The 57,671-nt window shown below is 38.3% G+C and carries 53 protein-coding genes, 2 tRNA genes and 1 other RNA gene (1 of these 56 running past the window's edge); 26 read left to right on the top strand and 30 right to left on the bottom strand.

Features of this window, described 5'->3' with window-relative positions:
• Window positions 1-652 carry the 5' portion of a CsgG/HfaB family protein gene (locus J655_RS20165; protein WP_016802974.1) on the bottom strand. 20 nt of this gene lie to the left of the window's left edge, so the window shows 652 of its 672 coding nt (coding positions 1-652); the start codon lies at window positions 650-652; its stop codon lies beyond the left edge, outside the window.
• A gap of 299 nt (window positions 653-951) precedes the next feature.
• On the opposite strand from J655_RS20165, the gene J655_RS20160 reads away from it, so the two are divergent.
• Window positions 952-1,422, top strand: coding sequence for a hypothetical protein (locus J655_RS20160; RefSeq protein WP_000735016.1), 471 nt, complete (start codon window positions 952-954; stop codon window positions 1,420-1,422).
• A gap of 131 nt (window positions 1,423-1,553) precedes the next feature.
• Here the strand turns inward: J655_RS20160 and J655_RS20155 are convergent, their stop codons facing one another.
• Complete coding sequence (locus tag J655_RS20155; protein WP_032052897.1) at window positions 1,554-2,105, bottom strand: TetR/AcrR family transcriptional regulator; 552 nt, start codon at window positions 2,103-2,105, stop codon at window positions 1,554-1,556.
• Window positions 2,106-2,848: 743 nt separating this feature from the next.
• Between J655_RS20155 and J655_RS20150 the strand changes: the two genes are divergently transcribed.
• From J655_RS20150 to J655_RS20140, 3 genes are all read left to right on the top strand, one after another.
• Window positions 2,849-3,298 (top strand): hypothetical protein, encoded by a 450-nt coding sequence (locus J655_RS20150; RefSeq protein WP_228131185.1) that lies wholly within the window; start codon window positions 2,849-2,851, stop codon window positions 3,296-3,298.
• 185 nt (window positions 3,299-3,483) lie between these two features.
• The gene (locus J655_RS20145; RefSeq protein ID WP_032005940.1) at window positions 3,484-4,572 is read left to right on the top strand and encodes a YjgN family protein; all 1,089 of its coding nucleotides are present in this window, start codon (window positions 3,484-3,486) and stop codon (window positions 4,570-4,572) included.
• Window positions 4,573-4,592: 20 nt separating this feature from the next.
• The gene (locus tag J655_RS20140) at window positions 4,593-5,693 is read left to right on the top strand and encodes a M48 family metallopeptidase (protein ID WP_032052895.1); all 1,101 of its coding nucleotides are present in this window, start codon (window positions 4,593-4,595) and stop codon (window positions 5,691-5,693) included.
• A gap of 11 nt (window positions 5,694-5,704) precedes the next feature.
• On the opposite strand, the gene J655_RS20135 is transcribed toward J655_RS20140, so the two are convergent.
• From J655_RS20135 to J655_RS20125, 3 genes are all read right to left on the bottom strand, one after another.
• Window positions 5,705-6,022, bottom strand: coding sequence for a hypothetical protein (locus J655_RS20135; RefSeq protein ID WP_014206119.1), 318 nt, complete (start codon window positions 6,020-6,022; stop codon window positions 5,705-5,707).
• A gap of 367 nt (window positions 6,023-6,389) precedes the next feature.
• Window positions 6,390-6,479, bottom strand: a tRNA-Ser gene (locus tag J655_RS20130).
• A gap of 85 nt (window positions 6,480-6,564) precedes the next feature.
• Entirely contained in the window at window positions 6,565-8,595 is a 2,031-nt protein-coding gene (locus J655_RS20125) for an NADPH-dependent 2,4-dienoyl-CoA reductase (RefSeq protein WP_032005936.1), read from the bottom strand.
• Window positions 8,596-8,892: 297 nt separating this feature from the next.
• Here J655_RS20125 and argG point away from each other — a divergent pair, with 297 nt between their 5' ends.
• Window positions 8,893-10,251 carry an argininosuccinate synthase gene (argG, locus tag J655_RS20120; RefSeq protein ID WP_014206117.1) on the top strand — a complete coding sequence of 453 codons (1,359 nt, stop codon included), beginning with the start codon at window positions 8,893-8,895 and terminating at the stop codon, window positions 10,249-10,251.
• A 62-nt stretch (window positions 10,252-10,313) separates the two neighbouring features.
• Here argG and J655_RS20115 read toward each other — a convergent pair whose 3' ends face one another.
• A complete protein-coding gene (locus J655_RS20115) occupies window positions 10,314-11,576 on the bottom strand; it encodes a GGDEF domain-containing protein (RefSeq protein WP_032005934.1) in 1,263 nt (420 codons plus the stop codon).
• Between the two features lie 149 nt (window positions 11,577-11,725).
• Here J655_RS20115 and pyrC point away from each other — a divergent pair, with 149 nt between their 5' ends.
• From pyrC to J655_RS20095, 4 genes are all read left to right on the top strand, one after another.
• Window positions 11,726-12,760, top strand: coding sequence for a dihydroorotase (gene pyrC, locus J655_RS20110; RefSeq protein WP_005070491.1), 1,035 nt, complete (start codon window positions 11,726-11,728; stop codon window positions 12,758-12,760).
• Window positions 12,745-13,407: a ribonuclease T gene (gene rnt / locus J655_RS20105; protein ID WP_002117536.1), complete on the top strand. Its 663-nt coding sequence runs from the start codon at window positions 12,745-12,747 to the stop codon at window positions 13,405-13,407. Before pyrC ends, rnt begins: the two co-directional genes overlap by 16 nt.
• Before the next feature lie 18 nt (window positions 13,408-13,425).
• Window positions 13,426-13,501: transfer RNA gene (locus J655_RS20100), tRNA-Glu, on the top strand.
• 174 nt (window positions 13,502-13,675) lie between these two features.
• Window positions 13,676-15,790 carry a TonB-dependent siderophore receptor gene (locus J655_RS20095; protein WP_032005930.1) on the top strand — a complete coding sequence of 705 codons (2,115 nt, stop codon included), beginning with the start codon at window positions 13,676-13,678 and terminating at the stop codon, window positions 15,788-15,790.
• Between the two features lie 41 nt (window positions 15,791-15,831).
• Here J655_RS20095 and J655_RS20090 read toward each other — a convergent pair whose 3' ends face one another.
• The 6 genes from J655_RS20090 to J655_RS20065 form a co-directional block, all read right to left on the bottom strand.
• On the bottom strand, window positions 15,832-17,076 hold the full coding sequence (locus J655_RS20090; RefSeq protein ID WP_032005928.1) for an NADH:flavin oxidoreductase/NADH oxidase family protein: 1,245 nt from the start codon (window positions 17,074-17,076) through the stop codon (window positions 15,832-15,834).
• Between the two features lie 189 nt (window positions 17,077-17,265).
• Window positions 17,266-18,861: an ABC transporter ATP-binding protein gene (locus tag J655_RS20085; RefSeq protein WP_086222672.1), complete on the bottom strand. Its 1,596-nt coding sequence runs from the start codon at window positions 18,859-18,861 to the stop codon at window positions 17,266-17,268.
• Window positions 18,836-19,846, bottom strand: a complete 1,011-nt coding sequence (locus J655_RS20080; protein WP_032005924.1) for an ABC transporter permease — start codon at window positions 19,844-19,846, stop codon at window positions 18,836-18,838. The genes J655_RS20085 and J655_RS20080 overlap by 26 nt, the downstream gene beginning before the upstream one ends.
• A complete protein-coding gene (locus J655_RS20075) occupies window positions 19,846-20,898 on the bottom strand; it encodes a microcin C ABC transporter permease YejB (protein WP_032005922.1) in 1,053 nt (350 codons plus the stop codon). The genes J655_RS20080 and J655_RS20075 overlap by 1 nt, the downstream gene beginning before the upstream one ends.
• Before the next feature lie 31 nt (window positions 20,899-20,929).
• The gene (locus J655_RS20070) at window positions 20,930-22,765 is read right to left on the bottom strand and encodes an extracellular solute-binding protein (RefSeq protein ID WP_032052892.1); all 1,836 of its coding nucleotides are present in this window, start codon (window positions 22,763-22,765) and stop codon (window positions 20,930-20,932) included.
• Window positions 22,766-22,780: 15 nt separating this feature from the next.
• The gene (locus tag J655_RS20065; RefSeq protein ID WP_032005919.1) at window positions 22,781-25,996 is read right to left on the bottom strand and encodes a lytic transglycosylase; all 3,216 of its coding nucleotides are present in this window, start codon (window positions 25,994-25,996) and stop codon (window positions 22,781-22,783) included.
• A 233-nt stretch (window positions 25,997-26,229) separates the two neighbouring features.
• Here J655_RS20065 and dnaQ point away from each other — a divergent pair, with 233 nt between their 5' ends.
• The 3 genes from dnaQ to nudC all read left to right on the top strand — a co-directional run bounded on the left by dnaQ (window position 26,230) and on the right by nudC (window position 30,126).
• A complete protein-coding gene (gene dnaQ / locus J655_RS20060; RefSeq protein ID WP_032005917.1) occupies window positions 26,230-27,609 on the top strand; it encodes a DNA polymerase III subunit epsilon in 1,380 nt (459 codons plus the stop codon).
• Between the two features lie 130 nt (window positions 27,610-27,739).
• Window positions 27,740-29,383 carry a hypothetical protein gene (locus J655_RS20055; RefSeq protein WP_032005915.1) on the top strand — a complete coding sequence of 548 codons (1,644 nt, stop codon included), beginning with the start codon at window positions 27,740-27,742 and terminating at the stop codon, window positions 29,381-29,383.
• A complete protein-coding gene (gene nudC / locus J655_RS20050; protein ID WP_005070517.1) occupies window positions 29,383-30,126 on the top strand; it encodes an NAD(+) diphosphatase in 744 nt (247 codons plus the stop codon). The genes J655_RS20055 and nudC overlap by 1 nt, the downstream gene beginning before the upstream one ends.
• A gap of 28 nt (window positions 30,127-30,154) precedes the next feature.
• Here nudC and J655_RS20045 read toward each other — a convergent pair whose 3' ends face one another.
• The 3 genes from J655_RS20045 to J655_RS20035 form a co-directional block, all read right to left on the bottom strand.
• The gene (locus J655_RS20045; RefSeq protein WP_002117650.1) at window positions 30,155-31,018 is read right to left on the bottom strand and encodes an alpha/beta hydrolase; all 864 of its coding nucleotides are present in this window, start codon (window positions 31,016-31,018) and stop codon (window positions 30,155-30,157) included.
• A 3-nt stretch (window positions 31,019-31,021) separates the two neighbouring features.
• A complete protein-coding gene (locus tag J655_RS20040; protein ID WP_002117601.1) occupies window positions 31,022-31,729 on the bottom strand; it encodes a BON domain-containing protein in 708 nt (235 codons plus the stop codon).
• A gap of 79 nt (window positions 31,730-31,808) precedes the next feature.
• Window positions 31,809-32,210, bottom strand: coding sequence for a YraN family protein (locus J655_RS20035; protein WP_032041991.1), 402 nt, complete (start codon window positions 32,208-32,210; stop codon window positions 31,809-31,811).
• A 208-nt stretch (window positions 32,211-32,418) separates the two neighbouring features.
• Here J655_RS20035 and rsmI point away from each other — a divergent pair, with 208 nt between their 5' ends.
• Window positions 32,419-33,255: a 16S rRNA (cytidine(1402)-2'-O)-methyltransferase gene (gene rsmI, locus J655_RS20030; protein ID WP_005075551.1), complete on the top strand. Its 837-nt coding sequence runs from the start codon at window positions 32,419-32,421 to the stop codon at window positions 33,253-33,255.
• A 99-nt stretch (window positions 33,256-33,354) separates the two neighbouring features.
• Window positions 33,355-33,741, top strand: a complete 387-nt coding sequence (locus J655_RS20025) for a hypothetical protein (RefSeq protein ID WP_032005908.1) — start codon at window positions 33,355-33,357, stop codon at window positions 33,739-33,741.
• A gap of 2 nt (window positions 33,742-33,743) precedes the next feature.
• On the opposite strand, the gene J655_RS20020 is transcribed toward J655_RS20025, so the two are convergent.
• Window positions 33,744-34,634 carry a LysR family transcriptional regulator ArgP gene (locus J655_RS20020; protein WP_032052889.1) on the bottom strand — a complete coding sequence of 297 codons (891 nt, stop codon included), beginning with the start codon at window positions 34,632-34,634 and terminating at the stop codon, window positions 33,744-33,746.
• 105 nt (window positions 34,635-34,739) lie between these two features.
• On the opposite strand from J655_RS20020, the gene J655_RS20015 reads away from it, so the two are divergent.
• Window positions 34,740-35,342 carry a LysE/ArgO family amino acid transporter gene (locus J655_RS20015; protein ID WP_002117603.1) on the top strand — a complete coding sequence of 201 codons (603 nt, stop codon included), beginning with the start codon at window positions 34,740-34,742 and terminating at the stop codon, window positions 35,340-35,342.
• A gap of 55 nt (window positions 35,343-35,397) precedes the next feature.
• Here J655_RS20015 and J655_RS20010 read toward each other — a convergent pair whose 3' ends face one another.
• A complete protein-coding gene (locus J655_RS20010) occupies window positions 35,398-36,039 on the bottom strand; it encodes a cation transporter (protein ID WP_005802881.1) in 642 nt (213 codons plus the stop codon).
• 65 nt (window positions 36,040-36,104) lie between these two features.
• On the opposite strand from J655_RS20010, the gene J655_RS20005 reads away from it, so the two are divergent.
• A complete protein-coding gene (locus J655_RS20005; RefSeq protein ID WP_002117526.1) occupies window positions 36,105-36,506 on the top strand; it encodes a MerR family transcriptional regulator in 402 nt (133 codons plus the stop codon).
• Window positions 36,507-36,544: 38 nt separating this feature from the next.
• Here the strand turns inward: J655_RS20005 and J655_RS20000 are convergent, their stop codons facing one another.
• The 5 genes from J655_RS20000 to J655_RS19980 form a co-directional block, all read right to left on the bottom strand.
• Window positions 36,545-36,796 carry a hypothetical protein gene (locus tag J655_RS20000; protein WP_002117665.1) on the bottom strand — a complete coding sequence of 84 codons (252 nt, stop codon included), beginning with the start codon at window positions 36,794-36,796 and terminating at the stop codon, window positions 36,545-36,547.
• Between the two features lie 207 nt (window positions 36,797-37,003).
• Window positions 37,004-38,236, bottom strand: coding sequence for an FAD-dependent monooxygenase (locus tag J655_RS19995; protein ID WP_032005903.1), 1,233 nt, complete (start codon window positions 38,234-38,236; stop codon window positions 37,004-37,006).
• Entirely contained in the window at window positions 38,233-39,441 is a 1,209-nt protein-coding gene (gene ubiH / locus J655_RS19990; protein ID WP_032052887.1) for a 2-octaprenyl-6-methoxyphenyl hydroxylase, read from the bottom strand. Before ubiH ends, J655_RS19995 begins: the two co-directional genes overlap by 4 nt.
• 31 nt (window positions 39,442-39,472) lie before the next feature.
• Window positions 39,473-40,795 carry a Xaa-Pro aminopeptidase gene (pepP, locus tag J655_RS19985; RefSeq protein ID WP_032052885.1) on the bottom strand — a complete coding sequence of 441 codons (1,323 nt, stop codon included), beginning with the start codon at window positions 40,793-40,795 and terminating at the stop codon, window positions 39,473-39,475.
• A gap of 67 nt (window positions 40,796-40,862) precedes the next feature.
• Window positions 40,863-41,492: a UPF0149 family protein gene (locus J655_RS19980; RefSeq protein ID WP_005802891.1), complete on the bottom strand. Its 630-nt coding sequence runs from the start codon at window positions 41,490-41,492 to the stop codon at window positions 40,863-40,865.
• A gap of 64 nt (window positions 41,493-41,556) precedes the next feature.
• Here J655_RS19980 and J655_RS19975 point away from each other — a divergent pair, with 64 nt between their 5' ends.
• The 10 genes from J655_RS19975 (at window position 41,557) to J655_RS19935 (ending at window position 50,047) form a co-directional block, all read left to right on the top strand.
• Entirely contained in the window at window positions 41,557-42,117 is a 561-nt protein-coding gene (locus tag J655_RS19975) for a hypothetical protein (RefSeq protein WP_002117619.1), read from the top strand.
• Complete coding sequence (locus tag J655_RS19970) at window positions 42,114-42,398, top strand: cell division protein ZapA (protein ID WP_005070547.1); 285 nt, start codon at window positions 42,114-42,116, stop codon at window positions 42,396-42,398. Before J655_RS19975 ends, J655_RS19970 begins: the two co-directional genes overlap by 4 nt.
• 192 nt (window positions 42,399-42,590) lie before the next feature.
• Window positions 42,591-42,775: non-coding RNA, 6S RNA (ssrS, locus tag J655_RS24230), on the top strand.
• 149 nt (window positions 42,776-42,924) lie between these two features.
• A complete protein-coding gene (locus J655_RS19965) occupies window positions 42,925-44,277 on the top strand; it encodes a tyrosine-type recombinase/integrase (RefSeq protein WP_032052883.1) in 1,353 nt (450 codons plus the stop codon).
• Window positions 44,278-44,549: 272 nt separating this feature from the next.
• Window positions 44,550-45,326: a hypothetical protein gene (locus J655_RS19960; protein ID WP_032052881.1), complete on the top strand. Its 777-nt coding sequence runs from the start codon at window positions 44,550-44,552 to the stop codon at window positions 45,324-45,326.
• A 6-nt stretch (window positions 45,327-45,332) separates the two neighbouring features.
• On the top strand, window positions 45,333-45,971 hold the full coding sequence (locus J655_RS19955) for an SOS response-associated peptidase (protein ID WP_032052879.1): 639 nt from the start codon (window positions 45,333-45,335) through the stop codon (window positions 45,969-45,971).
• A gap of 846 nt (window positions 45,972-46,817) precedes the next feature.
• Entirely contained in the window at window positions 46,818-47,318 is a 501-nt protein-coding gene (locus tag J655_RS19950) for a LexA family protein (protein ID WP_032052877.1), read from the top strand.
• Window positions 47,315-48,613, top strand: a complete 1,299-nt coding sequence (locus J655_RS19945; protein WP_032052875.1) for a Y-family DNA polymerase — start codon at window positions 47,315-47,317, stop codon at window positions 48,611-48,613. Before J655_RS19950 ends, J655_RS19945 begins: the two co-directional genes overlap by 4 nt.
• A gap of 37 nt (window positions 48,614-48,650) precedes the next feature.
• Window positions 48,651-49,289 carry a hypothetical protein gene (locus J655_RS19940; protein WP_032052873.1) on the top strand — a complete coding sequence of 213 codons (639 nt, stop codon included), beginning with the start codon at window positions 48,651-48,653 and terminating at the stop codon, window positions 49,287-49,289.
• Between the two features lie 17 nt (window positions 49,290-49,306).
• Window positions 49,307-50,047, top strand: a complete 741-nt coding sequence (locus tag J655_RS19935; protein WP_032052871.1) for a DUF4145 domain-containing protein — start codon at window positions 49,307-49,309, stop codon at window positions 50,045-50,047.
• 177 nt (window positions 50,048-50,224) lie between these two features.
• On the opposite strand, the gene J655_RS19930 is transcribed toward J655_RS19935, so the two are convergent.
• The 8 genes from J655_RS19930 to J655_RS25335 form a co-directional block, all read right to left on the bottom strand.
• A complete protein-coding gene (locus tag J655_RS19930) occupies window positions 50,225-50,767 on the bottom strand; it encodes a glycoside hydrolase family 108 protein (protein WP_032052869.1) in 543 nt (180 codons plus the stop codon).
• A gap of 73 nt (window positions 50,768-50,840) precedes the next feature.
• Entirely contained in the window at window positions 50,841-51,614 is a 774-nt protein-coding gene (locus tag J655_RS19925) for a DUF4882 family protein (protein ID WP_032052867.1), read from the bottom strand.
• Window positions 51,615-51,732: 118 nt separating this feature from the next.
• A complete protein-coding gene (locus J655_RS19920; protein ID WP_000433925.1) occupies window positions 51,733-52,122 on the bottom strand; it encodes a hypothetical protein in 390 nt (129 codons plus the stop codon).
• Between the two features lie 66 nt (window positions 52,123-52,188).
• The gene (locus tag J655_RS19915; RefSeq protein ID WP_032052865.1) at window positions 52,189-55,623 is read right to left on the bottom strand and encodes a host specificity factor TipJ family phage tail protein; all 3,435 of its coding nucleotides are present in this window, start codon (window positions 55,621-55,623) and stop codon (window positions 52,189-52,191) included.
• The gene (locus tag J655_RS19910) at window positions 55,616-55,978 is read right to left on the bottom strand and encodes a hypothetical protein (protein WP_032052862.1); all 363 of its coding nucleotides are present in this window, start codon (window positions 55,976-55,978) and stop codon (window positions 55,616-55,618) included. Before J655_RS19910 ends, J655_RS19915 begins: the two co-directional genes overlap by 8 nt.
• The gene (locus J655_RS19905) at window positions 55,975-56,481 is read right to left on the bottom strand and encodes a DUF1833 family protein (protein ID WP_032052860.1); all 507 of its coding nucleotides are present in this window, start codon (window positions 56,479-56,481) and stop codon (window positions 55,975-55,977) included. Before J655_RS19905 ends, J655_RS19910 begins: the two co-directional genes overlap by 4 nt.
• Entirely contained in the window at window positions 56,481-56,879 is a 399-nt protein-coding gene (locus J655_RS19900; protein ID WP_032052858.1) for a hypothetical protein, read from the bottom strand. Before J655_RS19900 ends, J655_RS19905 begins: the two co-directional genes overlap by 1 nt.
• A gap of 572 nt (window positions 56,880-57,451) precedes the next feature.
• A partial coding sequence (locus J655_RS25335) for a hypothetical protein (protein ID WP_171073774.1) occupies window positions 57,452-57,671 on the bottom strand: 220 nt, incomplete at its 5' end.

Here is a 57,671-nt window from a genome sequence, read left to right as displayed (position 1 = left end):
TATTTTGAATATCTGTTACAAGATTATTAACTGCTTCACGAACAGCTAAATCAAGTACTTTGCCATTTAAAGTCGAATCATAAGAAGCTGTAGTACCAAAGCCTAAAACTTCACGTGCGCCTAATGCATATTCACCAGCACCTTGTACCGAATGCACAACTTCTGATGTTTTTACATCAACAATATTTAAATTAACTTTGGCATAAGCAACTTGTTGTTTACCACGTCCTAAAATACCAAATAACTGTTGATCGCCTACTTCTTTACGACCAAATTCAGAGACATCACCAGTAATAACGTAGCGAGCACCTTTAATAGATTGGCTCGTATTGCTATAACCTACTTCTTGTTTAATTTCTGATAGATTGTCACGGTTTAAAACTGAAAAATAGCCAGTTTGCTGTAAATGTGTTTCAAGAATAGTTTTCGCCTGCCCACCTAAACGATCGACATTATCAGAGAAAACGCCTCTCATATAACTAGAGCGATTATCAAACTTACCAATAGAAATAGGAGTTTTTACTCCGGTATATTTTGTTGTAGCAGTAGCAGCAGTGACTTGTGGACTTTGTATCGTTCTTGAAGTTTCAGTAGTTGAACAAGCAATTAAACCGAAAGAACTCAAAGTAGTAATGATTAATATTTTTTTCATGTTTACTCTATAAAGATAAATAAATACAAAGAATACATATTATATACAAAAAGACTATCAAATAAGCGAATAAATTAGGACTCTAATAAAAAATTTATTTAATTCGTTTAAATAATTTTTAAAGAAGCAAAAAATTTATTCTATAGATAGTTAATTATATGAAACCTATTATTAGTAAATTAATCATGGTTTGCCGTGGTATAGAAAAATCTATCTATGATATAAAAATCAGCCACTTACTTTACGCTTTAAAGAAGATATGAAACAATTATGCCCTAATACAACTTCTGAAATTACAAATGAAAAAATTATTACTTTTAAGCTTAGTTAGCATTTTCAGCTCATATAGTTTTGCAGAGGACAATAGCTCGATTTATCGGGGACTTGGTACTGGTCCTGAAGATTTTTTAAAGTTTCAAATTCTTAAACAAAAAGGTTTCCTAGCCAAAAAACCTAATATTTCAAGAGCAGACTATAACGATATATACAAACTCAAAAAACCTTATGAATTTATGGGACAAAACGTTGTGCTTATTTCAGATGAATATATGTCTGAATATGTGGGCTGTTGTGTGAGTGAAGGTTGGGGAGCTGTATTTAAGCAAACCACCAATTTAAAATTAATTGAAAAATTTGCAAAAAAGAATCAATGTAATATCGCTCCGATAGAAACCGATAGCACTTACTATGGGTTTAAAATTAGTTCTCTGCCAAAAGGTAATTACTATGAATTATCCTGCCGCGAACGTGATTTAGATGAGTCTCAATAAGTCAAAATTAAACTCTGAAAATAAGAGCCAATATTCTTGTTTAGCTTAAAATATCAGACCCATATAAACTAAGTGAGCAAGATGCTTTTGAACTACCTTTTCAAAAGCATCTTGTTCCAAAGCACTATTCATCAAGTTATTTTAAAAAACCGCTCCAACACCTCATCCCTCTCACTCAAACTATTGGTACTTAAAAACCCAAACATCAAACCATCTATTAGATTTAAAACCATATCGGCATCAGGTTTTAAGGCACGAGTTTCCAAACTAAAAATTAGGTCAAAAAGCTCTTTAAGTAGCCATTTTCTATATTCAATCGCCATGCGGTAAGCCCTTGGGTAAAGCAGTTTTAATTCAAAAATGGCTTTAAATAAAAGATGGTAAAAGCTATTCACATCGACATGTAAGCGAACAATTTCTTTGAGTTTATCGGCTGCGGTTGGGTAGCGATGTGAGTAGACAATTGCCAGTACTTCTTCTTTGAGTCGGCTTTTTTGAAAGATTAGACACATTTCAACAAGGCGTTCTTTCGAGTGAAAGTAGTTATAAAACGTGGCTTTTTGAATTTTAGATTTTTTAATAATCAGGTCTACGCCTGCATTGTGAAATCCATGCGTGGTAAAGAGTTGGATGGCAGTTTGAACAACCTGTAATTTTTTGGAAGATCTTTCTAAAGTTGGCATAGTTTTACCGTTATAAATTCTTGTTGTTTCTAAATGAGATAAAAAGCCTGTGCCCTTTCTGGGAGAAAAAAAGGCACAGCAAAGCCGTAAGACGGTGCTTGGCACATCTCAAGTTTTGTATTTGCTAAGTTTTAAGTAAAAATGACTTAGAGCCTGAAAACCTTATGGCGTTCAAGCTGCTGTAAATTTTTAAGCTGTGTCGTTATAACTTTTGGCACTGAGTACCAAGAAATGATGGATGTGCAAAGCCAACTCCTTTTTTATTGGGAGTTCTGCCAGACATTAATAGAAATTATGGTGGCAGAACGAAAGGGGGTTCGCAGACTGGAAACAAAGGAACCAGCACACCCGAAGGTGTCCCCCTTCCGCCCTACCGTAGAGAAAAAGGGGGCGAACGAGTTCCCGACACACAAAACAAAAGTTTTGCATATCGACTTTGTTTTCCCGGTCTGCGACAACCGGCTGGCAATGTGGCCAGCAGGCAAAGGATAGTGCTCTACCCTATTGCAGTCAAGCACACAAAATGACATTTGTTTTAAATTAGATCATTAAAAAGTAAGGATAAATAATTAAAATTTATTATTAATTTGGGGTTTATAAAGTCACAGAAGTTAAGAATAGATTAGAGGTTTATAGGTTTATTGATTTGGGTGTGGGTTTGTGCCCGTATTTCGTATAAGGGGTACTATATTAATTGAAGAAAATTTATAATATTAATAATAATCTCTAAGGCTAAAAAATTAATGCTAACGAATACTCATCAAGACTATATAAATAAGATAAGTAAAATACTTGAAGATTTGGAAGAAAAAGGAGAAATAATGATTCTTTCACAATCTTCCGAAATAATATCGAAACTGATAATCCACTCAATTGCAGAAGAAACACTAGAAAAGAGATTAGAAAGTGATTTTATTATTGAATGTGATATTCCTCACTTATTAGATGTTATATCATCTCATTTAATTTCAATATTTAAAGAAGATAAAGAAAATTCAGATAAAATAGTGAATAAGTTTTATCATAATTTATTACATAGATTGACTATGCAGCAAGTTGCAGAGCTTTTACACCATGAAGGCGCTTTTGAAATAGCCTTGCGATCATACTATTCCATAAAGTTGGGGAATGAAGATTATTTAGATTTAAACTATCTTGATTGGCGAAAACAATATTATTCTCAACTAAAATAATAAGAAGCTTTATATAAAATAAAAGATTTTTTCTCCCGTTTCGCCACAGAAAGACACGAGTGGTATTGCTGTTTGCTTTTCATTCTATTTATTTCAATTTATAAAAAATATATAATATTCTCAATAGTTTTCTAATTATCTATTACATTCAATCAAGATCATATATTTTCAATAAAGAGAATAAAATGCAAGACCAAGCTTTAACCTCTCTTCCTCAAGATATAAATGAGGATCAAAATATTACAACTCCACCAATTTCACACTCAGGAATTCATCATTTTAAGTTTCATGGGAATGCCTCAGAATATTTTGGAATCTGGATCGTTAATATTCTTTTGACTATTATTACTTTAAGCTTATATGCACCTTGGGCTAAAGTTCGTCGCTTACGCTATTTCTATGGCAATACAGAATTTTTTGAACGCCGCTTTGATTTTACAGGGATTCCAACCAAGATTTTGATTGGACGTTTAATTGCATTAGGAATTTACGTCGTATTTGCAATTTCATCACAGTATTCAATGATTGCGACGGTGGTTGGACTAGTTGCGCTATATGCAGCAGTACCTTGGCTAATTCGCGCTACTTTGCGTTTTACTGCAAGAAATAGTAAGTTCGGCAACGCACGTTTTTACTTTGGTGGAACAATAAAAGAATCTTATAAAGTCTTTCTTTTGAGTATATTGGTATATATTTTCACTTTAGGAATCTTTACACCTGTAGCTATTTGGCTATATAAAAAATATTATCTTAACAACTTATATGCTGGACAATTAAATTTTAAATTAAACGCGAAATGGTCTGCATATATGGCTGCAGTTTATATACCAGTTTTTATTGCAATTGGTATAATTGCTATTTTTTCAATCATTTACTTTGCTATGGCAGGAACAATTTCTGGGTTCTCACCAAACGCTATATTTTTCGGAATATTTACGGTATATGCATTTATTGGATTATTTATTTATCCATTAATTGCTGCACGTATTTTTATTACGACATGGAACAATACTACAGTTGGAAACAGTCAATTTAAAACAGACTGTAATCAATGGCGTTTTGCATGGATTTTAGCATCGAACTGGATTGTAAAAATCTTATCCATAGGTTTAATGTCTGCTTGGGCTGCAGTTCGTATTCACAAATATCAGATTGAATCGATGAGTTTAATTTTATTAGATGATCCAGATCAAATGATGAATCTAGCTCAACAAGAGCAAAGTGCTTTAGCTGAAGAAATCAGTGATATTTTTGATATCGACATCTCTTTATAATAATCTGAGTTTAATAATTTATGTCCCACGCAGTAGATATCACTTTCTATGATGGCCTAGTGTCTAAACCATACCCTGCTCAGATTTCAGCTCAATCTGAATCTGAAGTTCTAATTCGGTATGGTGAGCAATTAGAACTTCAGCGTCATTATCAATATACTGATATGAAATTGATTGGTGCGCTGGGACAGTTACACCCAGTAATTGAATTATCTGATGATGCACGAATTGAATTTCATAGTACATTACCTGAATGGTTTAATTACTCAACTAAAAAGGTTCAACATTCGATCTGGAAATTTGAACGCTCTCCGGGTCTTATTCTTTTTAGTGTAATTTTTGTGATTACTTTTGCGATCAGTTTAGTCAAATGGGGGGTTCCAGCAACGTCCCATTATCTTGCTTTTCAATTACCTGAGAATACTTTAAAGAAACTAGGTGATGAAGCCGAGAATTATGTATTAAATAATTGGACTGCACCCAGCCAATTAGCACAAACTCAAAAAGATCAAATTACTAAACAATATTTGAATACTGTTGCTGAAAACAAACCAGCCAAATTAGTCTTCCGTAAAGGCGACCAGTTAGGGGCTAATGCTGTAGCGCTACCCAATAATACGATTATTATCACAGATGAACTGATCAAATTGGCACATACGAATCAGGAAATCTTAGGCGTATTAGCCCATGAACAAGGCCATTTGGTTTATCGCCATAGTTTGCAACAAGGGTTAACCAGTTTAGGCCTAAGTATATTATACATTGCAATGACAGGAGATAATTCAGACTTATTTACGTCCTTCCCTGCCGCTATGATTGGTGCAAATTACTCACGTAAATTTGAGTCCGAAGCCGATCTATATGCTTTACAGTTGATGGATAGGAAGCATATAGAAGTCTCGCACTTTGCAAATTTCTTACAACGTTTAAGCGATACAACAGAAGAAGGTATCGATAAAAAAAATCAGTCCAACCCACCAACTTCTCAGGAAGAATCTTCAGCTAATAAATTATCTTCAGCTGTTCTTGATGCTTTATCCTCTCATCCTGCAACCGAAGAGCGTATTCGAATGGTTCATGATTTTGAGAAAAAACAGAAAGGCGCACAAAATAATTTATAGGCTCACAAAGTCTATCTAGAAAATTTATGGTCTTTAGGAAGTGGAGCATCACATGGTTGATCTGTCTTTACGTTGACCATTTTCACAGGTCCATCATTGTAGATTGTTACCTTGCAGCCTTTTACGACATATTCCTGTTGAATACCACCGTACATTTCATCCTCAGAAACAGGAGATGCAACGTCACAAGCCTCGTCAGCACGGCATATATCCTCTTGCCCACCTACAGCTTCTGCTCCAGCAGCTTCCATTACATCTACAGCACTCTCCTGTACTTCAGCATCTACAGCTTGTATCTTTGCTGCATACGTATTTGAAAGATTTATCATAAGAAAAATTGCAAGAAATAACTTACTACAGTGATTTATTAGATTCATGAACTATCCATACCTATTAATTGAAATTCGGTACATATCAGGCGATTTTAATTTGCAAGTTAGTGATGCAAAGGGCTTAGTATTATAAGGAGCTATTCTACCCATAATTATACATATAGCAGCAATAGTTGCCCCGAAAGAATTCATCAAACAATTACAAGATATTGACCATTATGAGGGTGCGATTAACTACACAATATAAAATTAAACTGAAATCAAAATCTGTCTAACTCAATCCAAATTTTTATGTGGGGTAGAATGAGGGGTAAAATAATAGATATAAAAAAAGCCCCTGCTTTTAACAGGGGCTTTTCGAATTTGGCGGAAGCGGTGAGATTCGAACTCACGGAGGACTCACACCCTCGTCGGTTTTCAAGACCGGTGCATTAAACCGCTCTGCCACGCTTCCATGTGCGTAAGAATACAAAGCTTATTCATTTTATTCAAGAAAAATATCATCGCTTTGTGTTCAAGTGCATATTGTTTCATCAATTTTACAGTTGCGCAGCCAATTCTGCTCCTTCTTTGATCGCACGCTTGGCATCTAGCTCTGCTGCGAGCTTTGCACCACCAATAATATGGTAGTTCGCTATAGTCGACTCACCTTCTTTTGGCATCAAGTCTTTTACCGACTCTTGACCTGCACACACCACCACAGTATCTACACGTAAAAGCTGGTCTTGACCATTGTGCTCAATCCAAAGTCCTTCATCAGTGACTGCTTTATATTGCACACCACGCAGCATACGTACACCATGCTTTTTAAGCTGTGCACGGTGTACCCAACCCGAAGTCTTGCCAAGGCCAATACCGAGTGGTGTGGTTTTACGTTGTAGTAAATAAATTTCACGGATTGCTGGTTCAACTTCTGGCGGCTGCATACCACCTTCAGAAACATAGTTCGGATCTGGGTCTACACCCCATTCACGTTGCCAATCTGCCAAAGGTTGAGGCTGTGGTTGATGTGGCGGTTTAAGTAAAAATTCTGACACGTCAAAACCAATACCACCCGCACCAATCACTGCAACCTTTTGTCCAACTTCTGCACCTTTCAAAACTTGAGCATAAGAAAGGACTTGTGGCGCGTCACTTCCTTCAATTTTTAATGCACGAGGGGTTACACCTGTTGCAACAATCACTTCATCAAAACCTTCGCGTTCGAGCTGCTCACGATTTACGCGAGTATTTAAACGTACGTCCACTCCAGTTTTTTCCAGTTGGACTTTAAAGTAGCGGATCGTTTCGTGAAATTCTTCTTTGCCCGGTACAACTTTGGCAAAGTTAAACTGACCACCTACATCTGAAGTTGCCTCAAACAGCGTCACTGCATGGCCACGGCTTGCAGCAACAGTTGCCGCCGACATCCCCGCTACTCCGCCACCCACAACTGCAATTCGCTTAGGCTGTTTAGTCTTTAAATAGACCAGTTCAGTTTCATGTCCTGCACGTGGGTTCACTAAACAAGACACACGCTTATTTTTAAAAGCATGGTCTAAACAGGCTTGGTTACATGCAATACAGGTATTAATTTCATCAACACGGTTAGTCGCAGTTTTATTTACCCAAAATGCATCGGCCAATAAAGGACGCGCCATTTGAACCATATCTGCTTTGCCAGTTGCCAAAATTTCTTCGGCAGTTTCAGGCATGTTAATGCGGTTTGACGCAATAATCGGAATAGAAATATGTTGTTTTACATGAGCAGTATAGTCGACAAAAGCTGCACGAGGCACAGATGTTACAATGGTCGGAACACGAGCTTCATGCCAGCCAATGCCAGTATTTAATAAAGTCACACCTGCTTTTTCTAAAGCTTTGGCTACAGTCACCACCTCTTGCATGGTGTTACCGTCATGGACTAAATCGAGTAAAGACAAGCGGAAACAAATAATAAATTTCTCACCAACTTTGGCACGGATCGCTTTAACAATCTCGACTGGAAAGCGCATACGGCTTTCAATTTCACCACCCCAACGGTCAGTACGCTGGTTCACGTGGCGACTTAAAAACTGGTTAATTAAATAACCTTCCGAGCCCATAATTTCGACACCGTCATAACCTGCTTTTTTAGCGATATCGGCGCACTGAGCGTAATCTTCTATTGTGCTCAGAATATTTTTTTCAGAAAGCTGGCGTGGTTTAAAAGGTGAAATTGGAGATTTAATTGCAGTTGAAGACACAACAAACGGCTGGTAACCATAGCGACCTGCATGCAAAATTTGCATTAAAATTTTTGAACCATGTTTATGCACAGCATGTGTAACCAAACGATGCTGTGGAATATCAAATAAGCTATTCATGGTTCCGCCAGCAGGTGCTAACCATCCTTGACGGTTCGGTGAAATACCACCTGTCACAATCAGACCCACCCCACCTTTTGCACGCTCTTCAAAATAAGCTGCCAGCTTTGGATAATTGTAAAAACGGTCTTCAAGCCCCGTATGCATGGATCCCATCACCACACGGTTTTTAATGGTGGTAAAGCCTAAATGTAATGGTTTTAATAAATTGGCGTAACTTGTCATGCTGCGTCCCAATAATTTTTTGCAACTTGTTGCATAGTACTTTAATACTTTTTTGATAATTTTGGATGACCACACAAAGAAATTTATCGGAGCTTATGGTCAATCCATTTATTTAAGAACAATACTTCATTCACTTCTTCTTATTCTATAAATAGCCTTATATTTTTTATCAAATTAAAACTTCAAATCAGAACAAGTGAATTAATGCTTTTTTTGCGAAAAAAAGCACCATGAATAGTGCTACAATAGCCGCCATTCAGAATTCTCAAGACCGCCTATATGGGGTCTTTTTCATAAATGTTAGGATTAGCAATGACTGATAATGCAACTATCTTGCAGCATGTACCAGTAGGCAAAAAAGTTGGGATTGCCTTCTCCGGAGGCCTAGACACTTCAGCTGCCTTATTGTGGATGAAACAAAAAGGCGCAGAACCTTATGCATATACTGCAAACTTAGGTCAGCCTGATGAAGATGACTACGATGCAATTCCAAAGAAAGCAGAACAATACGGCGCTGTAAAAGCTCGCTTAATTGACTGCCGCTTACAACTTGCGCTTGAAGGTATTGCTGCGATTCAGTGTGGTGCATTCCATATCAGTACAGGTGGTGTTCCTTATTTCAATACGACTCCATTAGGTCGTGCAGTAACAGGTACAATGCTAGTTACCGCAATGAAAGAAGATGACGTAAACATCTGGGGTGACGGTTCAACTTATAAAGGTAACGATATTGAACGTTTCTATCGTTATGGTTTGTTGACTAACCCGAATCTTAAAATTTATAAGCCTTGGTTAGATCAAAACTTCATCGATGAGCTTGGCGGCCGTGCAGAAATGTCACAGTTCCTGATCGACAACGGTTTTGACTATAAAATGTCAAAAGAAAAAGCGTACTCAACTGACTCAAATATGTTGGGCGCAACTCACGAAGCAAAAGATCTTGAATACTTAAATGCCGGTATCAAAATTGTTGACCCAATTATGGGCGTTGCTTTCTGGAAAGATGAAGTTGAAATTACTCCAGAAGAAGTGACTGTACGTTTTGAAGAAGGTGTACCTGTTGCATTAAACGGTCAAACTTTTGACAATCCGGTTGAACTTATTCTTGAAGCAAACCGTATTGGTGGTCGTCATGGTTTAGGTATGTCTGACCAAATCGAAAACCGTATTATCGAAGCGAAATCTCGTGGTATTTATGAAGCACCGGGGATGGCCCTTCTTCATATTGCCTATGAGCGTTTGGTTACTGGTATTCATAACGAAGATACGATCGAACAATACCGCATTAACGGTTTACGTTTAGGCCGTTTACTTTACCAAGGCCGCTGGTTCGACTCTCAAGCACTTATGTTGCGTGAAACTGCACAGCGTTGGGTTGCTAAAGCGATTACTGGTGAAGTAACTCTTGAACTTCGTCGTGGTAATGACTACACCATTATGAACACTGAATCTCCAAACTTAACGTACGAAGCTGAACGTTTAACAATGGAAAAAGGCGATTCAATGTTTACGCCAATGGACCGTATTGGTCAGTTGACTATGCGTAACCTCGACATTACCGATACACGTGCAAAACTTGGTATCTATACAGATGCTGGTTTGCTTTCAATCGGTCAAGGTTCTGCTGTGCCACAACTCGATAGCAAGAAAAAATAATTTTCTTAATTAATAAAAAAGCCACCGACACAGGTGGCTTTTTTATTTCAAGCAACTAGAGTTTAAATAAGTTCTGCCGCTTCCAAGGGTTGATAATAAATCTGGTTACGTCCAAGCTGCTTAGCTCGGTACAAAGCTTGATCCGCAGCATGAATTAATTTTTCCTGATTTACTTTAAAACCTTCTGTATAAACAGTAAAACCTAAACTAATCGTGACATGCTTAGAGACTAAAGATGCTGCATGAGGAATCGCTTGTCGCTCAATCGCTTTATAAATATTTGCAGCAACAGCATAGGCGCCTTGAGCAGGTGTTTTTGGTAAAAGTACAACGAACTCTTCTCCACCATAACGGGCCACGAAATCAACATGCCGAATCGAATTTTTAATTGCAGCGGCAATAGATGAGATGACTTTATCCCCCATTTGGTGCCCATAAAAATCGTTATAATTTTTAAAAAAATCGATATCAATAAATAAAACAGCCAATGGACGCTTTTCTTGCTTTGCACGATAGTAAAAAAAGTCGAACATTTCATCAAAAGTACGTCGATTTGAGATATTAGTCAGTGCATCTTGCTGGCTTAAATGAAGCAATTCAGATGCCTCAATACGTAAAATCTGTTCGTTAAGCTCAGCAAGCTGATTATTTAAAAAAAGGCTTCTTTCTCTAGACGTAAGCATCGTGCTAATTGAAAAACCTAAAATACAACTTCCAAACAGCGCTCTTCCCAAAGCTATAAAATCACAATTCGCTTGCCATAAAATCAGTAGGGAAAAAACACAAAAGGCTGCTGTTAAACCTACATAAAGCATATGTAGAGGCTTTATTCCGCTTAAAATAAAACCAAGCATATATAAGAAGGAAAGTAGTAACATCGACTGGTTTTTAAGAGCGACATTTTCTACGCTAAGGAGCAACATTGCATTGATAATGATGGTCAAAAATACAATGCCACATGCGGCGATATAAAAATATTCAGTGAGTTTTTTAAACTTTGCAAAAACCCAAAATAACAGTAGCGCACAAGCAATATTAATTGCACTAAGTAAACAGTAAATAAAGTCCCAAGTAATATAAGGCACCCCTATGACCAAATAGTCTGTAGGTAGAGCTAGCAATATAAAAATGAGATAGGTTAAAACGCCACTTGCTAAGAACTTTGAGATATTCTGTTTAGTTCGCTCAAGATTTAGACACCAGAATTTTTTTTCTAATTGATGTGGCAGAGGTATATTGGCATAACGATGGGTATGTAGAGTTACTAAATATTCTATTTCTTCTTTTGCTTTGAGTAATTCATGTACATTTCCCCTATTTGCCACTACTTGATTCCTGCCTCTCACACATTAACAAAATATAACATTATTTTTTAAGGCCTCTGACGCTTTATTTTGCCATTTGTCCGTAATTCTCGTTACCATTTTCACACTTTATCGATTATCATTTGTTTTATTTCGAAGTTTGAACTGCCTTGGACTCTATTACCCTGCTCCAGCCAGATGACTGGCATGCACATTTACGTGATGGTTTAGCATTAAAACGTACTGTACCTGATTTGGCCAAACAATTTGCTCGTGCGATCTGTATGCCAAACCTTGTTCCACCTGTAAAAACTGTGGAAGAAGCATTGGCTTACCGTGAACGTATTCTTGCTCATGTTCCAGAGGGTCTTAATTTTGACCCACGTATGGTGCTTTATTTTACTGATTTCACCTCACCAGATGAAGTTCGTAAAATTAAAGAATCTGGACATGTAAATGCCATTAAACTTTACCCAGCAGGTGCGACCACCAACTCTGATAACGGAGTAAGTGATATTCGTAAAGTTTATGCAGTCATTGAGCAATTGGAGGAGCATCAAGTTCCGTTATTACTTCATGGTGAAGTGACTCATAACCACGTTGATATTTTTGACCGTGAAAAACGCTTCTTAGATGAAGTTTTATCACCGTTATTAAAACAGTTTCCAAAACTTAAAGTGGTACTTGAACACATCACAACAAGCGATGCTGCACACTTTGTTTTAGAACAAGATCGTAATGTCGCTGCAACGATTACACCTCAGCATTTATTATTTAACCGTAATGATATGTTGGTTGGTGGTATTAAACCGCATTTCTATTGCTTACCAATTTTAAAGCGTCAAACTCACCAGACTACTTTGCTTGAAGTTGCAACGAGCGGTAATCCTAAATTTTTCTTGGGTACAGATAGTGCTCCTCACTCGCAAAATGCAAAAGAAAATGCGTGTGGCTGTGCGGGCTGTTATAGTGCGCCTAATGCAATTGAACTTTATGCTCAAGCATTTGACCAAGTAGGTAAACTAGAACGTTTAGAAGGTTTTGCTAGCCATTTTGGTGCAGACTTCTACGGCCTACCACGTAATACCTCTACGATTACTTTGGTAAAAGAAGATAACCTCGTTCCAGAATCTTTTGATTATTTAGATGATCAAAAAATTATCCCGCTGCATGCCGGGAAAACGCTGCAATGGAGAAAAGTGTGACACAAGAAACCTCTGTCCCGGTCATTGGCCAACGTTTTCGTGGCTTCTTACCTGTTGTTGTTGACGTTGAAACGGCAGGGTTTAATGCCCAGACAGATGCATTGCTAGAAATTGCGTGCATTCCAATTGTGTATGATGCTCAGGGACAATTTGTCCCTGGTCCAGCATTTCATGCACATATTAACCCGTTTGAAGGGGCTAATCTCGATCGTCGTTCACTAGACTTTATTGGTATTGATCCATTCAATCCAATGCGTATTGCAATGGCTGAAGATGAGCGCACTGCATTACGTCGTATTTTTAAATCGGTGAATGAAGTCCGTAAACAGCAACATTGTACACATGCAGTCTTAGTGGGCCACAATGCGCATTTTGACCTTGGTTTTGTACAAGCAGCAATTGCGCGTACAAGTACAAAAAACCAAAATCCATTTCATAGCTTTTCTGTGATGGATACAGTTACTTTAAGTGCTGTTATGTTTGGACAAACCGTGCTTGCGAAAGCGTGTATTCAAGCTGGAATTGAGTTCGATGGCAAAGAAGCACACTCTGCTTTGTACGATACTCAGAAGACTGCTGAACTGTTTTGCTATATTTTGAACAAACTGTCACCTTACCTCCTTGACAGTTTGGTGGCGGCTTCTTAAGATACCGCCATCCTCAACGTCCCTATCGTCTAGAGGCCTAGGACATCGCCCTTTCACGGCGGTAACCGGGGTTCGAATCCCCGTAGGGACGCCATATTCTCTTCTTATAAAATTCCTTTCTATTTTATTTTTATATTTCTAATTTTCTGTATTTCCAAATAAAATACACTTGTACATATATATCACCGATCCAGTATTTCCTTTACATAGATTTACAATATAATAATTCTTATTTTTATACTGATATTTATTATCAATAAGGTTTTAAATGGATCTTAAGCTTCGACTCCTCTCCCTGACCATCGCTCAACTCTGCTGTATATCAACTACTTTTGCAGAAACCAATAGTTCATCAACAACGCTCGCTACCATTAAGATTAAAGCCCAACAAGCTGCCGACCAAGCTTATAAAGTCGATAGTTCAAATAGCGCAACACGTAGTGAAATCGCATTAAAAGATACACCACAATCTGTCAGTGTAGTGACTCAAAAAGTAATTGAAGATATTGGCGCAACACGTTTGATTGAAGCGCTTGATTTAGCTGGCGGTGTTACTCGTGCTAATAACTTTGGTGGTCAAGGTTTAACAGGCTTTAATCTTCGTGGTTTTACTAGCGGTGAGTTTTACCGTAATGGATTCCCAATTAACCGTGGTTATCCGAACGCTCCAGATAGCAACACTATTGAGCGTGTAGACGTTTTACGTGGCCCCTCTTCTAGCTTATATGGCCGTGGTGACCCAGGTGGTACGTTTAACTTAATTTCTAAAACACCAAAGTCTGAACAACAAACCACTTTAGGTGCTCAGCTTAACAGTGAAGGTTTATATCGCACCACGGTAGACACAACAGGTACTATCCCAAATGCAGAAAATATTGGTTATCGCCTAAATGTGATTGCAGAAGGTGGTGATAGTTATCGTGATCATGTCGAATCCAAACGATATGGAATTGCACCAGTCATTCAATGGCAAGCTTCTGATGCAACAAAAGTTACCTTTGAAGCGGATATTTTACGAAACCAGCATCCGCTTGATCGTGGTCAAACACGCTATGCCGGTCAGAAGTCTTTTATTAGTTCACCAGACATTTATTTGTGGGAAACGGGCAAATACAATAACCGACTCTACAATGATAACAACATGACTCAATTACGAGTCGAGCACGACCTTGGGAATGACTGGAAGCTGAATGCTGGTGTGCAATATTTAAATGGCAAATTGCATGGCTATGCGGTAGAGGCAAATGGCATTCAAGATGACGGCGAAACTTTAAACCGAAATTACAACTATCGCGAATTAAAATGGCAAGATACTGATGCACAGATCAATCTAACAGGTAATTTCCAACTTTTAGGTCTAGCTCATACTTTAGTGACTGGGCTTGAATACGAAAACTATGATTATAAGTCATATATTATTCGTTCAGACCCTAAGTCAAATAACTACCCGATCAATATCTATGATCCAGTTTTAGGCCAACCTCTTCCTGAGCTTAAAAATATTACGACCCATGACCGCGAAAATTTAAAAACAACTGCCGTTTTTGCACAAGACCAAATCGATTTAAATGAGCGTTTAAGTGCACTGCTGGGTTTGCGTTTTGAGCACTACGAACATGATTACAAAAACCTATTACCGAATACTGCAAACTGGAATACCAGTCATGACGCATTTATTCCGCGTTTAGGTTTAGTTTTTAAAGCGCGTGATGACCTTTCAATCTATAGCAATGCTGCAAAATCTTTTAAACCTAACACTGGTGCTAGCCGTAATGGAGAGGGATTTGACCCAGAGGAAGGCATGGCTTACGAGTTAGGCTTTAAATGGCAAGCACTCGACAATATGCTATCGGTTGACTCTGCGATTTTTTATGCAAAAAAAGAAAATGTCTTAACTCTCGATCCTGTAGATTCAGCCTATAAAGTTGCTGCTGGTGAAGTTCGTAGCCAAGGTATTGAGCTAAATGTTGCAGGACAAATCACTCCAGCTTGGAAAATTATTGGTGGATATGCCTATACAGATGCAGAAGTCAGCAAAGATAATACTTTGAAAAAAGGAACCACTTTAGCCAATATTCCAAAGAATAGTTTTAATCTGTTAAATATCTATGAATTTCAAGATGGCCCTTTACAAGGCTTAGGTCTGGGCATTAATCAAAAATATATTGATAAGCGTGCAGGTCAAACAGCCAATAGTACTTACACCATGAAAGGTTATGCAGTTACAGATTTGGTTTCTTATTATCAGGCAACACCAAAACTTCGTATTAACTTAGATCTGAAAAATCTTTTTGACAAAGTTTATGATGAAAGCGCTTTCAATCTATATGCGTATCCAGGTGAATCACGTACCGTTCAAGTGGGTATGAGTTATACGTTCTAAAACAAATACGCCATTTCAGTTATTGAAATGGCGCATCGGATTTACGCAGACTTACGCGAGTTCACTTGTCCTTGAATTACCGCTTTAATATTGCCTTTGGCATAATTCAAAAACACTACCAATGGTGAAAGTTTTGGATTTGGTTTTTTACCCTTGCCAATGGTTTTAAATTGAGCGGCATACCAAATAATTTCCATAATTGCCATTTTATCGACAAAAGGTAAACCTGTTTTAATCGGCTTTACGGCATAACGCACATCTTGCCCTGCAATTAAACGCTCAGTTAAATCAGTTTCTACTGCAAATGGACGAGCAATACCAATAAAGTCACATGCACCACTTTCAAGTGCGGCATTCATGCCTTCTACAGTACGGAAACCGCCTGTCACCATGAGTTTACACTTAACATGCTGGCGGATTTTCTCTGCAAAATCTAAAAAATATGCTTCGCGTGCAATCGTACTTGCTTTACGTTTGTCGGCCTTAGCTCCAGCCATTGCTGGTGCCTCATAAGTGCCGCCTGAAATTTCAATTAAATCGATACCAGCTTCGTCTACTGCTTTAAATACTGAAATTACATCTTCTTCGCTAATACCGCCACGCTGGAAGTCAGCCGAGTTAAGCTTCACTGAAATGATAAAATTATCTGAAGTCGCCTCACGTACCGCCTTATAAACCTCTAGTAGAAAACGACTACGATTCTCAACTGAACCGCCCCACTGATCTGTGCGCTTATTGGTTAATGGCGATAAAAACTGGCTAATTAAATAACCATGTGCGCCGTGTAATTGCACCCCTTCAAAACCTGCTTTTTCACAAATATGAGCTGCTGTCGCAAAACGTTTAATAATATCTAGAATTTCGTCATGAGTAAGTTCACGTGGCGTTCCAAACATGGTTGCTAAAGCTGGGCTAAAAGGTACCGCTGAAGGCGCTACAGTCTCTTTATTTAAGCCTTTTGGACACTGACGACCTGGATGCGATAATTGAATCAACTGCACCATGCCATATTTTTTACCTAATTCCGCCCACTCTTTTAAGCGCTCTAGGTCACGTTCAGTTTCAATAATAACAACACCCGGTTCATTTTTTGCACCTGCATTTACCATGACATTGCCCGTAATGGCACAGCCAAGCTCACCTTTTGCCCATGCACCATATAAACCCAAATGTAAGTCATTTGGTTGGCCTTCATAATTTGCAAGCGCTTCACTCATTGCGCCTTTAATAATTCGGTTTTTAAAGGTGGTATTGCGAATTGTGATGGGTTGAGCAATCTGGTTCATGGTTAACCTCTGTTCTTTGAATTTTAGAGCAATTACTCTAATTTAAATAAGTTATTGGGCATGTCAAGTCATAATCGATAACTGACAATAGCACATGTCAATTTTAAAAAATATAAAAATATGCAACTTTTTGCATTAGAAGTTTAACTAAAATTTATTCATATAAAACAATTAATTAAAAAAATAGCTTTAAAAGGATGCTTTAATTAACTGCTTCGTATATTCACTCTGAGGCTTAGAAAATAAGAGTTCAGTTTCCTGATATTCAACAACTTTTGCATGACGTAATACCATCACTTTGTGGCACAGTGCTTTTACGATATTGAGATCATGACTAATAAAAATATAACTTAACTGCTCAGTTTGTTGTAATTGCCTCAACAACTTGATCATGGCTTTTTGTGTGGTCCGATCTAAGGCCGACGTAGGTTCATCCAGAATTAAAAGTTTAGGCCGAACCACTAAAGCTCTGGCTAAGGCAACACGTTGACGTTGTCCGCCTGAAAGTTCATGAGGGTAACGATGTTGAAAATATTCAGCCAACTCAACTTTTACCAATACAGATTCAACTCGCTGTTTGATCTCGTTATCAGCTACTGCTTTCACTTTCAATCCTTCAGCAATAATCTGCCCTACTGTCATACGCGGGTTTAAACTTCCAAATGGATCTTGGAAGACAAGTTGAAAATCCGATCTCATCAAGCGCAAAGCTTTTGGCTGTAGCTGATTCAAATCTTGCCCTAAAAAAACAATCTGCCCTTCACTTTTAATAAGTCGGACCAAAGCCATCGCCAGAGATGACTTACCAGCACCACTTTCTCCCACCACCCCAAGTGATTCACCTTGAGCAAGATCAAAACTCAAATCTTCTATTGCGGTGAAATACCCTTGAATACGATTTAAAATTCCTTTTCTTATAGGAAACTGCACGCTGAGCTGTCGAACTGATAAAACATTCTGTTGAGCAGGTCTAGACTCTACACTGCCAAAATCATGATCTAACAACTGTGCTGTATAAACTGTTTTAGGGTTTGCAAAGATTTGGCTCAGTTCACCTTGCTCTACTACACGCCCATTTTGCAATACAATAAGTTTCTCAGCATAGCGATGCACTAAATTGAGGTCATGGCTAATTAAAATAAGTGCCATCCCATATTTGCTTTGCAAAGATTTTAATAGCTCTAAAATCTGTATCTGTAAAACCACATCCAACGCAGTAGTAGGTTCATCAGCAATCAGAATTTTAGGCCGAAGTGCCAATGTCATCGCGATCATGACACGTTGTCTTTGTCCACCAGAAAGCTCATGCGGATAACGTTTTAAAATTTGTTCTGGTTCAACAATTCCCACATCTTTTAACAGTTCAAATATTTGCTGCCGAACTTCTTGTTTTGAAAAACCAGATAAAAGAAGATTTTCCCCTATAATTTTTTCAACCCCATGGAGCGGATTTAACGCCGTAGCAGGCTCTTGAAAAATCATTGCGATTTGTCGACCACGTAAATTTGATTGAGCTCTTTCATCTAGCTCAAGCATATTTTGCGGTCCAATCCAGACTTGACCCGTTATTTCTAATTTTTCTTGTAGCAAGCCCATTATTGCTAAGCAGTTCATCGATTTACCTGAACCACTTTCGCCCACAATAGCTACTGTTTCCCCTTCATTTAAGTAAAAATTCAGATCTTCCAATAAAACCTTTTGGTCTTTGGTTTGAACCGAAAGTTGCTCTACTTTTAATAATGTTGAAGTGGGATTTAAATTATTTTCTTGGGTCAAAAGCATCACGGGCCGCCTCCCCAATATAAATTAGAAGTGAAAGAACAATCGCCAGACTAAAAAAGCCTGAAATTGCTAGCCATGGCGCATCTAAATTATTTTTACCTTGTAGCAATAATTCACCTAAAGAGGCAGCATCTGGCGGCAGACCATAACCTAAAAAATCAAGAGCAGTTAAAGCGCTAATATTAGTTGTTAAAATAAAAGGTAACTGAGACAAACTCGAACTGATCGCATTTGGCAGAATATGCCTAAAAATAATCGCGCGATCGGTCACTCCCAAAACTTGGGCTGCACGAACATAATCTAGCTGGCGAGCTTTCAAAAATTCTGCCCTAACAATGCCCACCAAAACAGTCCAGCCAAAAAATAGCATAATGAAAAATAGCCAATATACATTTGGAACAAACATACTGACTAAAATCATGACCATAAAAAGCATGGGTAAGCCATTCCAGACCTCAACCAAACGTTGTCCTAATAAATCTACCCAACCGCCATAGTAACCTTGAATGGCGCCCACGGTAATTCCAAATAAAGCAGAACAAAAGGTTAAGGTTAAGCCAAAAAGCAACGATACTCTTAAGCCATAAAGAATACGCGCAAGAACATCCCTTCCTTGATCATCTGTTCCCAACCAGTTTTGCTTGGAAGGTGGTGATGGCACAGGAACTGCTAAATCTAAATTGGGCGTTTGATATGAAAATTGAATGAGGGGCCAAACTGCCCATCCCTTAGTATTAATAAGCGCTTGTACAGCAGGGTCTTTATAATCAGCTTCTGTTTCAAACACCCCACCAAACGCTGTTTCAGGATAAGTTTTCAACACAGGCAAATAGTACGAATCTTCATACTTCACTAACAGCGGTTTATCGTTAGCAATTAACTCCGCGGCTAATGACAAAAACAAAATTAGACTAAATAAAATAAAGCTGGCCCAGCCCAATTTATGCTGTCTAAAACGCTGTAATCGTGTCCGCACAATCAAAGACATTATTTGCCTCCTTGCGCATCAAAGTGGATTCGCGGATCAATCCATTGGTACAACACATCACAAATGAGACGTAAAATTAGGCTAAATAAAGTAAAGAAAAATAAAACACCAAAAATAACAGGATAATCACGCTGGACAATTGCTTCAAAGCCCAACAACCCCACCCCATCTAGATGAAAGATAATTTCTACAAATAGGTTGCCTACAAAGAAAATACCTGCTAACGCTTCTGGCAATCCTGCGAGCACAACTAAAATAGCATTACGAAAGACATGCTTATATAAGACCTGTTGGCCGTTCAACCCTTTTGCATAGGCTGCCAAAACGTAGGGTTTATTGAGTTCTTCTAAAAATGAGTATTTAGTTAAATAGGTTAAACTGGCAAAACCACCTAATACCATCGTAATCAGTGGCAAAGTCATATGCCATAAATAATCGGTTACTTTGCCCCAAAGACTGAGTTGATGAAAATTATCTGATACTAAGTTTTGTAGTGGAAACCATTGAAAATAAGACCCACCTGCAAAAAAAACAACTAATAAAATCGCAAATACAAAACTTGGTACGGCGTACCCCACTACAAGGATTAATGAAGTTGATCTATCAAACCAAGAGCCCTGTTGTTTTGCCTTTTTAATTCCCAGCGGAATAGAAATGAGGTAAATGAGCAAAGTACTCACCAGCCCAAGTGAAATGGAAACAGGCATTTTTTCCCACAACAATTGCACGACTGGTTTATCTTTAAAGAAACTTTGTCCAAAATCTAAAGTTAAATAGCCTTTTAACATTAAGAAAAACCGTTCAGGGGCAGAACGATCAAAACCATACTGCGCCTTAATTTGCTCAACCATTTCAGGGCTTAAACCTTGAGCACCTTGATAATAAGTTTCTGCACTCAATGCACGGCCAATTCCCAAATCGCTTTGTGCCTGATGTATTGCTTGCTCAACTGGCCCACCTGGTGCAATTTGCACAACCACAAAGTTAATCAATAAAATGACAAACAATGTGGGAATCATTAAAAGAAGTCGCTTGAGAATATATGAACCCATATAACAGGATTTCCTTTATGGCAGATGCTTTTTATTGTTGATGTAAATATTTGGCAACTTTTTTGGCTTTATTTGCATCACTCCACCAATATTCTATCCCAGAAGAAAGTGCTGGTTTAACTTTAGGTTGTTGATACATATTCCAATAAGCATACCAGTTTTGACCTTTACCATAAGTCGGGATTTGATAATAACCAGCTCTAAGCAATCGATCGAGAATGCGAGTATAAATAATCTGTTGTTCACGACTTTTACTCGCAACGAGTTTTGAAATCACTTGATCAATTACTGGGTTACGAATTCCCGCATAATTGTAATTTCCATCCTGAGCTGCAGCTACACTCCCCCAGAACTGAGTTTGTTCATTTCCCGGATTGAGAGATTGCGGCAAATTCATTGTGGTCATATCAAAATCGTAACGGCGAGTTCGTTCTAAATATTGCGGAGCATCAACCTGACGTAAATTAACAGCAATGCCTAATTTTTTTAAGTTACGAATAAAAGGTAGAAGTGTTCGTTGTTTACCATCTTGCTGAATTAAAAACTCAAGCTGAACTTTCTTTTCCTCAGGTGTAAATAGCTGCCCTTCTTTAATTTTATAGCCAGCTTGTATAAGCAATTGGCGCGCAGTTAATAAATTCTGACGGTTAAATCCACTCGCATCTGACACTGGGTATTTCCAGTTTGCTAAAACACCTTGTTGCATAAGTGGAGATAACTTAAGCAATAACGGTTTTAACAACTCTAATTCAGTTTTTGAAGGTCGACCTGTTGCTGCTAATTCACTATTTTCAAAATAACTTTGTAGGCGCTGATATTGTCCATAAAACAAAGCTTTATTCTGCCATTCAAAGTCATAAGCATAGGTTAAAGCTTGTCTAAAACGAATATCATTCAAAGGTTTTCGTCGTGTATTAAAAACATAGCTTTCAGTGGCAATAGGATTATGGTGACGAAACTTATATTGAGTAACCAACCCTGCTTTTACGGCTGGAAACCGGTAATCAGTTACCCATTTTTTAGGATTAGTTTCTTCATGCAAAGTGTATTGCCCAGATTTAAATCCTTCAAAAGCAATATCCCAATTTCGATAATAAACATATCTCAAGCGGTCAAAGTTATAACGCCCTTTGTTAATAGGCAAATCTTTTGCCCAATAATTTGGATTTCTTTTATAGCTAATGCTTCTACCCGGATCAACTCGTTCAACTACATATGGCCCCGAACCAATAATCGGTTGTAGGGTAATTCGGCTAAAATCTCTTTTTTGCCAATCTACTTTTGAATAAATGGGTAAGGTTGCCAAAATGAATGGCATTTTAGGATTATGTGTAGACTTAAAAATAAACTTTACTTGATGAGCATTTATTATTTCTGTTTTTGCTAAATCAGCAAGGTACATTTGCAAACCTAAATTAGATTTAGTCTGATAGGCATCAAAACTAAATTTAACATCTGCCGCAGTGACTGGCTGCCCATTACTAAAACGCGCTTTAGGGTTTAAATAGAAAGTCACTGATTGCGTTTTTTCTGGGTCATAACTCACTTTCTGAGCCAAAAGCGGATATAAAACTCCAACCTCATCAAGTGATTGAGTCATTAAGGTATCAAAAAGATAATTCACGCCTTCTGTAGCATTCCCCTTACCATTCATACTATTGAGGTTATCAAAAGTTCCTTGAGCTGCCTGACTTAATAGGCCACCTTTAGGGGCATTTGGGTTTGCATATGGCATAGCCATCATTTCTAAATATTTAGGCTTAGAATGAATCGCTATATATGAGGTGGTTTGTTGTGCAGAAAAAACACTATGGGAAATGACACTGAGCCCGACTAGCAGGCTCAGTTGAAAATTGAATTTATGCATAAATGACTAATTTTTTTACAAATTAGGCACTTTAATCACATCACCAATGCGAAGCTGAGTAGAAGGCGTTAAATTATTCAGCTCAGCCAAGAAATTGGTTTCTAAACCATATTTACTCGCAAGGCCGATCAAGGTATCGCCACGCTTCACTTTGTATTCCACGACAGTTTTTGGAATCACAATATTCTGACCGCGCTGTAAGTTAGCATTTGCTTTTAATGCATTCATTTCAGCCAGTTCACGCACTGAAATACCCGCACGGCTCGCAATACTATTTAAAGACTCACCAGATTTAACCGTATATCTTTCAGTGTTTTTACCAGCAGCAACTGTTTTAGTTGAAGACTTAGTATCTGCTTTAGCTGTTTCAACTGTAGGCACATCACCCGTTAGCTTTAAACGCTGCCCCACACGAACGCTACTGTTGCGTGAAAGACCATTTAATGAAGCAAGGTAGTCCAGCTGTAAATGGTAGCGATTAGCGATATTACCTAAGCTATCGCCAGATTTAACTGTATAAGTTTCTGGTGTTTCTTCTTTGGCGTTTTTAGAAGATTTAGTTGGCGCTTCTTCAACCGTACCTGTTAGTTTTAAGCGTTGACCAGCACGCAAACCAGCAGTACGAGACAAACCGTTTAGGTCAGCCAAATAGCTTGTTTGCAAATTATATTTACTCGCAATCGCATTTAAACTATCGCCAGACTGTACAACGTATTGTTCTGGAACACTTAAGCCTGCCGGTACTTTTAAAGTTTGACCAAGCTGTACATGGCTATTTGCTTTTAAGTTATTTAATTCGGCTAACTCAGCTAGGCTAATTTTTGATTTAGTTGCAATACTAGATAAAGTATCACCACGTTGTACTTTATAGCCTTCTGTTTTATAAGAAACGCTTGCCGATGCTTTCTCAGATTTACTAGAAGCCTTAGTTTCAGCAACTTCATCTACAGAAATATCTTGTGTAGGCACATTAATTTTTTGGCCTACCATTAAGTTGCTACCGGCAGTTAACTCTGGAGTTAATTCAGCAAGTTCCTGATTAGAGAGCGCATAACGATCTGCAATCAATTTAAGATATTCACCGCGCTTCACAGTATAGCTTTTAGTTGCTATACGTTTTGCACTTGCCTGAATAGCTTTCGGTTCTACTTTAGCACTTGAGCGACTATTTTTTGGTTCTTTTAACTGTAGTTTTTGCCCAACAAATAAGCCATCAGTCACTGATAAATCGTTATATTCAGCCAATTGTCTTACTGACAAATTAAACTGGTTAGCCACACCGCTTAAGCTATCGTTAGCCTGAACGACATATACATCTGGTTTAGCTGTGCTTTTTGAAGTCGTTTGAGTTTCTTGTGGCTTAGCATCATAAAGGTAAAGCGTTGAACCGACATATAACGTCTTTTCAGGATCAATCTGGTTCCACTTAGCAACATCGCGCCAGTTTACGCCGTTTTTCATCGCAATAACGGCTAAAGTATCACCCGGTAAAACTGTATAGGTACTACGTTTGCCTTTTGGCTGTACAACCACTACATCTGTATCAGTTTTAATGTAAGGCTTGTCTTTATTGCGCTGCCCATCTTCAGAGTTAGCTACAGTCACATCTTCAGCTAAAGTTTTTGGATATGCAAAACCTTTACTTACTTCTTTACCTTGTTGCTCTGCAACTGATTGGCTTGTTTGAATCGCAGTTAACTTAATTTTGCCATCATAAGGATCAACAATTTCTGTTCCTTGTGGTGCAATAGCTTTTAACTCAGCAACTACTTGATCTTTTTCAGCCTGCGTTGGTTGTGGCTCTAAAGCTTGTTGAACTGTTTCTTTCTCACCTTCAGCTCGAACTGCCGCTAAAATCTTTTCACGTTCTGCAGCCGAGATTGGTGGCTCTGTCTTCACTTGCTTAATATTTGCCGCAGGTGTCACAGCAACAGGAATACGTGGAGCACTTGGTACATCAGCCGAAGCTGCAAACGCGGCTAAAGCATCAGACCCACGAGGAGTTGAAGTTTTTACCGTGGTAGAGCTACTCGTTGTTTTAGTAGGTGTAGACGGTTTAACCGGTTGAACCTGATTTGCAGGCGTGGTTTTAATTGTCACAGATGTTGAAGCACTTACATCTGGCTTAGATGGTGAGGTCACATTTGCCCACCAACCTGAACCACCGCCTGACTTCATACCTTTTAATTTATTATCAATTGAAGGACTTAAATCGGCTGGAATCAAGATACGCATTGGACTCGCTGGGTCTACCATTTCACCACGATATCCTGGGTTTAATGCATAGAGTTCCGAACGACTTAATCCAGCTACAGAAGCAATTTCATTTAAAGATAAAGGTGCAGATAAAGTCACTTCACGGAAATGGGGTCTATTTGCAATTGGTGGTAAAGAAATACCGTAAGCTTTTGGATTTTTAATAATTTGAGCAACAGCCAAGAAACGCGGAACATAGTTCATGGTTTCTTGAGGTAATTTTAAAGACCAATAATCAGTTGGTAAACCTGCTGCCTGATTTCGGTTAATCGCTTGTTGAATACGTCCCGGTCCAGCGTTATAGGCTGCTAAAGCAAGCTCCCAAGAACCGAATTGATTATATAAGCTTCCTAAAAACTCATAGGCAGCACGAGTCGACTCAACAACATCGCGACGGCCATCATACATGCCTGTTTGCTTTAAGCCATAAATACGGCCAGTACTCGGAATAAACTGCCATAAACCTGCTGCAGCCGCACTACTTGTTGCAGCTGGGTCATATGAACTTTCAATTACAGGTAAGAGTGCAAGTTCTGTCGGCAAACCACGGCGTTCAGCTTCTTTAACTGTATGGTACAAATAACGACTTGCGCGGGCACTTAAACGATCAAGATAAGGCTGACGAGAAATAAACCAACTACGCTGAGCTTCAATACGTGAATCCCAATGGTTCAAATCCATTTTGAAACCAACAGACATACGTTTCCAGACATCACCATGCTTTAAAATAAGCAGACGGTCACCCTCTACAGCACGCATATCAGTTGCTGAAAGTAAGTCTTCCAATGAATCAAGACTACTCGCATCTAAATAACCTGCACCACTGACCTGTTTCGATTTTGAGGTTTTTGCAGATTGCGGAGTCGATGAACAGCCTGTTGTAATACCCAACGCAGCTAACGCAGAGCTAAGTACGGTAATTTTAAACAATGATGCTGCAGATGGCTGCCACACAAATGTGGTTGGTTTATACATAAAAACTTCCAAACAACTCGCGTAATATTTTTTTGGGGTCTGCCCACAAACCCTAGGTCTTCGATGCCATTGTAGTAAAGCATGTAAGATAGACAAGGCAATAATTTAATGTCATTTGCATGGAAATGTTACAAGAAATTAAAAAAACCTTGCTTTGATACGATGGAACCGAACTTTTTGCGTATACAATACACCATATTCAGTTCTTTTTCTTTTAGTTTAGGTTTCGATTTATGTCTCAAACAATCACACTGTATGTTGATGGTGCATGTCGTGGCAATCCGGGTTTAGGTGGTTGGGGCGCATATGTCATTACCGAGCAGGGTGAACATAAATTATTTGGCGGTGAGCCTGATACGACCAATAACCGTATGGAACTCACTGCTGCCATTGAAGGTGTTTCATTTTGCCCAGCCGATGCACATTTGATTATCTGGACAGATTCAAATTATGTGAAGCAAGGTATTACTGAGTGGATTCATGGTTGGAAAAAGAAAAACTGGAAAGATGTAAAAAATCCTGACCTTTGGCAGAAATTAGATGCTGTCTGTACAGGTAGAAATATTGAGTGGAACTGGATTAAAGGCCATGCAGGACACCCTGGCAATGAAATGGCAGACCAGCTTGCTAATTTAGGTGCAGACAAAACTGCGAAAGAACTCAAGCAACCACAGTCTGCCACTGTATCGCAAGATATAAAAAAGCCTGAACAGGACTGGCTGCTAGATGACCCTTTCGGGTTTGATCTGGCTGATTCAACTGAAGAAGAAAATATTCATCTTGAAACATCTGAAGAAGTTGAGATGATTATTGTGGAAGAAGAAATTATTGACGTTGAAACTGCCAAACAAAAAAGTAAGCAGCCAACCAATAATATTCATCCCCAAATCGTTGTGACCGAAGCCAAACTAAAATTACAAGGTCCTCGACAACTGATTCTCGATACGGAAACTACTGGTTTTTATTTCCAAGATGGCGACCGCATTATTGAGGTGGGCGCAATTGAGATGATTAACCGTAAGCTTACGGGTAGCTCGATTCATATTTATATTAACCCACAAAAACCAGTGGGAGACTCAGAAAACATCCACGGTATCAGTGATGATTTCTTAAAAGATAAACCGCTCTATGCGGACATTGCTGACACCTTATTTGACTATCTCAAAGGTGCAGAGATTATTGCCCATAACGCGACCTTCGATATGAACTTCCTTGATATGGAGTTTAAACGCGTAGGGCTTCCTGCACTTTCTGAAGTGTGTGAGGTAACGGATACTTTAGCTTTAGCGAAAAACAAACATCCAGGACAAAAAAACTCCCTTGATGCGCTTGTAAGACGTTATGAAATTCCAGCACGTGACCGTACTTTCCACGGCGCGTTACTCGATGCTGAAATTCTTGCTGATGTCTACTTGGCAATGACTGGTGGTCAGGTTTCTTTTGATATAGATGCCTTATCTCAGAGTGAAAATAGCCAGCAAACAACCAATAGAAGCAGAGTTCAAATTGACCTCCCTGTAATTTACCCTTCAGATGAAGAGTTAAATATACATGAGACTTGGGTCAAAGAATATGAGGAAAAACACGGAGAACCTTGCCTTTTTGCAAAATAAATTTTTGATTCTTTAGTGTTTTTAGCTTTTCCCCTTTGTAAGTTAAGTTATATTAGTCGCATAGATTTTTAGCTCAAAGTATTGAGCACTACGAATATAACAATTGATTTTTTTGCAAAGGGGAACGTTTATGTCTGAGCATACGTCGATTCATTTCGATCCAACAGCTTTACTCATCATTAAACATGAAATTGATCGTTCAATAAAACTGGTAGAAGGTGCGGTAAGTACCTTAATTGAAGAACAAACTCTCCCTTTTGGTATTGATGATGCATTAGAACAGTTTAAACAATGCACTCAAGTTCTACGTTTAATTGACGTTCCTTATCTTGCAAAAATCACTCAGTATTCAACTGAGTTGATGCAAAAAATTATTGCAAATCCAGCACAAATTAATACTGATGATGTCGTTGCCCTAAGCGAAGGCACGACCATGGTAAAGCGTTATATTGAATTTATCTGTTTGCGTGAAATACAAGTTCCACAATTTCTTCTTACGACTTTAAATAATTTAGAATTAGCTTTAAATAAGCCTCTAACTACATCGGGACAAGCTATTGTCCCTTTACTTGCAAATACTTCGCTTGAACTACCCTTGCCTGAAATATTAATTAAGGAAAAAACTCAATTCATCCATCAACTCTACAAACTCTCTCTACACCAATTTTTAAAAAAGACAGCCTCAGCTCAGAATTTTCAAGCCTTTAAACTTATTGCAACCTATTTGGTCAGCATGGCGAATACTCAGCCAAGCCAAAAATATTGGCAGCTCGTCAATTACGCTTTTAACCATATTGATGACCTCCTTTTAAATGATTCACGCCTACGTGTACTGATTAATATTGAAAGTCATATTGCTCTATTTTTGGCAGCACCCGAAAGTTTTCAACCTAATTTAGCGGCATTCGCAGATATTTTAAGTATTGTCATCGCTCAAGAAGATGAGATTGCTCACCTTATTCGTAACCAAATTCATATTGGTGATGAAACACCGACTGATACTCAATTACTCGTTTTAAGTCGCCATCTCTTTGGTCCTGACTTTGACACGATGCACACAGTCAGCCAATTAATCTTGGATGAAATGAATAAGGTACGAAACGATATTGAATACAACTACCAAAACATGTCGCCTGAAAAAGCACAGCAGCTACAAACAAGCCTTTTGCAGTTAGCTTATACCTTTAAACTCCTAAACCTTGATGAAGCCGCATCTGCTCTTTCTCAACAAGCCAGCAGTTTAAGTCAACTTAACATTTTAAGTGATGAAAACTATGCTCAGCAGCTGATGAACAGCATTTTATCTGCCATGAACTCAATTGGTATTTTGGTACGCAATTACACGTCAAATCGTCTACAACTTAGCGTGAATAATACGGCTATTTCTTTAGATCGCCTTGATGAAGCTCATCAGACTTTGCTTACCGAGACAAAAAATTTAATTGATTTTATCTGTCAGAGTCTTACGTTGTATGCCAATGATCAGACACAAAATATTGAAGCGATTGCAGGTTCATTAAAAGAGTTAGCAGGTGCAGCCGAATTTTTAGGAAGCACGACGCAACAACATGCTTTACTCCAAACTGCCCAATTTGTTCAAGAGCAACTTGAACAAAGCCAGCCTTTTAATACAGACCAAATTCACTGTATTTTTAACGTATTGGCAGGCATTGACATGTTAGTTGACAATTTAAAAAATAAACAACCTGTTCTACAATCCATGTTTAATGTAGCATTGTCGAGTAGTCAACAACTTCAAAAAAAGGCAGCTTAATGTCTGAATTATCACTTGCTTATATTTTCCATCATCAACAATTACTGGTTGACCAGAATCTCCAACTACCCAAAGTCGAAAAGTTAGCAAGTGATTTACTTTTCACTCATGATGAGCAAGTCATTGCACGTGACTTGCTTGCTGAGGAACCTATCCCCGAAGGCTTACAACTTGTCCCAATTCGCCAGCTTATTACCAGCTGGTCGAAAGAACAGTTTTTGCAGGCAAGCCGTGCTGTTCAATTACTTGAATGGCGACGTAACCATAAGTTTTGTAGCCACTGTGGACATCCGACAGAAGTTCATCCAACCGAATATGCAATGGTATGCCCTTCTTGTCGCTACCACCAATATCCTCGTGTAAACCCTTGCATTATTACCGTCATTACTCGTGGTGATGATGAAATCTTGCTGGCTAAATCAGTTCATAACAAAACCAATATGTATGGTTTGATTGCAGGTTTTGTTGAGGTGGGCGAAACACTTGAAGAGGCAGTACAACGTGAAGCCTTTGAAGAAGTCGGTTTAAAACTTAAAAATATTCAGTATATGTCCAGCCAGCCTTGGCCATTCCCAAGTAACCTTATGGTGGCATTTCGGGCAGAATATGAGTCGGGTGAAATTAAGCTTCAAGAAGAAGAAATTGCAGATGCCCAATTTTTCAAAATTGATCAATTACCTGAGATTCCGTTTAAAGGAAGTATTGCTCATTCAATGATTATGCAGATTACCCAAGCTGGGTAATCTGCCGTGTTTTTAACGAGACTCTCGTTTAAAACACTTCTTCGAGAAAATGTAAGATCGTTCTTTTCGTTCTGAAATAGTGGCTAATAAAGCTAGAAAGACTGGCCAAAATTGTAATATGTCCAGTTTTAGGAATCACAGCGATATGGCTGTGATTTCCACTCTGTCTTAAAGCCCGATCCAAATCCAACGTATTTTCTTTACCGACAAGCTGATCATTTTCAGCCATGAGCAAGTAATGTTTAATACTATTTTGATTGACGAAATAGTATGGCATCACCTCTTGATAAGAAATACTTTGATCAAAAGCATCTTCTGCAAGTGGATCACCCTTATAATCAAAATGATAAGGTCCAGCTAAACCAAAAATCGCCTTAATATTACCTAAACATTGAATAGGATTTGGTTTTGGGTGATAAACAGCAGACATTACATTAAATGCTCCTGCCGAATGTCCCATAAGCACAACATTTTCTGTAGAAATTTCTAGTTTGTCTTGGTTTTGATGTAAATAATTCAATGCCTGAGTCAGGTCATCAACAAAACTCGGAAAAATATTTTTAGGAGCTAATTGATAGTTGATAACTGCAACGTCATAGCCTTCTTTAGCAAACGTCTCACCAATAAAAAGATAATCTCGCTTATTACCATGTTGCCAAGCACCACCATGTACAAAAACAATAAGAGGCTGATGTGCTAGTTTTTTAACAGATCGATAAATATCCAAACGGTGACGCGGCTTTAGACCATAACGTACATTTGCGACCTGTTCAAAACCATCTTTTGGCGTAAAACGGTTTAAAGCAAAACTCCCCAAATCATAAAGGCGGAACTCTTTATAAAGAGTTCGCGCCTGTTCAATTTTACTTTGTAGTTGTTCAATCAGATTCATATATTACTGTGCATTCGAAGCTGGATCTGTTTGGTCAGGATCAATTGCAACAGGAGTTTGAACTGTTGGTTGAGCAATGACGTTATTAATAATTGGTGTAGTCGTTGCACTAGCAGTACTCGCCGCTGGCGCAGGTGCTAAATCAACGTTATCAATGAGTGTCACAATTTTGGTCACGTTACCAACATTTTGAAGCACATTATTTAAATCATTAATTTCAGCTGTATTTAAACGGCCCATCACATATAAAACACCATCTTCGGTATGGACAAGTACTTTACTGTCCGATACAACTGGCGCTTTCATTAAAAGAGCACGTGTATTTGCAGTTACACCAGCATCTTGCATGATCGTGTTATAGCTGACCTTATTACCCACGGTAATGTAGTTATGTACAGCTTTTACATCACTCATGGCTTTAAGATTGTCTTCTGCCAATTGTTTCAAGTATGGGTCTGGCACTTGTCCTGTTAATAAAACAGTACTATGGAAACTTTCGATATTAATACGTGATTGTTTAAAACGCTGATCAAGCTTATAGAGGTTAATATTCGCTGTACGTTTAATTGAAGAATCAATGAATACCTGACCTAAGCTACGTACACCACTATCTGTTCCGACTGGAGCTGTACCTGTTCCACCAGAAATAAAACTTGCGCAACCTGACAAACTTGCGACACAAAGCGCTGTTACAGCAATACGTTTCAACACTCCACCAGACTCCTATCAATCTCTTCTTGGCTTGATCATAAAACATCGGTTTTAATTTGCTCAAAAGAGTAATGAACTCTTAATCCAAAGTAAATGCATTTTCGATCCATTGCAGATCATAATGGAAATTTGAAAAGTCTTGCTGTACTGTTTTTGCAATTTTCTGTGGAAAATCAAAACAAATCACATCAAAACGACAATAAAAATCCTGATAAGATGGGTAGCGCTGTAAAAAACGCATCGCGGTTTTAATAATTTTCTTCTGCTTTGTTCTTGTCACCATTTCGCAAGCCTGTCCATAATTTCCTATAGTACGCGCCTTTACCTCAACAAAAACCAGTTCTTGTCCTCTTTTAACAATCAAATCCACTTCACCACGGCGTGAATGATAATTACTGGTTACCCATACATAGTTTTGCTTTTGCAACAGGTTTAAAGCCATTTGCTCCGCCCATTTACCCAACTGCTGCGCTAATAGCATTTTTATCTTCCCCAATGAAAAGCATCTCTAGATGTTTTTATAAATAAGTTATTTCGCTAAATCCACCCGTACTTTCTGATCTAAATTGAACAAATGAAAATCAGATCATTTTGGAAAAGCAAAGGTTGGCAGACATTGTTCACGCCCAAATCATAATTTCGGGTAAACTACCCCATTTAAATTGTTTATCTGTACGGAGTAAAACCAAATGAGTGCTCAGTTATTCGTTGTAGCCACCCCAATCGGGCACTTAGATGATATGACTTTCCGTGCAATTGATATTTTAAAATCAGTTTCTATTGTAGCCGCCGAAGATACTCGTCAATCTGCACAATTATTTAAGCACTATAATATATCGACTCAACTTACTGCATGTCATGATCACAATGAAAGTAATAAAATTGAGCAGTTAGTTCAAAAATTACTTGCTGGCGATAACATTGCTTTAATTAGTGATGCAGGTACACCGCTTATTAGCGACCCTGGTTTTAAGTTAGTTCGAGCTGCTCAAGAACATGGCATTAAGGTTGTTCCTGTGCCTGGCGCATGTGCTGCAATTGCCGCTCTAAGTGCAGTAGGTCTACCGAGCGATCGTTTTAGTTTTGAAGGATTTTTGCCATCAAAAGCTTCTCAACGTATTTCTCAATTAGAAAAACTCAAAAATGAAACCCAGACCTTAATTTTCTATGAAGCGCCCCACCGTATTTTAGAGTGTGTAAAAAATATGGCTGAGGTATTTGGTGAAAACCGACCTGTAGGTTTCGCACGTGAAATTACCAAAACTTTTGAAACCATCAAAAAAATGACTTTAAAAGATTTGGTCAGTTTTATAGAAAATGATCACAACCAAGAAAAAGGCGAAATTGTTCTTGTAGTTGGCGGTGCACCAGAAAAGACAGATCTGGAACAAGAAAAACTAGATGAGCTTTTAAAGCGCTTACTTCAAGATTTATCTGTTAAAGCGGCATCTCAACTGGCTGCTGATTTAACAGGAGTTAAGAAAAAAGTTGCTTATCAACGTGCGCTTGAGTTAACACAATCTTAATCTTTTGATTAAGCACAGTGATGAACAATAAATAGCCTTCATCATCACTGTGCATGAATTTTGCATAATAATATTAAAGATAAAAATAAGAGTATTTACATGATTGAACAGCTTGGAAAGCTTGGGCCGCATGAAGAGTGTGAACTAGAATTACTACTTTCAGGCGAGAAACCTATCGCTTTGTTTTATGATCTACTACCTATCGAGTTTTTAGAGCATCTCGAGCAAGGTACTTTATCTATGCTGAGTAAAGATATTGAAACCTCTTTACCTTTACCATTTTCAATTATGCTGATCTATAAAAATGCACCTTTAGCAAATTTAAATGAACTTGTGTTATGTATTGAAAAATTACTAAAGGAGACTCAGCTCGAAGATCGCTTAGAGCTTGACCGTAGAATCGGACAGCTTTTAGGTTACTCAGAACAAGATATAGAGTTTTATATTCAGCATGTTTCAAATTTTTATGCCCGCTCACGGACTTAAATTTATCTCAAGATATGTTTTGCTGACTGAACAATCGTCTCGGTTAATACATCAAGTTGCTGCGACTGTCTTTTCCAGTGGTGCCAATATAAAGGAACATCAAGTTGGGCTTCAGGCATAATATCAACAAGTGTTCCATTTTCGAGTAATGGTTGAACTTGAAGTTCGGGCACCATGCCATAGCCTAAACCTAATTGAATTGCTTTAACGAAAGCATCAGTTGCTGGAATAAAACTATAAGGATAACTTTGCATCGGTAAACCGTATCCTTTTAATAGAACCTCTGAATGCATTAAATCTTTATGGTTAAAAATAACTGCTGGCGTTTTTCTTAATGTGTCTCTATTCACTCCAGCACTAAACCATTTATTTACAAAATCAGCAGAAGCCAACATTTTATAACGCATTTTTCCTAGTGGTTGAGCTAAACAACCCGACATGACCTGCTCTTCTGCCGAAATACAGGCATTGACTTGTCCTGTCTCCAGAAGAGTGTGCGTGTGAGATTGATCATCAATTTTTAGTTCTAATACTATTTTTTCTTTAAAAAGCGTTTGCTGAATATTTGGTAAAAGCCAAGTAGCTAATGAATCTGCATTTGAAGCCAAAGCAATTTTATAAAATTCGGATTCAGATGATTTTCCCATTAAACCTTGTAATAAATTTTGCTCCATTAACCTCGTATGACGTAAATGTTGTAATAAAGTTTGCCCTGCTTGAGTGAGCACACACGGGCGCCCCCGTATAATTAGAATTTGTCCTAAATACTTTTCTAAAGCCTGTACGCGTAACGAAACTGCAGAAGGCGTAATATATAAATGCTCTCCTGCCGCATCAAAAATTCCCAATTCTGCTACTGCAAGAAAGGCTTCACATTGTTTGCTATCTAACATATAAAACCTAAATTTTTTTTAGCTAAACCTAAATATTCTTAATTTTACTTATTTCTTAATAAAAAGTCAGATAATTCCCACATCTGATTTTTTCACCTTATTGTTATGTTCTCTCTTAGTATATTTTTTAAAGGTTTCGGGATTGGCAGTGGGCTTATCGTAGCAATTGGAGCTCAAAATGCTTTTGTCCTAAAACAAGGACTTAAACAGCAATATGTATTTTGGTTGTGTTTAATCTGCGCTCTGTCCGACTCAATTTTAATTGCCTGTGGTGTATTAGGCTTTGCCGAAATCATGACGGCATCACCTATCTTAATTACCGTAGCTAAATATTTAGGGGCAACGTTTTTATTAGTTTACGGTGCCAAAGCATTTTATGCTGCATTTAAGACTACCCAAAGTATGGACCTTGATAGCAGTCAAAAACAAACATTAACTCAAGCATTAGTGACCTGTCTTGCCTTTACTTGGCTTAATCCTCATGTCTATTTAGACACTATTGTTCTGATTGGTTCAGTTGCAACTCAGCTTGAAGATAAAGTGAGTTTTGCTTTGGGCAGCATTCTTGCCTCTTGGGTTTTCTTTTTTAGTCTGGGCTATGGTGCAAGATTATTAAAGCCACTATTTACCAATCCCAAAGCTTGGAAAATTTTAGATTTCATTATTGGTTGCGTTATGTGGAGTATCGCTATAACCCTCTTGTTTTAACGGCTTAAAATTAAAAAAGGATCATAAAAAGATCCTTTTTTATTACTCTTTAGTATTACGCTTCACTGGCAACTATAACTCTTGCCTGTTTTCTTTCTTGTTGTGACTGTTTTATAACAGCATAGCCAGAAGATACACCCAAGTATGCAATGACAAAGGCAACAAATAAATCGGGAAATACACTGCCTGTTCCAAATACCCCAACCGCCGCTAAAATTACAGCAATATTAGCAATTGAGTCATTTCTACTGCACAACCAAACAGAGCGCATGTTGGCATCACCATCACGGAATGCATAAAGCATAAGCGCCACAGAAACGTTAGCAATTAGAGCCATTACACCAATTGCCCCCATCACCATTGGTTCGGGTGAAACACCATAAAAATACGACCAGACCACTTTCGCAATGACAAAAACACCGAAAGCCGCCATCGTTATTCCTTTAACTAATGCCGCTGTCGCACGCCAATATAAACTCATCGAAAGAACGACTAAAGATAGTGCATAGTTTGCTGCATCTCCGGCGAAGTCCAATGCATCTGCCCAAAGTGAAACAGATTGGGCCTTATAACCTCCCAATATTTCCACCACGAACATTAAGGCATTGATTACAAATGCAATCCATAAAGCTTTTCTAAAACGCGGACTCACTTTCTTTGAAGGAGAACATGTTGAAGCACAACCACATCCAGCCATTTTATTTCCTCAAAAACTCTTTTATAGTGATTAAAAACCCTCGAGTAGCTCCAGAGTCAAGTCTTATGAGTTTTTCTATTGGTCAATTATCAAAAAAAGCGGATATTCCAATTGATACGATCCGTTATTACGAAAAAGTAGGTGTGCTGGACCGTATTCAGCGCTCAGAAAATAATTATCGTGTTTACACCGAACAAACACTTGCAGACCTTTTATTTATTAAGCATTGCCGTGAATTAAATATTTCACTGAGTGATATTAAAACGTTAAAAGAAATGAAAACTCAGCCTAAACAGGCCTGCACAGAAATTGATAATTTAGTCGATAAATACTTAAAAGAAGTATCTGAAAAAATCGAACGATTATTACTTTTAAAAGAATCTTTGATTGATTTAAAACAGCATTGCTCTACCAATCGAACAGTAGATGAATGCGGGATCTTGAGAGAGCTTCAAAACTCTCCTTGAAAATAAAAAAAGCATCACTCATGTGATGCTTTTTAGGATTAATGGTCGCTATGTTCATCTGGAGGAACTTCAGTAATTCTCCCCCCTCGAGCTAAAAATGCGGCAACTTCATCTTCCAGCGCTTGGCGCTGTTTTTGCTTAGCAGTCACAGTCAGTGTTTCTGCCTCAGCAATATCAGTATCATTAATACTGCTTGCTTCTTCATCAGCTGCACCGCTTTCAGCTGCCTTCGCTTCATCTTCATCTACAGCAGAATCTTCTGCATCTTCATAATCATTGATATCTGACATTTTTCACTCCCCAGAATGATTTCTATTGCATCATCGCTATGGTTCTAAGACCTCAGAAATTTAGCAATCTCTTTGCATTTAGCAAAGAGCCAAATTGGTCAAATGTGTATCTTTTTCAACCCAATTGGTAATGATATATAAATGATTGTTTAAAAAATATCTACTGATATTTATTTAGACCAGTAGAGCATAAACTTCGTAATTATTTTAACGACTATACTGGGTGTTTTGTAAAGACCCTAAACCGTTTGCTTGTTGCATAAAACGCTCTTTTAAGAAGGAAATTTGTTCAACTTGCTTGAGTCCCACATTCCGAGCCCAGATAAATGGAAATAGCTCACTACTTTCCAACCAGCCAATTGCCGACATGCTATGCATCATTGCGTCATTTTGGCCTTTACGGCGATGCTCATAACGCAACAATGTCTGTTCATTTGCCCATACACCACGCGCTAAATCATGTAGTAATGCATCACAGAGTACAGCCGCATCTAAACAACCAATATTTACGCCTTGTCCAGCAAGTGGATGGATAACATGTGCTGCATCCCCAATTAAAGCTAAACCAGCTTTCACATACTGTTTTGCAGCGCGCGCTTTGAGCGGGAATTGGGCTCTTGAACGTACATCTAATACTTCACCCAACATATGTTGGCTTTCTCGAGTTAAAAGCCGCATAAATTCATGATCGGTTAAAGCAGAATATTCATCGGCATAATCATCAGGTAGTGTCCAGACAATTGACTGCCAGTAGCCATTTTCACTTTCTTCAAGACTAGCCATCGGCAAATAAGCTAAAGGCCCTGTAGGTAAGAAAATTTGACGAGCAACATGATTGTGGGGTTTAGATGTTTTAATGGCACAACTAATCGCTGCCTGCTTGTAATCTAAGACATCTAGATCAATAAAGGCCTGTTCTCGTACAAATGAATTGGCACCATCTGCCCCAATCAGCAGTTTTGTTTTAAGTGTCGTACCATCTGCCAATTGAATATGCCAACACCCAACTCCCTGCTCAATCCGAGTCACGCGAACTTGAGTGCGATAGTCTGTTAACTGCTCAAGCATTTTTTGTTGAATAGCAACATTCAACACACTTGGCTCAACCATAGAACCCAAGGTCTGTTCTGGCATTGGTCTTTGTACGGACTCGTGACCAAAATTAATTTCACCATAGCCATTCAGATTCCACACTTGCATGCCTGTATATGGCATTTGACGTGCTAGATCATCCCAAACATTAACAGTTTTAAGTAAATGAATGGTCGCTTGGCTCAGTGCTAAAACACGTGGGTTCATCACACTTAGTGTTTTTTCAACATCCAGTACAGGAGCAGCATCAAGCACAGTAGGCTGTACACCACCTTGCGCAAGTAATAAAGCTGTTAAACCACCAACCAGTCCACCACCAACAATGACAACATCTAGTACTTCACTCATGCTTTTAACCCCATTGCATAGTTCGCTACCAGTGGTTTAACACCCGGAATGACATCAAATGCAATTAATCCCGTATTACGAATTAATTTTAATAATGGATTTTGGTTACTAAAACCACGAACCACGGTGTCACAGAACTTAATTACTCGCTGTTGATCTGACAAACGGGCTTGTTCATAAGACAGTAAATTATCTGGGTTACCAATATCATCAGAAGCGGTTAGCTGATTCACTAAATAACGCACTAAAACATCCGCATCACGTAGACATAGGTTAAAACCTTGTCCTGCAACAGGATGGATTGTATGCGCCGCATTCCCCATTAAAATAACGCGTCCGACTGCTTGTTTATGTGCAAGCACTTGTGAAAGCGGATAACTAAAGCGTTTACCCGTCTTTTCAAATTTACCCGCTCTGTCACCATAAGTTTTTTGCAAAGCATCTAAAAAGTGTTGGTCGTTTTCTTCACCTAACCACTCACCTTCAGTGCCTTTTTTAACAGGCCATACAACCGAACGGCGATATTCGCCCGGTAAAGGCAATAAAGCTAAAGGACCTAATGCGCTAAAACGCTCAAAACCGACTTGTTCATGTGGTTTTGAAGTCTGAACGGTAGTGACAATTGCAACCTGATCATAATCATGAACATCTACACCAACGCCGATAGCCTGACGACAGAAAGAGTCACGTCCATCTGCGGCAATTAATAGCTTTGACTCAAGTTTTAAAACTTCATCACCACGCTTAGCCTCAATATGTACTTGCTCAGCATCTTGAGTTAAAGCAGTCACTTGAACGCCATCAATCAGCTCAATCAAAGGCTGCTGACGTACTTGAGTCAATAAAACACGACCGAGCCAAGCATTTTCAATCACCTGCCCAAAGCTTTCGACTTTTTCTTGTTCTGCAATTAATCGTGCCTTACCAAAACTGCCTTGTTCAGTAATGTGAACTTGTAGAATTGGAGTCGCGTGCTGCTGTAATGCATCCCATAACCCCAGCTTCTGATAAATCTGGACGCTACGACGCGATAAAGCCGTATTACGCGCATCGAAACTGGAATGATAAGGGGCAACATTTTGATCATCATAGTTTGGGTATTTCACAGCTTCTAACAGCTTTACAGCAATATTAGCCTTCGCCAGCATGAGTGAAAGGCTAAGTCCAACCATTCCCCCACCTACAATAATCACTTGTTGTTGCATCGAGTTGTGCTCCTTTGGCGAATACGTTTAATTATGATTTAGCTTGCGCCATTAAATGTTCAATATCTGCAATATTTTTAACTACATCAGCAGTTAAAACTCGCGGACCTTTTGATGTTGCGACCACATCATCTTCAATACGAATACCAATACCACGCCATTTTTTATCTACAGTTTCATCGTCTGGTGCAATGTATAGGCCTGGTTCAACGGTAACGACCATACCTTCTTCATATTGACGCCAGTCTTCACCTTTTTTGTAAGACCCGACATCATGTACATCCATTCCTAACCAATGGCCTGTACCATGCATATAAAACTGACGGTATGCTTCGGTTTCGATAAGTTCGTTAATATCACCTTTGAGCAAACCTAACTCAATTAGGCCTTCGGTTAAAATTTTAACGGCTACTTCATGAGGCTCACGGTACGAATTACCAATGCGTACTGCATCAATCGCCGCATATTGAGAAGCCAATACAACTTCATATAATGCTTTTTGTTCAGCACTAAACTTACCATTTACTGGAAAAGTACGGGTAATATCTGACGCATAGAATTCATATTCGCATGCAGCGTCAATTAAGACTAAATCACCGTCTTTAAGAGGTTGGTTATTTTCAACATAGTGCAAAATGCAGGCATTAGCCCCACCACCAACAATACTGTTATAAGACGGGACACAGCCGTTTTGCCCAAATATATAATTGAGCTCGGCTTCAAGCGCATATTCCATCATACCTGGACGCACCATTTGCATCGCACGAGTATGTGCCTGAGCACTAATTTTTGAGGCAATTTGCATCAGCTCAAGTTCTTGAGGTGATTTAATTAACCGCATTTCATCGACAATACGGTCGAGCTGTACCAGTTGAGCTGGAGCACCTTGATGTCGATGCTCAGCATCTGCTTTTTTAATCCACTGGCTTACTCGTGCATCAAATGCAGCATTTTGCCCAATCCGATAATAAAGCCGTTCTTTATTTAATAACTTTTCAATAATTTCTTCATCAAGCAGATCAATTGCATAAGCTTCATCTGCATCATAGTCTTCGATTGCACCGTCAATTCCGGCACGGTAACCATTCCAGATTTCCATCTCGCGGTTACGTTCACGGCAAAAAAGACTATAGCTATAGTCAGTTACATCCTCAAAAGTTTCAATAACTGCAACTGCTTCAGGCTCAGCAAAGCCCGTCAAATAGAAAAAACTACTATCGGCACGGAATTTATAATCCGCATCACGATTACGGTACATCTCCTCACGCGTTGCAATAATTGCAATACTGTTAGGATCCATTTTTTCTGCTAAACGGTCTCTACGATGTTGAAAATCAGCTTGAGGCAATTTCATAATGATCTACTTGATTTAGAATTTTAAAGTCAAAAAATAAAATACAACCAATAACACATCGCCTCAATTAGCTTGGACGATGTGGTGTGAACATTTCTACAATATTCTGATCTGTACCTAGAGCCGCAGTTTTACTTTTTGCATGAAAGTTTTTCAATAATGAACTTTCAGCTACAGTGATTTTTTTTCTGCCAATAGACAAGCTCACAGGGATTAAGCGTACAAATTCATACAATTCTTCGTAACTGCTTTCGCCTTCCTCATCATTGTCAGAATCTTCAAATTCTACTGCAGCAACATCTTGAAGGTGTTCAATCAATTCGCGCTCATCACCACGAACATGACCCGATGCCAAACCAAAGCCTAACACAACACCAGCACACCAATCAGATAATGCTTGCACACGCTCTTGAAGTAGATGTTCATCATCTGGAAGCATTGGTAAATAATCTAATTCATCTTCAGATAAAGCATGAACCACATCTTCTGCTTCGTCAGTCAAAAGCGCTAAAGCATCTTCACTTAACTCTGGCACATTAAGGGTTGTTAAAATTTGTGACCATTCTTCGCGCGTAGGCGCTTCTGTCACACAAACAATACCTGTTAATAGACCATGTAACTCACTAGGGCTTGAAATTTCTTCAATTCCTTCAAAATGAGCGTTCCAATCTGTCCAGCCTGAAATATCGTCTTGCATTCGTTTATCCAATCTCTATACTTTGTATATATTACCTTTGATTGCAATTCTGTGCGACCTCGTTATGTTAGAACAATTACAGCGGCTACAAGCGCATATTAGCGTTTTAAAAACACGCTTACATCATTTAGAGAGTGAACATGCGGCACTCTCAGAAGCTAAAGAACTGGCTGAAACAGAGCATCACGCACAAGTTGTGCAAAAAAATAGTATTATCACTAAAAAACAAGAGGAAATTGAGTCGGTAACTGAGCAACTTTCTCAGTTAAAAGGTCAATTTCAACAATTGAATCAAGATGCTAACACACTTGCCGAACGTTATAGCCGATTAGAAAAAAGTACGACTGATTTAAAAAATCGTTTTCAAGAAATTCTTGCAGAACGAAATGAATTACGTGTTGCAAAAGAAAAGTTACAAGCCCATCAGCGTCAAACCCAACAAGAGCTACATGATTTACAACAAGATCGTGACCGTTTGTTACAAAAAAATGAGCTTGCCAAATCAAAAGTTGAAGCCATTATTCAGCGTTTAGGAATTTTAGGCACTGCTCAAGATCAACACGCTCAAGAAATCCAGCAACTTGCCCATCCTAATGCTGAAACTGGTGAGGAGATCCAATCATGAGTGAACAAGTCATGGTAGAGCTTAGGCTGATTGAGCAGACTTTTAGACTCGCGACTACCTCAGATAAAAAAGATGAACTTGAACGCGCTGCACAACTTCTCAATGAGAAATTTAATGACATGCGCCGTAGTGCCCCACGTGTTGAGCACAACAAATTAGTCATTATGGTCGCTCTACAGTTAACTCAAGAAGTGCTGAGTCTTAATAAATCTTTGCAGGAATACACTCACTGTGAACGCCTACTGCAAACGATTTTAGAAGATGTGGAACAAGTTATTTAACAAGCTTTGATTACCACAAAATGCCTTGCTCTATAAATCATAGATGCAAGGCTTTTTTATTTTTGACTATCCATTACGGTCGAATATCGTTTTATCCACTTTCAATGTACAAAGCTTCATCAAACGCAAACTAAGTTTACAGTTCCATAGGCTCAAGTGATTGCCAACATAGTTAGATCGGTTATACTTAAGCTATCTCTGGGATGTTCGCCAGCGGGTCTATTCCCCTGCCGATACTTAAACTTATGGATTGCGTTCTGTATATTTAGAGTGTATGCCTACCTTCGAGTAGGAAACCCAGCAAGTATACGTCGCGTCCACCTTGAACTCATCGGGTTCAGGGTAACGACACATGCAGCGGCATCTTCGGAGCATTTATTTAATTATAAAAACAACAACTTAAGACAAGAATCATCAATTTAAAAACCTATTATTTTCAATCAAATCAATCAAAAATAGGCTTATAGTAGGCTCCAGAAATATTGTGGTATATTGCTGCGTATCGTTTCGTACTTTTTAAGTCAACATGACCCAAAGATATAAACTTACAAAAACATTTATCGACAACATCCCGCTCGAAGAGACGGGAACTAAGTTTTATCGTGACTCAGTTACTATTGGTTTTGGTTTAATTGCAACAAAGTCGAAAACCTATTTTGTTGAAACGAGAATGCCCGATGGCCGAAACAAAAGAAAGTCTATTGGTAAACACGGCGTATATACTCTTGAGCAAGCACGTACTGAAGCTAAAAAAATCTTGTTAATGATGCATCAAGGTATTGATCCAGTTGCTCAAAAAAGACAATTAAAGAATGACTTTAAATCCGAAAAAGAAGCAAATGAATTAATTCCAACCCTTGAACAAGCCTATGAAGTCTACAAAAGTAAAAAAAAGCTAAGCGCAAATACGATTGATGCTTATGACCGATGTGCCAATGATTACTTTAAAGATTGGAAAAACATCAAAATTACTGAGATTTCTCAGAGAATGACTTTAAACAAGCATATGGATTTATCTGAGCGAAGTTTAGCGCAGGCAAATCTTGCAATGAAGTTTTTATCAGCGGTCTACAACTTCCATGCCTCAATTCTATATAACGATAATGATGAAAAAATTATCACAGAAAAAAGCCCTGTTGGAGTTATTTATAAAGAGAAGAAATGGAACAAGATTAAACGCCGTAAGGGGTATATTCGAGCAGACCAGATACATGACTGGTCTCTTGCTGTGTGTACAACTTGGTGGGCAGGCAACCAAAATTTAAATCATCGCGCGTACACAAATCAGGACTTCTTACTCCTATTGATTCTTACTGGATTCCGCAGAGAAGAAGGTGAAACACTGGAATGGGCAAATGTTGACTTAAAATATGGAACTTTAAAAATTCAAGACCCAAAAAATCATGAAGACCTTCTCCTGCCTATGGGAGAAATGCTTTGGTATATATTGGCAGAGCGAAAAAAACTTGCTGGCAATAATAAATACGTTTTCGCTGGTGATACGCTTGATTCACATATCGTTGATAAGCGTGAAGCCCGTTATACGATAACTGAAGCAACTGGTATTGAATTTACATTTCATGACTTGCGGAGAACCTTCGGAACAATCGCAAATAGTTTAGCGATTGGTAGTTACACTATTAAAAAACTCATTAATCACACAGTCAGTGATGATGATAATGATGTAACCGATGGATATGTCCAAGTGACATTTGATGATCTTCGTAAAGCTATGAATATGATTGAAAACGTTGTGTTATCTGACATTTCAAAAGCTTTAATCAAAAACAGAATCTACTTTGAACAAAAATCAATAAGGAATATGAAAGAAAAATGGATTGAGCATAACAATATTATTATAAGCAGATATTCTGATTAGTTGGGCTGATTACGATGGTTTTAAATATTAAATTACTTACTAAAAAATTGAGAATTAGCAAATGAAAGATTGGGTTTACTTCTATATCGAGCACACAATTAAATATGGTGAACCATTCTATAAAGAGATAGGCTGGTCATTAGGTTTACAAAATAATTATATAGTTATTAGTGTGTTACGAAGCTGAACATAGAAATGAAGTAATGGTGGGTAGATCATTTTGATGATTGATCAAAATAATATAAATATCTTTATTAAAATTAAAGGTTAATATGAAAGATTTTATTATTGAGTTTTTTAAAGAAGTTTATAAATTTGCACAAATAGTTTTAAACCTCCGGACTATTGTTTATTTCTTAACTTTTTATTTTTTTCTAATATTGATATTAGTAATGACATTTCCTTTAGATAAAAATCAGATTTTACACTGGGGTAATTTACATATAAATTTCAAAGCAATTAATCTTGGCGAGTTTGGTGGTTTTCTTTCTGGTATTTTCGCGCCTTTAGCTTTTTTATGGTTAGCTTTAAACATGAAGCAACAAGATGCTAATCTAAAGATCGCTGAACAACAATTAGAACTATTAAGGCAAGAAAAAGAAAATAGAAGAAAAGCCTTAAGAGCCTTCTTTACTATTCCACCTACTAAACCTGAAAACAATATTGTAGGGCATGAGTTTCTATTATTTAAAGTTCCAGCGAAAAGTGATTCTTCTCTTATCAATTGCTTTACTTACGGTTTTGAAAATAATTCAGGTTATATTTTATCTCATTTGATACCTTATGAAGAAAAACACCTCTCTTCTGAAAAGCAAAATTTTAAAGCTGATGAGGATTTCTTTATTTACATATACATAAGGTTATCTACCATCAACACTGGACCACAAATGCAAAAAAGTGCTTTCGATATTCATTATTTAGATAGTGACGGATATCAACAAAAACAGACAATTTCTATTGTTTTCTATCGGTACTTTTCTAATATTGATATAAATTCGACATCATTAGATGAATGTGGAATACTTTTTATCCAGCCTCTAAATAATTAAAATATAATGTGCGCGAACTACGAACCTATACATAAGGACCGAGTACACCTCTTAAATCTATTCGAACCAACCTTCGACTATAAAACTGATGTTTATCCGGGTTATGACTGCCCTCTTATTTTGTCTAAAGATGGCCACATCGAATTGCGCCAAGTTAAGTTTGGTATGATCCCACCATGGAACCATGACCTTAAATTCTCAAAGTATACATATAACGCTAGAACTGAGACGGTAGATAAAAAGCCGAGCTTTCGACATGCATGGGCTAAAAGCCAATTCGCGCTAATACCTGTAGAAAAAATTTATGAACCTAGGTATGTGAATGGTAAAGCGGAAAGATGGGGAATTTATCGAGAGGATGGCTTACCTTTTACAGTAGCTGCTATTTATGATTCGACTGTAATTGGTGGGCAGCTAGTAAGATCTATGTCGATGTTGACTATTAATGCAGATAACCACCCTTTTATGTCTCAATTTCACAAACCAGAAGATGAGAAACGATCAATAATTGTTATTCCCGAAGAGTATCGAGAAGATTGGCTAAACTGCAAAAAAGAAGATGCTGATCAATTTTTCTTTGAGATGCCCTTAGATGAATTTACATCAAATTATTTTCCAAAAGCTAACAAAAAACCGCCAACCTAAGTCAGCGGCTTTAATCAGTCTATCTTAAGTAGCAAGCTTATTAACGAATAATAAAATCAGCTACTTGGAGTAAGTCAGCGATAAAGCTTAATACTCGCAAGCAAACGACTAACACTTGGTTACCCATCGTCGCTCTCCTTAAAAGAGCATTGCCTTATGCCAAGTTTTGCGCTTTAATAACGTTACTGCGTAGCGAAATTTATCACCGTAGTCAGCGTCGCCTTAGCGCGTCGAAGACTAGAGTTAAATTTCATATCGCAATCCCCGTCGTTAAAGTCAGTAACGTAGTCAGCGTTACAGACTTCAGCGAACTGTGTTGTAAAGCAATGCAGCTAAGTTTCACTACCCTCAGTTGATATGTTCCTGCAAGAAGTAGTCAACTGAGGGTAGCTCCAATTCCTTCCCAAATTAATCAATAATAAATTACCGAGTTTGATGGCTTGGAATATAGAAGCATTGTGCCCTATGTGCTTAAGATATGGGATTTTTTCCAGTTGAGCAATCTTGACTTTATAGTAATTTTTTATCTGTTTGATATATCGGTATATACCATAGCAAAACTATTAAAAAACATGTTTAGATAACTTTGTGGATAAGTCAAAAATCAATAACTTACGTAAGAATTAATGTTTAGTGAAATTTCTTGATATAAATTCTTTTTAACTTTCATACACTTTATTTCGTGATTTACTTAGTTTTCTTAGAGTAATTTCCGACCAAATACATTCTTGGCAACGACAATCTTTGACTTCTACTTGTTTATCCACAACTTTTTAAATTTGAAATTTAAACCAGCTCTAGCATATCATCTTGAATATGTTACAAATTCAAGTTAGGGGATATTCTATGAGCGAAATTGCACCATCCATCATCCACATAAAACCATACCTCACACAAGGTATAGTTTTATGTGAGGCCTTATCTATCAAGCAGGTTGTACCTTCAACTCACATGCTTGTCCCTTATGCTTTAGAGAAGATCAACGCAGGCTTTCCATCCCCTGCTCAAGATTACATAGACAAAGCTCTCGATATGAACGAGCACTTAATAAAAAATGAAACTGCAACTTTCATTGTCAAAGTTGCTTCGCTCTCGATGCTTAATGCAGGCATTGATATTGATGACGAACTAATTGTCGATCGCAGCTTAGATGCAAAACACGGCGATATTGTCGTGGCACTAATCGATAATGATTTTACAGTTAAGCGCCTAATGATCGATGAAAAAGGCCAATGGCTCAAAGCCGAAAATCCTGATTATAAAAATATTTATTTAATGGATGGCCAAGAACTAATTATCTGGGGCGTTGTCACCTGCATCATTAAAATGATAAGAAATAAGTCATGAAACATGAGAACAAAGTCTTTTTCTTAATTGACGTCAATAACATGTACGTTTCATGTGAGAGAGTCTTTGACCCATCTTTGAATGATAAGCCCGTTATTGTGCTCAGCAATAATGACGGATGTGCCGTTGCTCGCAGCAATGAATCTAAAGCGTTAGGCATTAAAATGGGTGTGCCGTTATTCCAAATTAAAGACATAGTCCAACAACATAACGTGCTCGTACTTTCAAGCAACTATTCAATGTATGCAGAAATGTCGAGACGTTTTCATAAGATCCTTGCTTCTTACGTTACAGATCAAGAAGTTGAGCCATACTCAATTGATGAGTGCTTTGTTGATTTCACCGCTTATGAGAAAAACTTTGACTTAGAAAAAGTCGGTCAACAAATGCGCCAACAAATTTGGAAGTGGCTTGGTTTGCCTGTGTGCGTTGGAATTGGCCGAAGTAAAACAGAATCGAAAATTGCAAATCACATTGCAAAGAAAAACCCCGGTTTTAACAGTGTTTGCGATCTCGTAAATATGGATCCTTGCAACAAAGAATATTATTTCTCATTAATTGAAGTATCTGAAGTTTGGGGTGTCGGTCGAAAGCATTCAAAAAAGCTTCAATCGGTTGGAATTAATACGGTGCTTGATCTAGCTTGTGCTGGGCCTAGAGAGATGCAAAAGAAATTTTCTATTGTCATGGCTCGCCCGATCTATGAATTACAAGGCATCTCATGCATTGAGATCGAACATACTCCTCCCTCTAAAAAACAAATTGTCGCATCCAGATCTTTTGGTGGTCGCGTAACTGAATTAACGGATCTAAAAGAAGCTATCTCAATGTATGCGCAAGATGCGTGTAAGCGCTTGAGAGATGAAAACTTGCTATGCGGTTGTATGATTGCTTTCGTACAGTCAAATCCATTTGATCCGAATGTGCCCTTTTACAATAAATCTATAACAGGCTCTTTTTCAGAACCGACTGACTGCGCGGTAGATTTTGTCAAAGCAGCTACGAGGATGTTAAACGATATCTACAAAGAAGGAATTAAATATAAGAAGTGCGGCGTAGTGCTGACAGGCTTAGTGCCTAAGTCTGGCCATACTTATGACCTATTAACTGACTTTCAACAAATAGAGAAAAAGGAATGTTTAATGCAGGCTATGGATGGTATCCATAGTAAGTTTGGAAAGAAAAAGATTGGTATAGGCCCATGTTTTGTACCTAATCGAAACTGGTCGATGTCGCGGGATAAATTGAGCAGAAATCCTTTTAGATTTGATCAGTTATTGACGGTTTATAAATAAAATTCTATAAAATAATTTTTTTATAAGTGTAAGCTAAATGTTATATGAAAAATTAAAAGATTTATCTTTGCCAGAAGGTATCACTATTTTTACGGCCGCTACTTTTATACTTGGTCTAAGTTATAAATTTGGTTTTTACTTTACAGGCTTCACAGATGCTATATGGCTAATTAAATATTTTTCTATATTAGAAATTATGTTGGGAACTATAAATATATTTTTAATATATCTAGTTGCATTAATGGTAATTGAAAGATTAATAGGAAATAGTTCCATATTTGTAGCAATAGTATGGGGATCAATTTTACTTTTTGTATTTAGTATACCAGCATGGATTAGAGCTGGTGTCTTCCCTTTTGAACTATTCCTAACTATAAGTTTTTCTTTCATAGCAATGGTTTTTCTAGTCAAAGGTACTAATAAAAGCAAAGTTACTGCTCTCACATGTTTGTTAATATTTATACCAATTATGATTGGTGCAAATGAATCAAGAAATTTAAGGAAAGAAAATAAAATTCCATTAGCCATAATTAAAGATTCAGATCTTTGTTTTGAAGAATGGAGACTTATTGATAAATTTTCTGATAAGGCAATTCTAATTAACTTTAAAAATAAGAACCAAAATGAATACAAGATAGTTGATATAAAAGATATTAATAAAATTTTATCTCAATAGTTTAATAGGATAAGCATATGGAAATTTGGAAACACTGCTGGAGCTGTGAACATGTCACACCTCAAAAAAGGATTTACTACAAAATGTATCCAAGACCAATTGAGGGTTTTTCAAAAGATAAGGTTTCTGGTAAGGCTACGAGTTTCTGGACTATAGCAATGGAGATATACCAATTTTGTGAGTGTAAAAAGTGTGAAGCACCTATACTTCATACTGATGAATACTTGTTGCCACGAAACAAAGAAAATGATCTTGAACTGACAATACAGATGTATCGCGCTATTTCTGATGAGGTGGAACGCACAGGTGACTGTATAAAATATGAGAAGAAAACTACTACCTATCCTCACCCACAAGCAGATTCGTTAAAAAAAAGGAAATGGTCTTTTAACTTACCAGAAGAAGATATGTTGCTTTTTTTTGAAGTTATTAGTGCATGGGACGAAGGTCTATATATTTTAGCTCTTTCTGGAATTAGGACACTTATAGATAGATATATGGTTAAACTTGTAGGCGATATTGGTGGGTTTAAAACTAAATTAAATCAAATGTTAGAAGATAAACATATTAATAAAAAGCAATATGAATTACTTGAAATAGTAATAGAAGCAGGAAATGCAGCTGGACATCGTGGTTTTAGACCAAATAAAGAAATGCTAGATAATTTATTACATGTGGTTGAGGATATTATTTCATTAGAATTTAAGACGCTCGATTTTTCTAATTATTCCGAACAAATTCCAAAAAGAAGAAATTAATCTAATAATTAAATGTAAATTTAAAAACATAAGAACCCTCTATTTCAGAGGGCTTTTACACAAATACCTACATTCACATTACTGTTGATCGTATGAGCTGTGCATCCTGATAAAAGAATGCACAGCAATGTGATTACGGAAGCTATCATTGAGCGTTTGCAATGAAAGACTTTCATGCTAGCTGATCCGGTTGGCAATCCAGCCATAAAAAAACTGCTCTTGCGAAGGATTGCGTTCACAGATTTCAATGTAACGTTGGCCTTGCATAATATTCAGTACTCGTACCAGGACTTTTTCACCCTCCTTGCCTCTTTTTGTTAAGTAGGTTTTGAGAGCATTTAACGTAGCTGGTCCATAAATTCCGTCGACCGCAAGATCTGGCCACCCTGCTTTGCCTTGGTTGTTGAGCAAATTCAAAGCACGTTGTAAAAGTGGTTTTGCAAAGCCGGTACCACAATTTACACCGGTATCTAAAAGCTCTTCAGCAACTGCCGAGCTGATTGCATTCACTTGATCAAATCGCGGAGCTATCCAGTACTGTTTCCGATAAATAGATTTGGCAACATCAAGAGGTAAGTCTTTCATACTGCCTTTAAACCCATTTGCTCGCGCAACTGCTTCAGTTATACCGTATTTAGTAGCACCTCCTCGATCGGCTGAGTTGTTTACATATCCGCCTTCGCGTTTAATTAATTCATCAAGATATTGTTCGATGTTCATTTCACTTTCCTTTAGACGTAAAAAAGCCACCCGAAGGTGGCTTTTGAGAGAAACTTTTACTTACACAAGCTTTTTACAAAGCTACTCCGCAGATATCTTTAGTACCTGTTGGATAAGTTTGTGTAATTTTTGATTTATCCAGTAAGAACTCGATCGAGACATCTTTGTTCGCATCAGTTGCTGCTAAATCGTAAAAATTAGAGGTTAATGAAAAATATAAGTTATCGAGTTTAGAGGGGAAAGTTGCAAAATAACCTTTGTTAACCCCATTAAAAACTAAACCAACTTGATTAGAGTTTTGATTAATATAGATACCTATCTTTTGGTAACCATCAGAAGTAACTTCTGGTGCTAACTTAAATCCAGTAGAAACCAATGCATTATCATTTGATGTGGTTTGAAAATAAAAGTGATTAGTTGTGGGCCCATGTTGGTAAGCAACTATGATATTCACCGCCTTACCATTCTGCATAATGCCTGCTGCAAGAGTTGGGAAAATATTTACATAACCCGTATTGCCTAGTGTAGGAACTTTAATTTTATATTCAAAAGCTATAATTCCATTTGTTGGTATTATTTTGTCACCACGTGTATACAGCGAAGCTTGATTATCATTTGCGGCTAATGCCCTTGTCAGATAATCTTGACTATAAGCCATATAAATTGGACTTTGTTGAGAGGTCTTATAAGAAAACTTGTTATCTGTAATAGTTGGGAACTTCTGAACAGAAGTATTACCTAAAGATTGTAACTGGGTTAATGTTGCATCAAAGCTATATGTACACTCAGCAAATACACTACTGATTCCACTGAAGCCCATTATTGTTGCTAAAATAATATTTTTCACGTTGTTATCCTGTTTTTATTTTGAACTTTTAGTATAAACAAGTTTCTAAATAAGTTAATTAAATCCGATAGATGACAGAAATATATGCGATCTAGTTAATAATACCGCCCGAAGGCGGTTAACTATTTTGAATATCATCTTTGGCTTTCTTAAACTCTTTGATCACTTCAACGATCGTTTTCCCTTCCTGTTTATCGATAAAATTAAAAATCCACCGGACCAAAGCCCAACCAGGTAAACCACAAACAAAGAAGAATCCACCAAGTGCTATCATTCCCCATACATCTGTAACCCACTCATGAAGCCCCCACTTCACGATAATGAATGAACCACCTGCAAGGCTTGATACGACCGTACAAATCAAACCTACTGCCCACTCTTGTGGTGAGCGTGGCATACGAGTCATTAATACAACTGCTGCAACTAGGGCGACCGCTAAAGTCACCATAATTGCCGCCCCATAAAATTTTAATAGTGCTGTTAAACCGCTTGTAGAAACTGGTTCCATGCCTTTTACTCCAGAAGTAGGCAAAAAAAAGCACCCGAATTAGGTGCTCTAAGTTCTTTCAAAGTATTAAAGAGTTTGTAAAATCTTCCCTCCATTAATCAATTTTGTTGTGAGTGGTGCCACTCCGACAATTGCGGAACCGCCTGCACCTGGCTGGCCTTCCGTCGTGCCATGGTAATCCCAGTTCCATGTTCCATTATTGGTGGACTTGGCGCCACGTTGGCCCCAACCACCACCATCGCCAGATAAGGGAGAACCATAACGATCATTCTGAGTACGGTATCCTTTACCTGGCATCTCAGCTTCAGCATCAGTGACTTTTACAACCATCAAATAGCCGCCTTCAAGATACCAGCGCCAATCCTGAGTATCATTGTAGATAGGCTGTCCTGTCATAACCCGACCAAATGGTGCTCCAGCTCCGCCTGGAATACCTTGTACCCCATATCTAAGTTCAGTGTAGATACCACTAGGTGTAGCACCACCACCTGAACCTCCACGAGCCAATGTTCCGCCATCAATAATCAGGTTCAATTTACTGTGCCGGTTCATTAAACCAGGTGCACCTTGGAACCCATCACGGCGCGTTCTGGTAAAGTTATAATTTGGATCACTGGTCCATGCACCAAATGCTAAATGCGGCAAACCACCATCACCACCACGCCCGACAACAGCGCCCTTAATCGTAAGATTTACGACAAGACCAGCAGGAAATTCTCCAGTATCGATCGCTGGTAATTCAGGAGCAGCAGGAACAATAAACTCCTTAGTTTCTGTATTGTCAGTATGCCTATAAACCATTCTGGTTTCCGTTCTAAGTGAACTTGAACTCGAAACCAAAGCACCAGCTTCAACCACGAAACTAATTTCGCCTGTAGTTGGCAAATCACCTCTTTGCATCTGATATAAACGTGCAAGATTAATATCTAGCTGGTCATATCGAATATAGATCGGTGAATCATCAACTGGCACGTCAATGAAGTCTTTATCGTTGAGGTAATAACGCACATCGTAATTTACTGCAGTTATCGTATTTGAGAATTGATCAACAGGATCTTTCTTTGCAACCAGATAAGGCAGAGAATCTTTCGTATCATCATTAACGACTGTATAAATCGTATTAACGAAATCATCAGGACTTAGTTTGAGTGCACCGTTTGGTAAGCGTCCTAGTACAACTTTGTTCTTAGCAGATCCAGCAGTAACAGGAATTAGATCAACGGTACCATCTCCCATTTGCAGATAAATCACATAACTCTTGCCTGCAATGAAATCGATATCATGGCTCAATGTAAGAATTAAGCCTTCTTGCTGCACTACCTCACCGCTTTGATGAATTCCATTTCTATAATCAGCTACAGCAATACGGTCACGTAAAACCAGCAATTCAGACTCAGGTGCTGCATCAAAGGTGATGGATTTGCGCTGAAAGCGAAGCTTGTTCCAAAGCCGGTATGCATTAAAATGGGCTTGCCACTTGTTACGCACACCTACCGATTTCACCTCTTTGGGGTTCTTGGCTCCTTTATCCGGAAGATAAATATTGATACGGCTATCATCGGTCGGATCCGTGTATTCATAGATCAAACCGTCGTAGTCATCCATTACACCAAAGGTAAGATCGTGTTTATAACTATCAGGGATGATATTCCTGAAGTTAAACAGCAACACCGAGTTATCTGTTGGTCGTTCAAAGTAAATTTTAAGCTTATTGTTTTGCCGGTATGCCGTACAAAACACTGCATCACAAAGGTTGGTGACCAGCTCTTCAAAAGAAAGATTGGTATCATCAATGGTGGTACAAAATTCTGCCGCTAACGGTGTGCCAAAATAATCGACAATATCGTTATAAGTACGATAGATATTGTCTATATCAATCTCATCAATCGTACGGCGGCCAATCTTGTCATCGAGCGCCATTGATACCAGTGCATCGGCAAAGCTTGATGTTGGAAATAGCTCTGTTGTCATTGCTCCATTTTTATAGGTTGGCAACATCCGCTGAAGATCGAAATTGATCTTTCGAGATTTAACAGACAATGCTCCAGTCGTTGCATATGTACGTGCACGGAAAACCGTTTCATGTTCATACATTGTGCTTTGCAATGGATAAGCACCATACAACGCTTGCCACTTCACCTCATCAACAACAGTGGTAACTGCTGGAGTCGGAGTTAAACGGCGTGCACGTACGCTACAACGCCCTTGAAATGTAACCATATCCAGCGTTGCGCCAACAGTTTGTCGTGACTTGGCAGAACCCTTGAGAATGATCTGCTTTAGCATTGGATTACCAATGGCTGCACCGGATTCATTTACCGGCGTGACTTCAACTTCAATTGTCACGTTTACAGCTGCCTGATTGCCCCCGGAAGAAACGGTATAAAGTCCATTGCTGGCCACAAAGTTAAAAATGACGCGACTACGCTCAATGTTGTCCAGAATGAATGGACCAATCCATTTCTCCCCAATGGATGCAAGCTTGGGAGATAAAGCACCAGTTTGCTGATTAGATAACTCTTTTAGCTTTAACCAGTTTGGATTAACTGCTGCTGGGTTGGACAATGCCATCCGGTCATCTGCAACGGATAAGACGCTATAAGTACCGTTTAAATCGTATGTTTGCCCGTTATAGGTAAAAGAAGCATTGGTGATTTCAACGCGGTCATTACTAACAAACTTTGTCGTTAAATCGGTATTGTTTGCAGCTGCTCGTAAGATCTCGTTTGGATAAGCAAAAAGAAGATAATTAGTGCCTTCTAGACTTTGAGTATCTGCTGGACGCAAGATCTGGCCATTCACTGAGTTTTGATGCTGAACAGTTAAAGGCGGTGTGGTAATTTCGGTACCGAGAGAAAAATAAGGCTGTCCAGAAACAATATCGACACCTGGTCGAAAAACCTCTACTGATGCCCCAGCGATGTCGACAATATTGGTTTCACCATCGTACGCACCGTTGATTTGATAGTGTCCACGACCAATACAGCCAACAATATGCTCAACTTCAACGTTATTTTCATAAACCTTGTAAGGTACAGCAATCAGGTCAGGTGTATTCCATCCAGCACCATAGTTATCTGTAATACGACCATTTACCCTCATCTTATTTTCACGATTTGAAAGTTCGTTATTTGCAGAAGATGATTGGTTGTTATTCTGATTGGTTTGAGCAATCGATGGTGCGGGCATTAAAAATGCAACTGCCACGCTTAAAACAATAGAAACGATTGCCGCAATAAGCGCAGGCATACCTTTCGGGTTTTCAATCACAATGAAAGTACCCGGCAAGAAATCAAGCTGCTTTAAGTCGTGAGCATTCTTCGGTGTAACTTCATTGGCAAAAGAGATCTCTGCATGATCCATATTGCTTGGTGTATGAAAAATACGGACATGTTCAGGCATATGTTCATATTTTGAAGTTAGCCACTGCCCTATTGTGAGGGCATGTTCAACTGTCTTTTCTTCAGACAAAGCATCTTGCTTATAAATAACTTTAATCATAATAACTAACCCGACTAAACCCCATTGCTTTAATGACGTCTTCAGCTAAATAAGTGACTCCACTCTCCATGAGGTGTAAAACCTTCTGCCCACGAAAAAGCCCCACATGCGGGGGCTTATTTCTTTGTCTTGGATGGAAGGCAACTATGCAACCTTCCTTGGGCATGGGCAGCGGATTTAAGAGTTTTAATCGCGAGACTTTAAACTTGATATGGCCTTTAGGTTGCATGAACAAATCCAAAGCTTCACTCCGATCTACTCCATATAGATCTAGAGCGGCTTCATGTGCGAAGTGAACACAGTTGTAGTGCTCTTCGTCGTATTGCTTATCAAGTAAATGATCATGACTTTTCATACAGCCCCCTTTAGTCCACTAAACCGGTCCAGTGAGAAAATGTCACCAGTTTTGGAGGTATTTAAACGAGGGGACTCAGCTTTAAATGTTACAGCTTTATTGTTCATTGAAACACCTGCAAGTTGAAGGCCTAGCAAATAATGGATTGGTGTATTCAAGTTGTCTGAACTATAGAGCCTATAATTCACAGTAGGTTTAACATCTGCATATTGGCCTTCCAGTACTCGCTCTAACTCATCCGGCAATATATCGCCAAGCCCTGAAACTGAGACAGTTAAAGTCTGGTCTAAATCGCCCAGCATTCCAGATCTTTGAATTGACATAGGCAGATATTCGTAAAAGACCTGGCCCCCTCCTTCGTTATGCTGTACATAGACACCACGGTCATCATTACGAACAACGCGATAAGTATTTAGAAATGATGGGTGTGATAGCTCAATACACTCCAGTTGATAGATATCGACTTTACGATTGAGAAAGAATTTGGCGTATTCGTTATCCATTAGACCTCCCAATCTTTGATCAATGCTGCATCAGCTGTAAGGTTCGGCTGGTTTTGAACAACCTCTATTTGAGCGGTTACTCGGTAAAGATTTCCATTCACTTCATTGGTCTTGAACGAGTTGGGAATGAAGTTGCATTGGTATTGCTGACGCGTGCCCTGGTCAATTACCAAATCCGCATAAAATGAAGCTGGCTTGCTTTGGTATACACGCCAGAAAGCCATCATTTTATTGAAATCGGCTTTACTTAAATTCCAGTTCACATCGACAATGTGGCTATTACGTTTTACATCGATGTAATAACGTCCACGCCCTCCATCCATCTGCTGACGCTTTACATCATCACCTGGTGTTACGCCATAGCCATTTGTTTGAGGATTTAGCTTTAACTTGTACATAACTTTCCTTCAGGCAATAAAAAACCGACCTTTACTTAGGTCGGCTCTATGGATTAATTTTCACTACTACCACCATCTAATGGCCGTAATTAATGCGGGGAGCTTTAATAGAATTATTGCTAAAAAAAGCAATATTGCTACGCGAGTTATGGTCTTTCGAACTTCCCTCGGGGTAACTTTTACAATTTCCACTGTAACGACTCCTAGAATCTTAAAAGTGAATCGATTATTATTGGACATAGAATGTAGATGTCTCCTATTTTAATAGTGATATCAAAGAACCTCAGTGTTGGCGCACTGGGGTTTTTGCTTTTATGGAAGTTTAAATATTTCCAATGTGTATCACCTCCTGCGGTTTTTCCGCATACGAGCATAAAAAAACCACCCGAAGGTGGTCCTTTCATATTATTTGCTGTCAAGAGGATTTAGAAGTAGGTCTAGGGTTAAGGTGTCAACAGCTCCTCTTCCTTATACTGTTAACTTTAAATTTCATCTCTCCTTATACCTGTGGCTTTAAAAGGCATCCGTTACACTCCATTAATATTTCTCTCCTTATACGTGTACTTCTAAAGCTATCGATTACGTCTTGCAGTTGTATTCTCACTCAAAGAGCGGCTAATTAGAGAGTTTGGATTTTTAATATCCTCGCTTACTAATCGTGGTACCGCTTTTGGAAGTTGCTTATCCAGTTCTTCCTTGACGATGATTCGGACTGTTTTCTCATCCAGTTTTTCAGCTTCAACAGTAGCCCCACTCACATGATTAATGACTTCAATTTTAAAATTGATTGTC

Origin of the sequence: Acinetobacter sp. 1294243, assembly GCF_000588015.1 — a bacterium.
GTDB classification, from domain to species: Bacteria; Pseudomonadota; Gammaproteobacteria; order Pseudomonadales; family Moraxellaceae; genus Acinetobacter; species Acinetobacter pittii.
This window is presented reverse-complemented; position numbering and strand designations above follow the sequence as displayed.

Coding starts and splice junctions, on each gene's coding strand:
- J655_RS20160 (WP_000735016.1), top strand. CDS start 952: ATGAAAAAATTATTACTTTTAAGCTTAGTTAGCATTTTCAGCTCATAT.
- J655_RS20155 (WP_032052897.1), bottom strand. CDS start 2,105: ATGCCAACTTTAGAAAGATCTTCCAAAAAATTACAGGTTGTTCAAACT.
- J655_RS20150 (WP_228131185.1), top strand. CDS start 2,849: ATGCTAACGAATACTCATCAAGACTATATAAATAAGATAAGTAAAATA.
- J655_RS20145 (WP_032005940.1), top strand. CDS start 3,484: ATGCAAGACCAAGCTTTAACCTCTCTTCCTCAAGATATAAATGAGGAT.
- J655_RS20140 (WP_032052895.1), top strand. CDS start 4,593: ATGTCCCACGCAGTAGATATCACTTTCTATGATGGCCTAGTGTCTAAA.
- J655_RS20135 (WP_014206119.1), bottom strand. CDS start 6,022: ATGATAAATCTTTCAAATACGTATGCAGCAAAGATACAAGCTGTAGAT.
- J655_RS20125 (WP_032005936.1), bottom strand. CDS start 8,595: ATGACAAGTTACGCCAATTTATTAAAACCATTACATTTAGGCTTTACC.
- argG (WP_014206117.1), top strand. CDS start 8,893: ATGTTAGGATTAGCAATGACTGATAATGCAACTATCTTGCAGCATGTA.
- rnt (WP_002117536.1), top strand. CDS start 12,745: ATGGAGAAAAGTGTGACACAAGAAACCTCTGTCCCGGTCATTGGCCAA.
- J655_RS20095 (WP_032005930.1), top strand. CDS start 13,676: ATGGATCTTAAGCTTCGACTCCTCTCCCTGACCATCGCTCAACTCTGC.
- J655_RS20090 (WP_032005928.1), bottom strand. CDS start 17,076: ATGAACCAGATTGCTCAACCCATCACAATTCGCAATACCACCTTTAAA.
- J655_RS20080 (WP_032005924.1), bottom strand. CDS start 19,846: ATGTCTTTGATTGTGCGGACACGATTACAGCGTTTTAGACAGCATAAA.
- J655_RS20075 (WP_032005922.1), bottom strand. CDS start 20,898: ATGGGTTCATATATTCTCAAGCGACTTCTTTTAATGATTCCCACATTG.
- J655_RS20070 (WP_032052892.1), bottom strand. CDS start 22,765: ATGCATAAATTCAATTTTCAACTGAGCCTGCTAGTCGGGCTCAGTGTC.
- J655_RS20065 (WP_032005919.1), bottom strand. CDS start 25,996: ATGTATAAACCAACCACATTTGTGTGGCAGCCATCTGCAGCATCATTG.
- dnaQ (WP_032005917.1), top strand. CDS start 26,230: ATGTCTCAAACAATCACACTGTATGTTGATGGTGCATGTCGTGGCAAT.
- J655_RS20055 (WP_032005915.1), top strand. CDS start 27,740: ATGTCTGAGCATACGTCGATTCATTTCGATCCAACAGCTTTACTCATC.
- nudC (WP_005070517.1), top strand. CDS start 29,383: ATGTCTGAATTATCACTTGCTTATATTTTCCATCATCAACAATTACTG.
- J655_RS20045 (WP_002117650.1), bottom strand. CDS start 31,018: ATGAATCTGATTGAACAACTACAAAGTAAAATTGAACAGGCGCGAACT.
- J655_RS20035 (WP_032041991.1), bottom strand. CDS start 32,210: ATGCTATTAGCGCAGCAGTTGGGTAAATGGGCGGAGCAAATGGCTTTA.
- rsmI (WP_005075551.1), top strand. CDS start 32,419: ATGAGTGCTCAGTTATTCGTTGTAGCCACCCCAATCGGGCACTTAGAT.
- J655_RS20025 (WP_032005908.1), top strand. CDS start 33,355: ATGATTGAACAGCTTGGAAAGCTTGGGCCGCATGAAGAGTGTGAACTA.
- J655_RS20020 (WP_032052889.1), bottom strand. CDS start 34,634: ATGTTAGATAGCAAACAATGTGAAGCCTTTCTTGCAGTAGCAGAATTG.
- J655_RS20015 (WP_002117603.1), top strand. CDS start 34,740: ATGTTCTCTCTTAGTATATTTTTTAAAGGTTTCGGGATTGGCAGTGGG.
- J655_RS20010 (WP_005802881.1), bottom strand. CDS start 36,039: ATGGCTGGATGTGGTTGTGCTTCAACATGTTCTCCTTCAAAGAAAGTG.
- J655_RS20005 (WP_002117526.1), top strand. CDS start 36,105: ATGAGTTTTTCTATTGGTCAATTATCAAAAAAAGCGGATATTCCAATT.
- J655_RS20000 (WP_002117665.1), bottom strand. CDS start 36,796: ATGTCAGATATCAATGATTATGAAGATGCAGAAGATTCTGCTGTAGAT.
- J655_RS19995 (WP_032005903.1), bottom strand. CDS start 38,236: ATGAGTGAAGTACTAGATGTTGTCATTGTTGGTGGTGGACTGGTTGGT.
- ubiH (WP_032052887.1), bottom strand. CDS start 39,441: ATGCAACAACAAGTGATTATTGTAGGTGGGGGAATGGTTGGACTTAGC.
- pepP (WP_032052885.1), bottom strand. CDS start 40,795: ATGAAATTGCCTCAAGCTGATTTTCAACATCGTAGAGACCGTTTAGCA.
- J655_RS19980 (WP_005802891.1), bottom strand. CDS start 41,492: ATGCAAGACGATATTTCAGGCTGGACAGATTGGAACGCTCATTTTGAA.
- J655_RS19975 (WP_002117619.1), top strand. CDS start 41,557: ATGTTAGAACAATTACAGCGGCTACAAGCGCATATTAGCGTTTTAAAA.
- J655_RS19970 (WP_005070547.1), top strand. CDS start 42,114: ATGAGTGAACAAGTCATGGTAGAGCTTAGGCTGATTGAGCAGACTTTT.
- J655_RS19965 (WP_032052883.1), top strand. CDS start 42,925: ATGACCCAAAGATATAAACTTACAAAAACATTTATCGACAACATCCCG.
- J655_RS19960 (WP_032052881.1), top strand. CDS start 44,550: ATGAAAGATTTTATTATTGAGTTTTTTAAAGAAGTTTATAAATTTGCA.
- J655_RS19955 (WP_032052879.1), top strand. CDS start 45,333: ATGTGCGCGAACTACGAACCTATACATAAGGACCGAGTACACCTCTTA.
- J655_RS19950 (WP_032052877.1), top strand. CDS start 46,818: ATGAGCGAAATTGCACCATCCATCATCCACATAAAACCATACCTCACA.
- J655_RS19945 (WP_032052875.1), top strand. CDS start 47,315: ATGAAACATGAGAACAAAGTCTTTTTCTTAATTGACGTCAATAACATG.
- J655_RS19940 (WP_032052873.1), top strand. CDS start 48,651: ATGTTATATGAAAAATTAAAAGATTTATCTTTGCCAGAAGGTATCACT.
- J655_RS19935 (WP_032052871.1), top strand. CDS start 49,307: ATGGAAATTTGGAAACACTGCTGGAGCTGTGAACATGTCACACCTCAA.
- J655_RS19930 (WP_032052869.1), bottom strand. CDS start 50,767: ATGAACATCGAACAATATCTTGATGAATTAATTAAACGCGAAGGCGGA.
- J655_RS19920 (WP_000433925.1), bottom strand. CDS start 52,122: ATGGAACCAGTTTCTACAAGCGGTTTAACAGCACTATTAAAATTTTAT.
- J655_RS19915 (WP_032052865.1), bottom strand. CDS start 55,623: ATGATTAAAGTTATTTATAAGCAAGATGCTTTGTCTGAAGAAAAGACA.
- J655_RS19910 (WP_032052862.1), bottom strand. CDS start 55,978: ATGAAAAGTCATGATCATTTACTTGATAAGCAATACGACGAAGAGCAC.
- J655_RS19905 (WP_032052860.1), bottom strand. CDS start 56,481: ATGGATAACGAATACGCCAAATTCTTTCTCAATCGTAAAGTCGATATC.
- J655_RS19900 (WP_032052858.1), bottom strand. CDS start 56,879: ATGTACAAGTTAAAGCTAAATCCTCAAACAAATGGCTATGGCGTAACA.